Raw genomic sequence first — 57,671 nt, 5'->3', positions numbered from 1 at the left:
GTCCCAGCTGGCCATTGGCTCCAGTCACAAGCACCTTCATGCCTTAGCGTCTCCCAAACGAGAACCGTATTGCTTCTCATAGTAATCCTGATAGGCTCCCGATTGGATACGAGTCCACCATTCCTTATTATCGAGATACCACTGGATGGTTTCCTTGATTCCTGTCTCAAAGTTATGCTTGGGCTTCCATCCGAGTTCGGTCATCGTTTTGGTTGGGTCGATACCATATCTGCGATCATGTCCAGGGCGATCCTGCACATACGTAATCAAAGAATCCGGCTTGGCCAGTTGCTCCAGAATGGTTTTAACGATATGCACGTTGGTTCGCTCGTTATTGCCACCAATGTTGTAAACCTCACCATTACGACCCTGGTGAATGACCAGGTCGATAGCACTGCAGTGATCCTCTACATACAGCCAATCCCGAATGTTCAGCCCGTCTCCGTACACAGGTAGAGCTTCATCATTCAACGCACGCGAGATCATGAGTGGGATGAGTTTCTCGGGAAACTGGAATGGTCCGTAATTGTTGGAACAGCGCGTAATATTTACAGGAAGACCAAAGGTCTCGTGATAAGCACGTACCAATAAATCTCCTCCAGCCTTGGAGGCAGAGTAGGGACTATTAGGCTGAAGCGGAGTCTCTTCCGTAAACAATCCTGTAGGTCCGAGAGAACCGTACACCTCATCCGTTGAAACTTGAACAAACTTGGTGATATTGTGTTTTTTTGAAGCATCAAGTAATACCTGAGTACCATTGACGTTCGTTCTCACAAACACATCCGGTTCCAGAATACTGCGATCCACATGAGATTCGGCAGCAAAATTAACCACCACATCCACGCCCTGACCGATCAGGCGATCCATCTCCTTGGCATCAGTGATATCTGCTTTGACAAAGGTATGCTGCTTATTTCCTTCAAGTGATTTCAAGTTCTCCAGATTGCCCGCATACGTGAGGGCATCTACGTTGATAATCTCATAGTCTGGGTACTGCTCAAGCATATACATAACAAAGTTACTTCCAATAAATCCGGCACCGCCGGTAACAAGCAGTTTCATATGGTTGAAACCTCCTAATTACTTCACTTCGAAATTGAAGTTAATATCCGCATCTTGAAGCAAAGGATGCTTTTGGTCCTTCTCTGACAAAATCGGATTAGATGTAGGCCAATCAATTCCAAGTGCCGGGTCACTCCATAATATGCCTCGATCGTTCTGCGGGGAATAGTATTCGTCTACTTTATACAAGACTTGGGTGTTTGGAACCAACGTGCAGAAACCGTGGGCAAATCCTTTAGGCACAAGCAACTGACGGTGATTGTGCTCACTAAGGATGAAACCCTCCCACTGACCGAACGTTGGTGAGCCTTGGCGAATGTCCACAATAACATCATAAATAGCACCGGATAGAACTCGAATCAGTTTCGTTTGTGCTTTAGGATTGAGTTGGTAGTGCAGGCCACGAAGTACGCTAGGCTGGGCAGACAAAGACTGATTGTCTTGAACGAATGTATGTTTAATTCCTTTGTCTAATAAAACAGCTTCGTTGAAACTCTCAACAAAAAAACCTCTATGGTCACCATGAACTACCGGTTCAATCAAGCTTGCACCTTGCAATTTTAAAGGGGTTACTTTCATCTCCATACCCTCCTACAATTTCAACTTGCCGAATTCTTCTCCGAAAGCAATATCTTTAGCCAATTCATTCGCACGTGCTAATGAAGGGTGCGTACCTGCATCAGTCCACCAGCCTTGGAGAATATCAAAAGACAGTTGTTCTCTTTCAATATATGCATTGTTAACATCTGTGATTTCTAATTCTCCTCTATCGGATGGCTTTAATGTTTTTACAATCTCGAATACGGTATGATCAAACATGTAAATTCCGGTTACCGCATAATTACTCTTAGGAGCTTTAGGTTTCTCTTCAATTGATAGAATATGAGAACCATCAATTTCGGGAACACCAAATCGAGTTGGGTCATGAACTTCTTGGATAAGAATTTTTGCACCAGCAGATTGAGTTTTGAAGTTATTAACAAAAGGTGAAATATCATCTTCAAACACATTGTCTCCTAGAATGACCACCATCTGATCAGTTCCGACAAAATGTTCAGCAAGATCCAACGCCTGAGCTATTCCCCCAGCTTCGTCTTGGACCTTGTATGTAAAACTAACCCCCATGTCACTCCCGCTACCAAGTAAGTTAACCACATCACCCATGTGATCTTTACCTGTTACAATGAGGATGTCTTCAATGCCCGACTGTTTGAGTTTATAAACCGAATGAAAGATCATTGGATACTTCCCTACGGGAAGAAGATGTTTGTTGGTGACTTTGGTAAGTGGATATAGGCGTGAGCCTGTTCCACCTGCTAAAATTATTCCCTTCACAAAACCGCCCCCTATCAAATTAACTTGGTACTAGACTAATAATTTTTTATGTTAACTAGACTTGCTTTCCGACCAATCATTAAACAGACAATGATATTTTGAAGTAACTACGCTGTTTGCAACTTCATATCACAGATATTAGGAATCAACTATTTCCAGATGTTACAGATTTAATTTTATCACCTTCCAAAGGCTCTATCTTTGGGGAAGATATTTTATCTTTCATAAGATAGTCTTTCAACCATATTGAGAATTTAATAGAAGGTTTATCTACAAATTGATAAAACAGCATTGAAAGTAGGAAAATTAAGATGAGTGTAGATATAAAAGAAAGAAAAACAGAAGTTAGATAGTCATGTGTAAATAACATTGTTTTTCGAACCATTCCGAAAGAAAACGAGAAAATAATTGGCCAATGAAGTAAGTACGCAGAAAAAGATATCTTACCTAAATATGTGAATACTCGAAGTGAAAGCAATTTATCTATTGGTTTAAACCCAACAACACCTGCAACGGTAAAGACTGCGCCAAAAGTATACCAAAATAGAAGTTTATTGCTATTTAGATCAATTGAATACGGCGAAAAGTTTGGTAGTGGTATAGAAGTAAAGAAATTAAAATTGTTAGAATAGTCAATGCAACCCATTACTAAACCAATTATAAGTATGATAAATGAATACAAACTTCTTTTTCTTAACCACTTAGTAAACAAATGGATAAAACTCCCTAATACGAATGACATATAGTACAGCGGTGAACCCAATACAAATGAACAAATAATAAAACTCAGTAAAATTAGGATTTTATTACTCTTTCCAAAAAGAATATAGTTAGCAAAGATAAGAAATGATCCTATTAGTTCAACTTGTAAAGTCCAAAGCGGTGAATTTAAAAGGCTATCTCCAAATATAGGTGCTCCAACAAGTCCGACATGTATATAATGAATTAAGTCTGCAGGTTCTTTATAATAATCAAGCACCCATCCGGCAGTATTCAGTTCAACAGCAAGGTGATTTCTCATTTGCCCAGTATAAACTATTACAAAAACGAACATCAAAGATACAAAAGCTGGTAAAACTAAACGAGGATACCGCTTCACTGCACCTTCTCGTAGAGTTTTTGTATCACCACTTTCATAGAACTTAGCTGTCAATACAAAACCTGTTAAAACAAAAAAGATACTTACAGCAAAGTTTCCGTTGTACAACAGTGTAAACGGAGCATGACTGATAACCTCTTCAAATGGATACTTGGCTATAAGTCCAGGATATGGAGGATAAAGATTAGTTCTCAGGTAAGGTAAAAATATAAATAAAAAATGTGCTGCTATCACAGCCAAACATGCTAATCCCCTTAATCCTTCAAGGGATTGAAACTTCCTCATAAACATTCTCCTAGTAATTATTCCTTACTTCCTAATTAGTTCTAATACAACTTCCATCAATCGGTTATTTAACGGGATCTAAACACCCGGGTTAACTTCCAGCTTTTCGAATTTTGTGCGTTTGTAATAAACTCATCTAGTTCCGCTTCAGATGCACTAAATAATTCAGGGACGCAAGTTTTTTTACCAAGAATTCTCTTAACTACTCGTAAAGGCTTAGTTAAATTCCATGAGTTTGAAACTAGGATATGATGAGCTATCTGTCTCTTCAGAGCAAGTTGATCATCGAGGGTAAAAGGTAGCCCATAACTCTTATTTTGGGATTCTGACAACGCGCCAACCATTGCAGCAATCCGTTTGGCATTACCAGGGGGCATAATTAGATACTGAGAGTTAAACTTGTTTTGTACATATCGATAATTATCTTCCCATTCCTGTTCATTGTGAAGTGATTGTGAATTTGCTCCCTTGAGCCACCATCTATAAATATTCGTAACAACGTTACTACTTGCAACTCCACAGATAAAAGCAGAGCGAACTATAAAATCCCAATCTTCAATTGTATTTATTGTTTCATCAAATCTCAGTCCAAAATCATGAAAAATTGACCTTGGAAATGCTAAACATAGTCCAGGACACTGATTATGATGCAGCATTGTTATGAAATCGAATTCGGCTGGGTAATCATTCAGGAAACCAGAGACTGCTCTGGAGCTTCTTTTACTAAATTCAGTTTTTGTTTGCTCATACTCTTGTCTTACAGATACTGATTTCAATATCTTCCCATAGTTCTTATCAGAAAGATTTTTAAATTCCTCTACCCAATTACTAAACACAATATCATCGTCGTCAAGGATTGTAATATATTGACCAGTGGCATGCTCAAAACCTGTATTTAATGGTGCAGAGCGATTCCCTCCATTGACTCTTAATAATCGGATTTTTGAGCGGATCCATTCAGGAGTATCGTTAATAACGCCCTCCACCAATAGTTGATTCTCCAGAGTTAAGTTATGTCCCACGACAAGCACCTCAAAATCGGTACATTCCTGCCCAGTCAAACAAAGTAAAACTTCTTTTAACTCTTCAGGTCTATCCCCAACAGTCCTGGTTACAATGGATAAAAATGGCCTCTCTTGTTGTATAACAGGAACTTGAGACGGATGGGTAGCAATGAACATCCGAACCAGTTGATTTACTTTGCCATTCGCTTTCATGTTACTTCGTAGGTTTATAAGTAATTGACGTAATGAGGATTTTTCTGCAAGAGTTAATAATTCCTTCGGAAAATGTTGATCACTTTTTTCTATGACGACATCTTTTTTGTTAATTTGATGCAATCCAAATTTCCCACAGCTCTCGATCAGTTTCTCCTCGGTAAATATATTAATATGAGTCTCATCTAACAAACCGGTGTTGGTCTCATCGAATTTATTACATAGCAGTTTGAAAACGACATCATCATGAGCAAAATTTGGAACACTAATGACAACGGGTGCTTGGTGGTTTTTGGATAATGTAGAGATCGTTTGCAACAACTCTTCTAAATATAGTACATGCTCGAAGGTATCAATTATAGATATCGATGAGATATTTCTGCCATTCAAAATTCGATTGAAAAACTCAAGATTAGCATTATAACTGGAAAGTTGATAAGTATATGCTTCTTTACCTTCTGATTGTAGATGGTTTACGGCATCTTGGTCAGCATCAACTCCTATATAATGTAGATTGTGATTTGAAATTAATTCATCGCTTATTGCTCCCCAACCACAGCCAATATCAAGGTGAACTCCTTTTTGTGGAAAGTCAAATTGCCCCAGCAGACTGACAACATGCCCATATACATTGTCAAACGCGTACTCAAATTTATAAGGATATTCATCAATACTTTTATTTTTCATAGTGAAAACCTCATTTTTCCGTAATTACTGTTGATAAACTCTCCTATTTTATGATTCGAATCTACCTGATCAGGCAATTCATCTTCTTGTTGTCTTCTTTTAAATTCTTTAACTGCTGCTTTGTAATAACTTATATCCGAGTTTTCAAAATAAGTTATAATATCTTTCAAGATGTCTGGTCTCGACCATTTATACGCCATAAGCAATCCTGCTTCTGCTGAATAATAATCCTCTGCATCGCTAGTTTTCCATGTACCATGATCAGAAAGAGTTTTATCATGAAAGGCCACTGCCGAAGGCTGATAAATGATCCTATATCCTTTTAACCTCACCATCCATGAGAAATCAACATCATCGCAGTATAGAAAAAACGTATCTGCGTCAAATCCATTCACTTCTTCGAAAACTGGCCTTGGTATAAGGACACATGCTGTAGAAGCCCAACTCGTTTCGCCGGTCTTGAGATTATAAAATTTTGGATGTTCTATTGGTAACTGTTTTGCCTCGACTATGCCGACTTTTTGTTTTAAATTATCATAAGGCTCAGACAATTGCTTAAGTGTATCCGGAGCCAAAAGAATATCTGGATTAATAATCATAATGTAATCAGATTGCGAATGCCTGGCTAAGCGATTATGTCCTCGAGCAGAACCTAAATTGGACTCAAAACAATCATAGTTAATCTCAAAATATTCTCCATAATCTTCATTAAGCTTTTCTATCTCTTGATCTGTGAAAACTGGTTGCTGAGAGCCGTCCCCGTAATATAACGTTATTTTCTCGAATATTTGATCGTGAATCGCAAAGTCTACTGCCCTTGCGATACTTTTAATAGATCGGATAATACGAGCTCGTTCATTATTATATAGTACTGTTTGTATTTGCAGACTCTTTTTACGAAGCATCATTATTCTCCTTACTAGTACAGTTTATTCTTCTAGCTGACCATCAATCCAATCACATAACAAGTTCATTCCCTCTTCCAGCGAAACTTCTGGACACCAATTCAGAACCTGCAAGGTGTCACTAATATCAGCCTGTGCATGTCGAACATCACCGTTTCGATATTTCTCACAAACTTCTGGAGTTGGTGCTTCATAACGTTTTGCGATCAATTCTGCAATCTCTTTAATTGTTGAACCGTACCCACTCCCAATATCAAAAACTTTTCCATTCGCATTTTCATTTATCATTACCTCATAGATTGCCCGGGCAACATCCGTTATGAAAACAAAATCCCTTAACATCATACCGTCTTCGTATAAAGGAATACTTTTATTTTGCTTAGCCAATCTTACAAAAAGAGAAACTATTCCTGTATAGGAATTGATCAAAGATTGTCCAGGGCCATATACATTTTGTAAACGAAGTATTGTATAGTTAACGCCATATGATTTACACCAACAAGAAATCAAATGTTCTTGCGCAAGCTTAGTTGTACCATAGATACTTGTTGGCTGAGGGGTCGTATGATTTGTATTCATTGGAAGAAATACAGACTCTTTAAAATCCCACTCTTTATTCGCTAGCTGTTCATTGCTTCTCTGTCCCGGGTAAAAGGAGATTCCATCCTTATCTAACCATTTCCCTTCACCATACACCGCTCTGCTGCTTGATAATACTATTTTAGAAGGGATTGCGTCATTTCTAATAAGTGCGTCTAACATTTGTGTCGTTCCTACTACATTAACATTAGCATGACGACTACTCTCGGTTAATGATTGGCCAGTTCCAGTCTCTGCCGCTAAATGCAAAATCAAATCTGGCTTCCATTTAGAGAGCACTTCATCCCAAGTAATAGGATCCATAACATCAGCCACGTATAAGTTAACTTTTGGGGATAAATCCGCCGGCCTTTCATTCAGCTTATGGATCTGAGGATGTAAATTGTCAATCACAATAATGTTATCAAAAGTATCCTCAATTAATTTCGAAACTTCACATCCAATAAATCCTGCCCCACCAGTAATAAGACAATTTTTCACTTTAAGTTCTCCTTAGACATTTTTTAATTTATTTAAATTCCTTATTAAAAATCTATAAAAAGCATAGAGGAGTTTATATTTATTTTTAAGGGAATTGGTTTGATTTCGGTTAATTAATTCCGCAATATTCTCAGAAATTTCATACCCATTCATTCGGCAGTAATAATTTTTCTGTTTATCTCTAGCATAATCTAGTGCAGAATCTAGAATTTCCTGACGCTTTTGCAATTGCACTGGATTAAAAGGAACTCTGTAAAGAGAGGTAGTCTTGTCCACAAAGAAAAAATCATTTTTCAATGATAGCCTTACCCAAAAGTCCCAATCCTCTAAAGCATCCATATGTTCATCAAAATAAATTTTATCTCTCACAAGTTCTTTATTAAACATCACACATTGTATAGGTAAATAATTTTGGTACAATAATTTCAATCTGTTAAATTTATTTTTAAAAACCACCTTGTACTCATGATTCTTTTTACTTCGATCAGGAAAATACTCCGTAGGAACTTCAAAAGCAACAGAATAGATAACAGAATAAGAATGCTTAGATAATTCATTAACTAAAACTTCTACATGATCTGGAAACAGCAAGTCATCCTCATCTAAAAAGTTTAAGAATTCCCCATTCGCTTTATCCATAGCAATATTTGCAGCTTTAGATCGACCAACCTTTTCTTCAGTACCAAAAAAAGTGATATTCAAATCATTAAAGTGCTCTTTTATAAACTTCTCTGATTTCGCGCCACCATCTTCAACAACAATCACTTCTATATTAGGATAGGTTTGGTTTCTGATACTAATTAAAGCTTCATTCAGAAGCTCTATTCTGCCTATAGTTCTAATCAAAATAGAAACAAGCGGTTGGTATTCCCTCTGTATAAAGTTATAATAAAAACCACCAGTTCTTGCTACTTCGTAATCCCATCCATAAAAAGTGGGTTTAAACTTCCTTAAACTCAAACTAAAAAAAGAAGGGAGCCTCCATATATTATTGATGTAAGACGATATCAGCCTCCATCTAACCCCCTTTATCGGCCTATTTAGAAGTAACATATAACAGAATTTAATATGCCATAATATAAACTGACTTAAAGAACCGTATCTAACTTTCAAATTTAAATTATTTATTATACTGTTGATGAACTGATTAGGCTTTAACTCATTGGCTACTTTGTATGAATAATGTTTGATAACACAACCAGGCATATAAAGAAGACGGTACCCCTTTGAACGAATTCTCCAACTCAAATCTACATCTTCAGCATACATAAATATTGTTTTATCAAAACCATTCACTTCATTGAAAACAGACCTTCTAATAATAAAAGCAGCTCCTGAAATCCAACTTGTCGATAAGCTTACAGGATCATAGTATTTAGGGTGTTCATATGGAAATTGTCTAAACTCCCACGCTCCAATATCATCATCACTTTTCTGGATTACAATAGAAGCATTAAATATTGAATCTTCTAAAACTTCAGTATCGACATTCAAGAAAAAAATATAATCCGATTCCCCTTGAGCTGCCGCAATATTGTTCGCTACACCGAAACCTTTATTCTTATCGTTTTGAATTAATTTAACACTTTTAAAAAAAGACTCATGTTTATTAAATTCTTGTTTAATCTTTGAAATTGTTGAATCGGTAGACCCATTATCAATTATAAAGAGGTGTGTTTCGCCTCTTTGAAAGCGGGAGCGTGATAGGCTTTGTATGCAATTCTCGATCCATATCTCTGAATTATATGTGACGATAATGATATCTAAATTCAATTAAAGACTTCCCTTCAGACGAGTTCCTTCAGTTCTTCATTGGGATGAGTTTGAAGATTCATATATTGATTGCATACTTCCTCAACATGACCTGAACTGATAAGCTTGCCACCATTTAGTAAAAAAGCTCTTTGACACATTCCTCTAATTTGTTCAATGGAATGAGATACAATAATTACAGTTGTGTCGTCAGAGATCATTGATTTAATCCTCTCTTCACATTTCTGCTGGAATTTATAGTCCCCAACAGATAGAATTTCATCAACAATTAGAATATCAGGTTTTACTACAGTTGCTATGCTAAATCCAATTCGAGCAACCATACCAGAGGAATAGTTTTTTAGAGGAACATCTAGAAAAGAATGAATCTCGGCAAAATCTACTATATCATCAAACTTTCTTTCAATAAATTTTCGAGAATAACCTAATATCGCACCGTTCAAATAGATGTTTTCTCTTGCGGTAAGTTCCATGTCAAAACCAGCACCCAGTTCAATCAATGGTGCGATTTTACCTTGAGTCTCAACATTTCCGTCTGTCGGCATCAACACTCCTGCGATTATCTTTAATAAAGTGCTTTTACCGGCTCCGTTAAAGCCAAGTATTCCAACCACCTCACCTTTAAAAATTGAGAGTGAAATATGATTTAACGCATGAAACTTCTCAGAAACCAGCTCTCTTTTAATTTTTTTAATTATGAATTCTTTAAATCCACTTATGTTCTCTTTATGAAGTTCAAACTCGACTGATACATCCTTTAGATTAATCGCTATATTTCCCATTTCCTGCACCTCATATAAAAAGAACAATTTTATTTTCATTTTTCTTAAACACTTTATAACCTAACACTACTGATATAAGGCAATAAAATACAGCAAGTAAATTCAATCTAAGATCCGGCAATTGTCCATCAAGCACTAAAGTCCTGAAATAATCTATAAAAACATAAATAGGATTAAACTCTACAATAACCCTATAGGTCTCAGGAATAATTTCAATCGGATAAAAAGTAGCTGAGAAAAAGGATAGCACACTTAATAAAATTCCGTAGATATGAAGTAGGTCTCGGTAAAAAACAGTCAGTGAAGAAAGAAATAATCCAACGCCTATAGAAAACACAAAAACCAAAAACACAGGAATAAAAAACAATACTGATGTTAATGGCAGATCAAATCCGGTAAATACAACTATAAGGAGAATTGCAACTAGTGAAAACAACATATTAATTAATGAAAAGAAAACTTTCGAAACTGGAAAAATATACTTTGGAGTATAAACCTTTTTTATGAGAGAGCCATTTTCAATCAATCCGGTTTGAGCTAGCCCCGTTGCTTCCGCAAAAAATGCATAAACGACTTGGCCAATAAGGAAATACACAGGAAAATTCTCGATTTGATTTCTGAACATAGTAGAAAAAATAAGTGTTGTTATTGCCATAAAAAGCAAGGGATTGAGAACACTCCAGATAACCCCTAACGAAGATCTTCTATACTTTTTTTTAAGATCCCTTTTCACCAGTTCAATTAACAATTCTCTGTAACCGTAAAATTCATGAAATATTTTCATATCTGGTTCCAACACTTCCCCTAACTAAAATATAAAACGCCACCTGTATAAATTCCCTAAACGATATCATACCAAATGAGTTACGTGGGAAACCCCACAGAAGTCCTGCGGATGTAAAGATCGTGGTTACGTGTAAAACAACGCCTTCGTAGTTGCGTCCTTCAATAGCAGCATTTGTAAAGCAGTAACGATAGGTATTAATGGTTTCCTCATCTACAAGTGTAAAGTTTCCAGAAAAATTGCAGCACGATAGAATTTCCTTAAATCTCTTTTAGTCCCTTCTTTTAGAAGATTGGTCAGCAACTTGGAAGAAGCCTTACATCATAACCAGGCAAGGTTTGTAGATGTTTGCTCTAGAAGGCTAATCATCTTTGCAGAAGAATGGGTGGGAGCTTGAATGTAGATCGTTGCCCAATGGCCTAAATATAGTCTAATAATTTTATGTCCGATTTAGCCATTAGGGATCATATCTTTAACTGGTCGGCAAGAGATCCTCCTTAATATGAATGTTTTATGGTCGATATCCATTACTTTCAGTTTTAACTTTGGTAAACTATAGTAAAAAAATCGGTATACTTAGACATCTGTCTTTGGTGGTACAACTATCTTACGGAATGTACAGATGATTTTCTACATTTCTGGACAATTACATAGTTGCACCTTGTTTTCAAACACTATGTTTTGTGTAGAACTATTCTTTATAACATTATAATTTCTAATTTGTAGTCGACTTATGCTAAAATAATGTCGTATCTATAAGCAAAGGAGACTCAAATCTTGTCGAATCCAGTATACGGTAAATCAAAGAAGACGTCGAGTAAAGCCACAATCAGTTCGGCTTCGCCGCTGCTATGGACACTTACCATAGGGCTTATCTTATTTCTACTCTGGTCCTCTTTCCAAGTTGCGTTATTCAACGGACAAACGCTTCAATTTGAAGGACCCATTTATTGGGCGGTTGCCATTACAACCCTCTTGTTCGTGATTTGGGTTGCTGTCTACTTCAAACAGATTAAGTTAGAAACACAGCAAGATTGGCTTAAGATCGCGGTGATATTGCTGCCACTCACTTATGTCCTGTCACTCATCAGTGCAGCATCTGAATATCTGGCAGTCAACATGATCCTTATCCAATGCATGTATGCAATGATCTTTGTAATGGCTATGTACCTGCTCCAAAACAACAAAATCAATCATATCATACAATCCTCCCTAATAGGGATTGCATATGTTATTGTCGGATTTGGGTTGTTAAACTGGCTGGGGGCTTTCAGTTTCGCAGGCAAGCTTGTAGGGTGGTTCTCGGCCGGTGTCGTGAATGGAGTCTATAACCAAGCCATCTGGAACGATTCAAACGGCGCACGGCTTGCATCGGTGTTTCAGTATCCCAATACATATGCCGCTTTCCTGATGGCATTTCTGTTTATTACCATTTTCAGTATGATCCGTTCCAAAAAAGGGTACATGCAGCTACTACATGGTTTCATGCTTGTACCGATTATTCTGTCTCTACTGCTGACGCTTTCCCGGACGGGGCTTGTCATGCTGCCAATTGTGTTTGTCATTCTCTTGTTCCTGTTGAAACCTGCAAAGCAAATTTTGTGGTTTATCTATTGTGGAGTAGCAGGAACCGGCACACTGATTGTATTAAACCCAATAAATACAGCTGGACTGGAATTACAAAAACAATACTCTGGCTCACTCGCAGCCAAGGGTTGGATTTATCTGATTGCTGCATCCATAGTTGTGGCACTGGTATGTTGGATTGTCCAGCGCTGGGTAGCACCCCGACTGGAGGGCAGATTGCAATCTTGGTCAGATCGGAAAGGGTCAAGTTTATGGATTCCACTAGGCTCCGTCGTTCTCACCGTCATTGTTGCCGTGCTTCTGCTCGGTACCAGTGTACGAAACATTTTGCCGGACAGCATTAGTACGCGGCTTGAAAATATCAATTTCCAACAGCACAGTGTGCTGGAGCGTATTACGTTTTATAAAGATGCCATGAAGCTCGTCGCTGACTATCCGATTATTGGTGCAGGTGGTGGTGCGTGGACTTCTTTATATGAAAAATATCAGAACAATCCTTATCTCAGTGCTCAAGTGCACAACTTCTTCATGCAATATCTGGTCGAGGTTGGGGTTATTGGATTTGTTGTGTTTATGGCCTTTATTCTCTTTGTTTTCTATCAATATGTTCGTGCCTATGTAAGAAGGAGTGAGGAAGAGCGCGAATCTCATTTCGTGTACTTCATTCTGTCCATGTCCATTCTGGTACTGAGTATCCTCGATTTCAATATGAGTTATGTCTTTATTGGAATTTTAGTATTCCTTGGTGTCGGGGGAATGGCTGCTGCGATGGATCCTAAGCCGATGCTTGGATTGAAGCTTAGTGACTCCACAGCACGTGGAATCTACAGTGTGATTGCCGGAGTAGCTGTAATCATTCTGCTAATTGTATCTGTTCGTTTTCTACAAGCCAATCATTACGCATATGAGGCCAAAGAAGTCGCACAGACCAGTCAGTCTTTTGAAGAGATCAAAGCACCACTGGACAAGGACTTATCTATTCGCAGTACACATTTTGATTCATTGCTGATGCTTTCTTCCCTCTATCAACAGGGCTATGAACAGACAAAAGATGATCAGTTCTATACTGCATCCGTTCAATTGCTCCAGCATGGTCTTGAAGAAGAGCCATTCAATAAGAGCATGGTGAAGCAACTCATGGCTCTGTACGAATTGAAGGGTGAGGCTGACCAAGCCTTTACTCTCCAAAAGGAGTACGCCGACAATTATGCCTGGGATATGAGTTGGTATGAACAGTTGATCAGTCGCTCCTTCGATCTTGGATATCAGGCACTTGGACAAGGGGATACAGCTAAGAAGGAATCGTACTTCGCTTCGGGTCTGGATGCTTATCAGCACGTTGTAGACGGAATTGCACATCTGAAGACTCTGCCTGAAGGACAAATGCAGGGAGAAGCCTTTGAGCTGACTCCAACAATGATCCTCAATTCAGGAAAAATGAAATATATGTTAAACGACGCGGCCAGAGCTGCCGCCATCCTGAAAGGCGGAATAGCAGAGGATCTAACTGATGCAACCAATCGTGAAATTGCAAGATGGTATCTTGCCGCGCTGACCAAGGAAGGACAACAGGATCAAGCTGTATATGATAAACTGATTGCTGTTGCACCAACCGAGGCAGATGAAATTACAAAGATCTCAGAATTGAATTTTTAATATGTTGTATAGTAGTAGTTTTATCCTCACAATTTTTATACACAGCAAAAAGGTTTGCCTTCACCAAAGGCAGACCTTTTTGCTTTGATCCCTAATTCCTATACTTTGTAATTAATTCGATGAAACAACTTTCTTTAAATAGTTCAACAAATCTTCCCGTAGGTCATCATGCTGAAGCGCATAATGAATCGTTGTCTCAATAAAGCCCAGTTTCTCTCCCACATCATGACGAAGACCGTCAAAGTGGTACGCCAATATCCTTCTCTGTTCATTCAGACGGGATAAGGCATCAGTTAACTGGATTTCTCCACCAACACCTGCCGATTGCTGGCCAAGGATCTCAAATATGTCTGGGGTAAGAATATATCTCCCCATAATGGCCAGATTCGAAGGAGCATCTTCAGGCTTTGGCTTTTCAACCAAACGCTTCGATTGGAATACTCGTTCATCGGTTTTCAAAACCTGCTCACCGTCCACAATCCCGTAGCGGGATACCTCCTTCCAATCTACCGGCTGCACACCTACGATTGGGGATTGGTATTCGTCGAACACTTCGATCATCTGCTGCAGGCAAGGCGTTTCTGCCTCTACGATATCGTCCCCAAGCAGAACAGCGAAAGGCTCATCCCCAATAAACTTGCGCGCACACCAGATGGCGTGTCCAAGACCCTTCGGTTCCTTTTGACGGATATAATGGATGTCTGCCATCTCGGAAGGCTTGCGAACTTCATTCAGCAGGTCCCACTTCTGTTTACCAGCCAGGTTCTGCTCCAACTCGAATGAATAGTCAAAATGATCCTCGATGGCCCGTTTACCTTTACCTGTGACGATAATGATATCCTCAATGCCTGAAGCCACAGCTTCTTCAATAATGAACTGAATCGTCGGCTTATCGACGATGGGCAGCATTTCCTTGGGCATCGCCTTCGTGGCAGGCAGAAACCGGGTACCGAGCCCGGCTGCTGGAATAATTGCTTTACGGATGCGCATGCTGAGCCCCACTCCTTTTTTTTTGCTAGAGTCATATTTAAATATATTAAATGATGGCAAACTCCAATGTGATTGGACTTCATTATACCATCAGCAGTTCCCGGATATCCTGCTCGGATAAGGTAGTCGATCCTCGATCTCCGGGTTCAATGACCTCGGCAATCAGATCCTTTTTGCGCTGCTGCAGCTCCAGAATCTTCTCTTCGATCGTACCTTCCGTAACGAGACGGATCACCTGTACGACTTGCTTTTGCCCCATGCGATGGGCGCGTCCAATGGCTTGCTCCTCCACGGCGGGATTCCACCATAAATCATATAAAATAACCGTATCTGCACCCGTTAAATTCAATCCGGTACCGCCAGCCTTCAACGAGATCAGGAATAGTTCAGCTTCACCCTCATTGAATCTGCGGCACATCTCTACCCGGCTCTGTGCAGGTGTCTGACCGTCCAGGTAGAACAAATCCCTCCCCTGTGCAGCCAATGTCTGCCGGATCAGATTCAGCATGCTAGCGAACTGGGAGAAGATGAGGATGCGTTTACCCGCAGCCAGACAATCCTGGACTGTCTCCAGCAGCTGCTCCATCTTCCCGGAATCTCCCTGATAACCTTCCACGAAAAGGGCTGGATGACAGCACAGCTGGCGCAGGCGTGTAATGCCGGCCAGAATTTTGATGCGGTTCTTCTGAAAACCGTTCTCTTCCATATCCCTGGATGTCTCATCCTGAAGCTGGGACAGATAAGCGGCATACAATTTCTTCTGTTCGTCCTTCAGCTCGGAGCGCTGTACGGTTTCAATACGATCTGGCAGCTCTTCCAGAACGTCTTTCTTCAGACGACGAAGAATAAACGGACGGACCATTCGCGCAATACGCTCAGGAGGCAGATCCCGGAATCTGCGATAGCTTGGAAATAGGCCCGGAAAAACGGCTTCAAAGATCGACCACAGCTCATCGAGAGAGTTCTCCACTGGCGTTCCTGTAAGCGCAAAGCGACGTGGTGCCTTAATCTGTTTAACTGCCTGGGCTGTCTGGGAAGAAGAATTTTTAATCGCCTGGGCTTCATCCAAAATAAGCGTATGAAACGTTCTTCCGAGATATGTGTCCAGATCGCGGCGCAATAACGGGTAGGAGGTCACAATAACATCTGCGTCATCCATGCCTGCGAGCATGCTGGCTCGTTCGTCTTTTTGACCTGCTGCAATCAGAACTCTTAAATGTGGGGCAAAACGTACAAACTCATTCGCCCAGTTGTAGGTCAACGATGCGGGCGCAACCACAAGCACGGGAGGGTGGGCTGCATGGTTTCGGACGATTAATCCATCCTGTAATGCACCTAACGCGGATGACAGGCCCCCAGCATCCTCTAAAGATGCCTCGTTCAATGGCAACCCAGTTACAGGATCGAATCCACCATTAGTAGCAATACCCTCTTCTAGTCCATTCTTCCCATGGACACCTGCGCCGTCATGATCTCCGTTTAAAATCGGCTTTTCTTTCAGTTCAGCTGCGATATAAGCGATACTTTGCAGCGTTTTGCCAAGACCCATATCATCGGCCAGAATGCCACCAAATCGGTAAAATGCGAGTGTACGCAGCCACTGGTATCCACTTGCCTGATAATCACGCAGTACAGGAGCAAGTGCATCCGGCAGTGCAAAATCCATCCGTTCGGGATCACGAAGATCATCCAGGAAACGTTTCAGGGTGCCTCCCCACTTCACATGACCGGAAACCTCGTCCCGGCCCGGAAGCTGCAAAGCCCGAACTGCCGGCAGCAGAATATGGCTGCCTTTGATATCGCCCGCTGCAAGTCCAAGCGAATCCGCCATGTGTGCGAAGCTGTCCGCCCCTTCATTTTCGAGAGAGACAAACACACCGCTGCGCAAGCGGAAATACGGTTTCTTTTCCACAATGCTGCGCATTATCTCTTGAAGTTCCTGCTCGTCTACACCTTCCATCTCGAATGAGATCTCCAGCCAGTCCAGCCCTTTGCCCAAATCTGCCCGAACTTTCGGCGGAGTTGGATAGGATTGCACCATGGCCTTCACCGCATTGGGGATATAGATATCCACTTGCTTCTCAAGCTCCGGCAGCAGATGATACATCACATCATATACCGCATCTTCTCGTTCACTCGCCCATACACTGCCATCCCGCTCCAGGAAAGAGCGATCTAACCGGTCAATCAAGTTTCGCTCCGCATGGCGGTCACGTACCAGAATCACCTTTTTCTCTTCCTCATCAATCAAATATTCGGCCAGCGGATTAATGACCATCACTCCATAGTCGAACTCCAGGCGCGCTGTAATACGTTCACGGTAAAAGTCAATGTATAGCTTCGGTGCAAGCTCCGGCTCTGCGATTCGTTCTCTCACCTGGGCGTCGATCGACAGATGTCCAAGCGTGCGCAGCTCCGGCACCACATGCTGTACGAATTCATCCACCTGCTGGGATGAAATATCGATGCTTTCTTTAATCCCATACGAGGTAAGTGCCATGCTCAAGTCCTCCAGACTTCGCATCTGCATCGGTTCCAACATATGCAGCTGTCCTTCCACCACGGCAGCATCATAGGCAGGAAGAAGAATCAGCTCTCGCAGTCCAGAAATATCAAGCTGATATCCTTCATTAACGCCCTGTGCAATACGATAAAATATAGGCAGTGCACCCTCACCCAACGTGAGTGGTCCGTTCGCTAACCCCGTGCCTTCCATCCGGCTGTCGGCCTGAAGCAGCAATTCCAGCAGCGGCTTCCACACTAGCGGAGCGATCAATATATCTCTTCCATCTGAAGCTCCCAAGTAACCCGAGATGGACTCGCGGTATGCTTCCTCACTTTGCCTCATCCGAATAAGCATAGACAGGATCGCTTGATTCTGGGGGCTAAAATAGTGCATCGAAGGGTCGTAGAAAAACAGCTTCGTAAACGTCATGGGCTCGCCCTTCTCAATACAACTCAGAAACTGCTTCACTTTCTGTACGACATACAGGCGTTTATTTCCTACCTTCAGTTCGAGCGCGAGTTTGGCTCCGCCTTTGTGAACCTGCACTAGCTTGCATATGAACTGGACCTGGAGTTCTTCCTGTAGTGAAGAGCGCAAGACGGGTTCGGTATATCTACGTTCATTGGCATGCATTGGACTACGTTCCTTGGCAAACATGGACAAAATCTGATCCGCTGTACGGTATGAAGGCTTATCTGCTGATCTGCCCCACCCTGGTGCCGAGCTTGGACGACCTGCTTGAGCGAAATGCACAGACGGACGATCGACATCCGAATGGTCATGAAGTTTGGAATCCAAAGGCGATGGCTCCATGGCAATGGCGTGAGCCGATGATGTCGAATGAGACTCCACATCCAAAACGGAGGCAGAATGGGAAATGGAATTTGGGCGCTCCCACTCATTCTCCTCAACCAGCGTCCCTACTCTGGAACTGGAGCCACGATCAGGTGTAGACACCAGCTTCGAGGATGTTTGAGAGCCCGTGTCACGCTGTTCCCCCCATTCATGAATCGCCAGCAAAACGGCAGCCACATGTTTGCAATAGTCATAATATCTCCCATCGCCCGGACAAGTGCATCCGGCAACAACCTCACCTGCATCATCCAGATCAACCGTTACTTTGTATCGTTCAGTACCTCGAACCACAGCTTCATAATGACGTTCATCCTGACTGGCAGCCAGATTGGTCACCCTGCCAGATTGGTTATACGCTTCTCCCCGTTTGAATGCCGTGACCCCGCACAGCAATTTGATATCCATTATCGTGAATGGCGCCACAGTTCTTCGCCTCCTGTATCCAGATGTTGTAGTTTTCTCGCAAAAATATATAAACCCCACACAGCGATACAAACATTCTCTGACAGACAAGATACCATATACGAATCTGATATCGGTATAGTTCAAGTCTCCTTTATAGAAAAAACCCCAAAACCTCCGTAAAGCAGAGTTTGGGGTTATTCATGCCTGTAGCCAGTGTCTTGTTGCTTATCAGATGTAGATAGAGCAACTATATCTTGCTCTCAATCTTGTTAGTGTAGCTGTTACAGCATTCCGTTTTGCTTATTTCACCAGTTGACCACGCGTTACGCCAAGTTGGTTCGTTGCTTTTAGTGTTTTCCAAACTTGTGTACCACTAATCTCGCCGCGAAGCGCACGATTGTACAGATCAATAACCTCGCGCACCTGCTCCGGTGTCTCTTCCAGGAATTCCACACGGTAGCGGGATACACCCAGATCCATGAAATTGGTCAGATATTCGGCACCAGATTGTTCCACCGCATTATAGACGGTATTGCGGCAGCCTTCATCCACACGTACGGGATGGGACATGCCAATCCGGTCTTGCAGCGATGCACGCTGTTCCTCACAAGGACGTCCACAGTTGGTATAATCTGTTCCTTCACTCATAAACGTACAGTACACGCAGTGCTCCGTATGGAACATCGGCAGATGCTGATGAATGACTACTTCCGTCTGACTGGTACGGGAGTGACCAAGCAAATCAACCATTTGCTGAATATTCAGGTCATAGGAAGGTGTGATCCAGTCACAACCCGCTTCCAGGAACAATTCTACCGCCTTGTGATTGGCAATGTTCAATGAGAAGTCACCGATCAGTTCCGGGTGCTTCGCATCCGGGTTCTCCATCCGGTGGCGCAGGTAGAAGTACAACGCACCTGTATTACGTACCAGCACAGCGTCTGGCTGGAGACGCAAGATGTTGTTATGGTATCCGTTCTCGCCAGGCATATGAATACGCGGCGTTGCCAGGGCAATCTTGCGACCTGCTGCATGCACAGCTTCCACGGCTGCCGGGAACTGCTTGATAAACTCGAAGTCGGCATAGATCATGCCGACACCCGCTTCCAGCGCTGCCTCCACTTGTGGCAGGCTGCGGCAAAGCGCGGTCAGCTCCGCATGACCGCGAGCGACGGGTGATGCCGGTTTAACCGCATCACCGTAAACTTCCACCGCCCGTTTCACATATACGGGCGGTTTAGGGCGCTCGCCCGCGAGCTGTTCCACCGCCTGACGGCGAATGTTATTCAGCTCGCGCATCGGGATGATGACGTCACCGTGCAGGTTGACGTCCAATTCTTCAAGCTGGAACACGGTGCCGCCCAGACGTCCGAATTGCTCTTCGAGCAGTTCGTGCGTCATTGGACGCTTCTGGGCGATGTCCAGTTCCATCTCGGAATTCACACGGACGGTCGTGCCCTTCTGTACGTCCGTCCACCAAGTGCTAAGCGGCTGCCCTGGGCTGCCGATGACTTTCACGTTTACCGGGAAGATACGATATGGCTTCTCGGTTTCAAAGCTCTGACGAAGACGTTTGTCCAGCGCAGGGTCATTCGTTTTCCATACTTTGTCGCCCACGTTCACGCGGCGCAGGTCCACGTCACTGCGGCCAGGTACGACGTCCACGATCCAGCCTTCTTCCGCTTCGCCTTCAAGCTTCACGCCTTTGCGGCGTACATCGTAGACACGTCCGCCTTCTTCTTTCTTCGTCGGATCTCCGGCATCGAATACAATCCCGTCTCCACGTTTCACTGGTGCATCGAGCTTCAGCACGACACCATCACGTAATACTTGGTCTACACGACCCAGATAGACACCACGGCTTTTCGGGAACGTACCGTCAACCAGTTGTTTATTGTTCGTTCCGTCCAGGAAACCGTGTGTGAATCCACGGGAGAAACTCTGCTGCAATTCACGTACTTCTTCCTTACTCGGTGGCGTATTATCACCATCAAAATAACGGTCGATCGCTTTACGGTATTTACTAACTACGTTGGCCACGTATTCCGGCGTTTTGAGACGTCCTTCAATTTTGAAGGATGTTACGCCCGCTTCGATCAGTTCCGGCATCAAGTCAATCGCAGCCAAGTCCTTGGGAGACAGCAGGTATGCCACATCGCCCATCGGCTTGTGCACCCCATCTACCATCAGGTCATACGGCAGTCGGCAAGCCTGTGCACATTCCCCACGGTTGGCGGAACGTCCACCCCACATTTCAGAAGTCAGGCATTGCCCGGAGTATGATACGCACAGCGCACCGTGTACAAATACTTCCATTGGCAGCTTCGCCTGTTCTCCGATCTTCTGAATCTGCTTCAGGTTGTTCTCCCGCCCAAGTACGACACGTTCCATATCAAACGGCTTTGTAAACTCCACCGCTTCCGGTGACGTAATCGTCATTTGGGTTGAACCGTGAATCGGGAAGTCCGGCGAGATCTCGCGGATCAATTTGACCAGACCCAAATCCTGTACAATCACAGCATCCACACCCGCATCGACACAAGCGTCGATCAGTTCTTTGGCATCCGTCAATTCATTTTCAAAAATCAATATATTAAAGGTCAAGAAACCTTTTACGCCATAACTGTGCAAAAACGCCATAATCTCCGGCAGCTCGTCCATACGGAAATTGTTCGCACGTGCCCGTGCATTAAATTTTTCGACTCCGAAGAAAATCGCATCCGCGCCGTTGGCTACCGCCGAACGCATACAATCCCAGTCACCTGCGGGTGCCAGAAGCTCGACGTCTTCTCTTCGTATTGTTGCTGTTTTCATGTAGATCCTCCCCATAGCCGGCTATAGCCGGATTTCATCCCTGTATCCTTATACGCTGAGCCTGTACTATCCCGTACTCCTGCATGGTCACTGTATCGCTATATCTATACATTATGTCTGTATTGCCTGATTCCCAAGCCTACAGTCATCTTTATTTATCAGATCAGCAGTCATAACTCCTGAACTAATATATTGTACCACTTCTGTACCGACTCTTCTACGCTTTCCTGAAAAAACCGTTTATCATTTTCATTTCCTCGGTTCTGCACTCTTCGTTCCAGTGGAACTGAAATGTATAGAAACCGAATAACCGGAAGGTCTCTTGACCCTCCGGCATTCATTTCTTTTATTTAATAAACGTAAATGAGTTCAACGCCTTTTCCAACGCTGCTGCCTGTACTTCCGTCTTGTTGGCATCATTCAGCCCACTCGTTATGGTATACGTTATACCGTTCTGTTCGAACACAATTTGACGTCCGCTATACGGCACACCATTATCCACCTCATGATACGTGAAGGAAACGGCGGGTACGCCAGCAAATGTCAGCTCCTCACTGCCAAGCAGTTTGAAGTTTTTACGAGTCTTGGTCGCTTCGGCATACGCCTCTCTCAGTTGACTGACGGTCATCTCGATCGATTTGTCATCGCTCGCTGCAATGGAGAACTCTCCACCGGTAAAGGTATAGACTACAGGAGAGTACTCAAAGCGGTCATTGTACGGCGTCCAATAGCGAGGGATGTCCACACTGTAATGATAACGTTTGGATGTTCGCGTCAAGGTTTTCGTCTTATCTGTCAAATACGGGTCTTCATCCAGCTGCCCGAAGTTGTCGGATACCGTATCAAAATCAATCTCAACACTCTTCATGATCTTTTTAAACCACTCTCGATCCTGGGCCTGATCCTCAGGGAACGTATATTCAGCATAATAGCGATAGCCGTTCTTTTGTAAAAGAACATCGAACTCTGTCTGCCATCCATCGCCAAAGTTATAACGGAATTCATTAACCTCGGCTGTCTCACCCGATATATCCATCGTGTAGGAACCAATCGGTTCATAACTGTCTGGTGTAAATGTCTCTCGCATCCACTTGTCCAATTGGCCGCTCCAGTCTTTTACCGTCGCCCCCGTTGGAGCAGATGTAACACGAAGTTGGAGATAGGCTCCATCTTTGGCTTCGTATACCATCTGAGTATTGTCCATCGACCAGCCCGCAGGTATATTCAGTTCAATGCCATAATCATCATTCCATGCAGAACGCATCCCCTCATCTACTGTGGAGAGATCCTTGATGGTACGATCGGACTCCGCATATGTAGGCTGGAAGGAATTAAGCAGCGCTGCACGCTTGCTTAGATCTTTGTAATTCATGGCGTCATAATCTGCAAGGTATACATCATATTGGCGACCATCACGGATATACTGGCGCATTTCCCATAACAAGCCGTCAACATCTTTAACAACGATTCGTGCATAGGGTGTTTTACCTCTGGCAATCGATTCCCGATCCAGCACCGTATCTCCCGACTGTTTCGCTTCTTGAACCAACTGCTGCAGCAAATCATCTGCATCCAGCGCCACATCCTGATCGCTTACATACACCTCAAGATAATAACTGCTGTCCGCCGTACCAAAAGTCATCATGCGCTCCTGCTCACCCGTTTGCAGAACCATCAGGTCCGACGGATAATTAATGGACCAGCCGTAGTAGCTGTTACCAATTCGTGTTTTGCCTGCATCCAGATCAATACCGCCCTCGTCTTCATCCACCGAATCATCCGCTTGCAGTAGACGAATAACCATCTCACCTGCACTATTGGGGGCAAGCGTCGCGCCAATACCCGCAGCAATTGGACGAAGCGGCACCATAAGAACCCCATTCGCCATGTTGGGGGCAGCGCCCATCTCTTTTTTGACTCCATCCACCCAGGCAATCGAGCTGCCAATGGTCAACGTGACGGTATGCGGGCCTTCCTTGATTTTAACTACATTGTTCTTCTCCAGCCGGATTTCACTGCCGAATGCCTTTTTGAACACACCGACAGGCACCATGGTAACCCCTTTGACCTGATATGGTTTGGCGATTGCCTGCTTGCTGCCATTGATGTATGCATTGGTGCTCCCGGCTTTGATCCGCAGTTCACTTGTCGTATAATCCGATGCCCAGGCGGGCAATGCTGCACCGATCGTCAGCATCCCGGTCAACACACCTGTACTCAGCACACGTAAAAATGACTTCTTCATTCCGTTCATTCGTCCTCTCTGATTCCGGATTACGTGCCGGGCTTTATTGATCTTCATCTATAGGAAACTGCTCATCTTCATCGTCCTGAATGTCCGCGCGATCAGCGAGTACCACGGTGCGGGTAATAATATCACCGTCCGATTGCATCAACAACTTCACCTTTTGTCCAGGCAAATACTTCTTGAGCAGCTCATTGATGTCGACGGCAGAGGATACGCGTGTGCCTGCCACACTGTATAACAGATCGCCTTCTTTCATTTTGGCTTTCTTCGCTTCAGCCGACAACACACCTGTGATCGTCAATGGATCATCTGTAGGCAGTCCCACAATGGCAGACCAACTCTCTTCCAGTTGCAGACCAAGGCTTGCGCGCTTGATTTTCCCGTATTTAAAGAACTGATTGATAATATATTGAACGGTATCTACCGGAATAGAAAATCCCATGCTCTCGATACCCACTGCTGAAAATTTCATGGAATTAATGCCAACGACTTCACCTTTCAGGTTGACCAGCGGTCCTCCGCTGTTGCCCGGATTAATGGCCGTATCGGTTTGAATCAACCGATAGGTGGCCTCCACCCCACGATTCAGTCCACTAATTACCCCTACCGTTGCCGAGTTACGCAAAGAGAAGGAGATTGGTGTACCAATAGCGATGACGGTTTCTCCAACGGTTGTCTGTGAAGCTTTGGCAAAGGTTGCTGTTTGAAGAGATTTGGCATTAATTTTGATCAGGGCAAGATCGCTTAGTGGGTCACTGTATGTTTTAGTAATTTTGTATGTATTGCCATCGGTTGTCACGACCAGCGGATTGGTTAATCCATCAATCACATGGGCATTCGTCACAATCCAGCCATTCGAGCGGATAATTACACCGGTGCCATGAGCCAGGTTATAGCGGTCTGATGTGGCCCCATCCGGTGATTCGACAGATTTGCCGATGATGCCTACAACGGACGGAGATACGTTTTCGATCACTTTCGGTATGGCCTCACTACCCTTATACTGATACGTTTCGGATTTGGCATCATACTGCCCGCTTCCGCCAAGTGCTTTGACCAAATCTGTTGAACGGACATAGACTTGTCCATCTACTACTTTGGCTTTCATTCCCTTGGCAGACTCCGCTGCTCCAGCCGTTGCGGCAACACTAACCGAGAGCACAGCAGCCATCAACATAGCTACGGCCTTTTTCCCCAACTCTCCCATTCCCTCACCTAACCCTCTCTATATATCCTCCGTTATGCGACCTAGCCAAATGATCCAATACTGAATCTATTCTATTCACTCTATCATCTGCAATACCGGTATCCCCCAATTTATCATACATATTATTCCTGTACAATTGCTTTAAGCCCTATTTTTAATAGAAGTAATCGTATTTTCTCTTTCGCACTGCAAAACACAAAAAAACACCCTCCGCAACGCCCCAGGAAAGTGTTTGTCTGTTCTTCAACTTGCTGTTTTTTTTGAGTTCATACAGCGGTGTCCCTACGAACCAAACCAGCCGGTGATCATAGCATAATCCGTCAACAAAAATACCAAAAGACTGACCACTGCAAATCCGATGGCAAACAAGTTTTTCTTCGGTGCGCGAATCAGACGTACCACTCCGATGAAAATCAGAATCGTAAACAGGATGACAAAAATATCAAACGCGTTAAAATTCGAAGTACTCGCCGTGGCAGCTTCTGCAAACAGCATGGATAGACAGACCTCCTCACCATAGTTGAACAAGCATTTCGCATAAAATCCAATAATGCAACCTGCTGAAATGCTAACGCATACCCTAATATCTTCCTCTATGTTATCTGTACCCCGCTTGTAATGCAAGCCCTATCATCCAGAAAAATGAAAAAAATCCAGTTCGGATGCACATCTTGCCATGCTTGCTCCGTAGCATATGTAAACACTTTCATGTTATCCAAATAGTAAAACCCTTCTCCTCGGAAGCAGAGGACATCAGATCATACATCGATGCCGTCTACTCTATGAAAAGAAGGGTAAAACATGTGAAACCTATTTTCAGACTCTACGATAATCATCAACAGATGATACGGGTGAAATATTGGTGGGAGAAAGAGAATCGCTGATGAGTATGCCAGGACAGATCATATCCACTTTCATACTCATCTCTGTCAGCAATTACTCCACTACTCTGTCAATTGCAACGTCTTGCTTCGCTCCGTATCCCGTTCCAATACGGGCTTCAAGTACTTACCTGTATAGGAAGCTTCCACTTTAATGATATCCTCTGGCGTGCCGGTTGCAACGATGGTTCCGCCACCGCTACCGCCTTCTGGTCCCAGATCCACGATATAATCGGCTGTTTTGATAACGTCCAAGTTATGCTCAATCACCAATACGGACTCGCCAGAATCCACCAGACGATGCAGTACGTTCAGCAGACGATCAATATCATCAACATGCAGACCCGTAGTAGGCTCATCCAGAATGTATATTGTTTTGCCCGTACTGCGACGATACAGCTCGGAAGCGAGTTTTACCCGTTGTGCTTCACCGCCGGACAATGTTGTTGCAGGCTGTCCCAAGTTAATGTAGCCCAAGCCAACGTCGAGCAAGGTTTGCATTTTACGATGAATTTTTGGAATGTTCTCGAAGAATTGCGTAGCATCCTCTACCGTCATTTCAAGCACATCTGCAATATTTTTGTTTTTGTATTTAACCTCAAGTGTTTCACGATTGTACCGTTTGCCTTTGCAAACCTCGCAAGGCACATAGACATCCGGCAGGAAGTGCATTTCGATCTTGATAATGCCGTCCCCGCGACAGGCTTCACAACGGCCACCTTTAATATTGAAACTGAACCGGCCTTTTTTGTATCCACGCACTTTGGCCTCATTGGTCTGTGCAAACAGATCCCGGATGTCATCAAAGACGCCTGTATAGGTAGCCGGGTTGGAACGCGGTGTCCGTCCGATAGGCGACTGGTCGATGTCGATGACTTTATCGATATGTTCCAGACCCCGAATCTCTTTGTGCTGACCAGGGCGTACCCGTGCGCGGTTCAAATCACGAGCCAGCGTTTTATACAAAATCTCATTAATTAGCGTCGATTTACCCGAGCCGGATACACCCGTTACTGCGGTAAATACACCTACCGGAATTTTCACATTCAGGTTTTTCAGGTTATTTTCCTTCGCACCGCGTACTTCCAGCCAGCGGTCTCCAACACTGCGGCGTTCGGTACGTACCGGAATAAACTTGCGTCCACTCAGATATTGACCTGTTAACGAGTTCTCATCATTCATGATCTCTTGCGGCGTACCCTGCGACATCACGGTACCCCCGTGGATGCCTGCACCCGGACCAATATCGATGATATAGTCGGCAGCCAGCATTGTATCTTCATCATGTTCCACCACAATCAGGGTATTACCGATGTCTCGCATATGAGCAAGGGTAGAGATCAGACGATCATTATCGCGTTGATGCAAACCGATGCTTGGCTCGTCCAGAATGTACAATACACCCATCAGACTGGAACCGATTTGTGTTGCCAACCTGATCCGCTGGGCTTCACCACCGGACAACGTTCCGGCAGCACGACTCAGAGTCAGGTAATCCAGACCTACGTTTACCAGGAATCCGAGGCGGCTGTTGATTTCTTTTAAAATAAGTTTGGCAATGGTCTGTTCCTTCTCACTCAATTGCAGTGAATCGAAGAAACGGCCAGCTTCTCCAATGGACAAGCTTGTCACATACGCCATGTTGTGATCGTTAATGGTAACAGCAAGGCTCTCACGTTTCAGTCGATGTCCTTTACATGTACCACATGGTTTCGCACTCATATAACCTTCAATGAACTCACGAATACCTTCGGATGCTGTCTCACGGTAACGACGCTCCAGATTATTGACTATCCCTTCAAAGGTAACCAGAGCCTCTTTCCGTTGACCAAAATCATTCTCATACCGGAAACGGATTTTCTCCGTACCTGTACCGAGCAACAGCTTGTTCATCTGTTCAGCAGGGAGGTCTTCTACAGGGACGTTTTGTGGAATGTTAAAGTGCTCACATACCGACTTGAGGAACTGTGGATAATAGGTTGACGTTCCACCTGTCCAGGCATCAAAAGCGCCGTCTTCAATCGTTTTACTGCGATCCGGCACCAACAGATCCGGGTCAACAATCATTTTGACACCTAAACCATCACATTCTGGGCAAGCTCCAAACGGACTGTTAAATGAAAACATCCGCGGCGCCAACTCATCAATACTAAATCCGCATACCGGACAGGCAAAGTTGGAACTGAAGCGCAGCTCTTCCTCACCCATAATATCTACCAATAACTGTCCGCCAGACAGATTAAGTGCTGTCTCAATCGAGTCCGCCAACCGTGATTGCACATCTTCCTTGATGACGATCCGGTCAACGACGACTTCAATCGTATGTTTTTTGTTCTTTTCCAATTGGATATCTTCAGATAAATCACGTAATTCCCCGTTTACCCGTACACGGACAAACCCTTGCTTTGCGATATCGGAAAACACACTTTTGTGTTCCCCTTTACGGCCTGAGACAATCGGTGCCAAAATCTGCAGCCGGGTCCGCTCAGGATATTGCATGATGCGGTCTACCATCTGCTCTACAGTCTGGGATGTAATCTCCACGCCATGATCCGGGCAATGAGGATGTCCAACACGCGCAAATAAAAGACGCAGATAGTCATAGATCTCCGTAACGGTTCCGACGGTTGAACGCGGGTTACGACTTGTCGTTTTCTGATCTATGGAAATAGCCGGGGACAAGCCTTCAATGGAATCGACGTCCGGTTTCTCCATCTGCCCCAGAAACTGTCGTGCATAAGCCGACAGTGATTCCACATAACGTCGCTGTCCTTCGGCATATATCGTGTCAAAAGCCAGCGAGGACTTGCCTGAGCCACTCAGACCGGTCAGTACGACAAAACGGTCACGCGGGATGGTAATATCGATGTTCTTCAGGTTATGCGCTCGCGCGCCTTTGATGACAATGTTCTCGCTCGCCAATAGAATTCATCCTTTCAGTGTTGTAATTCCCACCTTTTGTTAAAGGCGTTTCGATCCCACCCAAACCCTCCCTTCCAAGGGAGGGCCCCATAGGGCGCAGCCCTCTGGACACCCGAAACAAGCGGTGCATGGTGAGGGGTCGGGTCTTGCTATGTGAAGGTGGTCGTGTGCCCGCAGCCTCGTCCAAGATTCCGGCCGCTTGCCGATCTCTTGGACGGCTGCTCTACCACGTGAGGGACGCTCACGGCTTCGCCTTGCTCGCGGAGGGTCGCCATTGCCTTTGGCTCGGCTCCCCCTCAACACCGGGACGCTCACGGCTTCACCTCGCTCGCGAAAGGTCGCCATTGCCTTTGGCTCGGCTCCCCCTCAACACCGGGACGCTCACGGCTTCGCCTTGTTCGCGGAGGGTCGCCATTGCCTTAGCTCGGCTCCCCCTCAACACCAGGACGCTCACGGCTTCGCCTTGCTCGCGAAAGGTCGCCATTGCCTTTGGCTCGGCTCCCAAGTACACGACTACCAAATACTTTCCTATAAACCTTTTAACCAATTTCAAGTTTTCTATCAGTATAGACCTGATTTCACATTTTCAACATGTCTAATTATCGGTAGATACAACTGATTTCCTTACTCAACAAGAGAACGGCCAGGTGGCCGTTCTCTTGTTGCACATTTATCCTTCAACCGCATCAGACCGATGCTCTATCTGATCTTATAAACCCTGCCCGTCACGGCTATTCTGCACGCAACTCCAGCAATGCATCACGAAGCTCAGCAGCACGCTCAAACTGCAGGTTTTTGGCTGCGTCTTTCATCTCCGCCTCTAGGCGCTGAATAAGCGACTGACGCTCCTTCTTCGACATTTTCTCGGCAGCGCCTGTAAGATAGTCTTTTTTGGATTCGGCCACTTTGGTAGCCTCAATCACATCACGTACTTTTTTGCGAATCGTCTGTGGTGTGATGCCATGCTCTTCGTTGTATGCAATCTGGATGGCCCGACGACGTTCTGTCTCTTTCATCGCTTTATCCATCGAATCGGTCACTTTGTCCCCATACAGGATAACTCGACCTTCGCTGTTCCGTGCTGCCCGGCCAATCGTTTGGATCAGCGATCGTTCGGAGCGCAGGAACCCTTCCTTGTCAGCATCCAAAATGGCTACCAGTGAAACCTCGGGAAGATCCAGACCTTCCCTGAGCAAGTTGATTCCGATCAACACATGGAATGTACCCAACCTAAGATCACGCAGTATTGCCATACGTTCCAACGTCTTGATTTCGGAGTGCAAGTATCGCACCTTGATGCCGATCTCCTTCAGATAATCTGTCAGATCCTCGGACATCTTCTTCGTTAATGTGGTGATCAAGACACGTTCATCCTTGGCAATCCGGTCGTTAATCTCACCGATCAGGTCATCGATCTGCCCCTTCGTTGGACGCAGTTCAATAATTGGATCAAGCAGACCGGTAGGACGAATGATCTGTTGCACCATGGTATCCGTATGTTCTATCTCGTAAGGACCTGGTGTCGCGGATACATAGATGATCTGGTTCATCTTTTCCTCAAACTCTTCGAATTTGAGCGGACGGTTATCCAGTGCAGATGGCAGACGGAATCCGTGTTCAACCAACACTGTCTTCCTGGCCTGGTCACCATTATACATCGCACGGATCTGTGGCAACGTCACATGAGACTCATCGACCACAATTAACATATCATCGGGGAAGTAATCCATCAGGGTGTAAGGGGTATCGCCGCGTTCGCGGAATGTCAGTGGTCCGGAATAGTTCTCAATCCCTGAACAGAAACCGACTTCCTTCATCATCTCGATATCATACCGTGTACGCTGCTCCAGTCGCTGCGCCTCCAGCAACTTCCCTTGTTCACGCAACACTTCAAGACGCTCTTCCAGTTCACGCTCAATGTTCACCAGCGCCACGCGCATCGTCTCTTCTTGGGTTACGAAGTGAGACGCCGGGAAGATCGCAATATGTTCACGTTCGCCAACCAGTTCTCCGGTTAACACGTCAATTTCCGTAATTTTCTCAATCTCATCTCCGAACAATTCCACCCGAATCGCATGCTCGCCTTTCGACGCCGGGAAAATCTCAATGACATCGCCGCGTACGCGGAACGTGCCCCGCACAAAGTTAATATCATTCCGTTGGTACTGAATCTCCACCAGACGAGACAAAATCTGATTGCGCGGTTTCTCCATCCCTACCCGCAGGGACAAAAGCATGCTGGAATACGCATGAGGTGAACCCAAACCGTAAATGCAGGACACACTCGCTACTATGATTACATCCCTGCGTTCAAACAGGGAACTCGTAGCCGCATGGCGAAGTTTGTCAATCTCTTCATTGATACTCGAATCCTTCTCGATATACGTATCGGAGGAAGGGATATAGGCTTCCGGCTGAAAATAATCGTAATAACTGACGAAATACTCAACCATATTATTCGGAAAAAAATCTTTGAACTCACTTGCAAGCTGGGCTGCCAGCGTCTTATTGTGGGCAATAATCAACGTGGGACGTTGCAGCTTCGCAATCGTCTGTGCAATGGTGAACGTCTTACCCGTACCGGTTGCACCCAGCAGCGTCTGATATCTCTTTCCCTCCTGAACACCCTTCACCAATTCCTCAATGGCAACAGGCTGATCCCCTTGGGGAGAAAACTCTGACTCGATTTCGAACGTTTTGTCGCTCATTATAATATCGCTCATTGCCGTATCTCACCCTATCGTCTAAAATAATAGTCACTATATATTGTCGAAGTTCCCCGAATTTACATATGGGAAAACTTATATTAATAAGAATATTTGTTCCCGTTTAATTATACCTTGTCTGTGCAAGTGATGCAAACGCGAAGTGAAGATAGGAGTGGGTTAATTTATGGATATTGCGACACTTATCGGCATTATTGCCGGGATTGCCGCAGTCATTAGCGGTTTTTTATGGGAAGGGGGCCAATTATCAGGTTTGTTACAGAAAACGGCTGCTTTAATTGTATTTGGCGGAACGATTGCAGCAGTGGTTGCCAGCTTCCCTGCATATCGACTGCGTACGATTCCAGCAGCTCTGAGAATGGCCTTTGGACGCAACAACAACGAATCAAGCCAATGGGTTGAAGAACTGGTGGACATGTCTTCCATTGCTAGACGCTCGGGTGTACTTGCGCTGGAACGCAAAGTGATGGACCACCCGCATCCCTTTTTACAGGACGGTATTCAAATGGTTGTCGATGGCACGGATCAGGATGTTGTTCGCCAGATCATGGAGATGGAGATTGATTCCGTTGAACAAAAACATGAAGGTTATGCCAAAATCTTCGAATCAGCAGGTGGCTATGCGCCAACGATGGGTATCATTGGTACTGTAATGGGCCTTATTCAGGTCCTTGGCAGCCTGACCGATCCTACCGGACTTGGGCCAGCGATTGCTGTTGCCTTTACCGCAACCCTATACGGGGTAGCCAGTGCCAATCTGATCTTTTTGCCCATAGCTTCCAAAATCAAATCCCGTGGAGCAGACGAAATTCAGACGATGGAAATGCTGCTCGAAGGTGTGCTTGCCATTCAGAACGGGGAGAACCCTCAACTCGTACGCAAACGGCTGGAATCCTTCACACTTACTCATCGTCAAACCACAACACGTCCTGTAGTGAAGGAGGGATTGGATGAGTCGGCGCAGTAAGCGGCGTAATAAACGTGAACCTGCCGATCATCGGGATCGTTGGATGATTACCTATGCTGATCTCATTACCCTGCTGCTGATTTTCTTCGTCATCATGTATGCCATGAGCCATCTCGATTCAGGTAAATATGACGTTGTGACTCAATCGTTGCAAAATACGTTTAACCAATCCAACTCCCTGCTTGACCAAGGTGAAGGGATTGCTGGTACAGCAGGGCAAGCGATTACCAAGAATCCGCCTTCTCAGATTCAAGGGGAGAGCCCCGGGGAAGGCGAAGGCTCTACCTCAGATTCCGAGACGGATACTCCGGAAGAGCATGATCAGCCCCTGACGGAGCGGGAAGAACAATTCAGGTCACAGGAACAGGAGTTGCAAAATCTGTTCAACGTGATTACCCAATATATTGAGGATAATAAACTGGAAAATCAGATTTTTGTCGCGGACAAGCCTCAGGGCATCTCCATTACGCTGAGTGACCGCTTCCTGTTTGATCAGGGACAAGCGGCCCTCAAAGGCGACGCTGCACCCACACTAACCAAACTGGCAAGCCTGTTCCGGGATCTCAACACCGTTGTCAGCATTGAAGGGCATACGGACAACGTTCCTGTTGGAGCGAACTCCACCTATAAAGACAATTGGGAACTTTCTGGTGAACGTGCTTTGTCTGTATTACGATTTTTCCTGGATAAAGAAAAGCTCGACCCTGACGGATTCCAGTATGCCGGATACGCGGATACCCGCCCAACCAGTGACAATACCACGGCGGCTGGACGGCAAAAGAACCGCCGTGTAGAAATTACCGTGTTGCGGCAACTCCAGCCATAATAACTCTAATTTCCAATCCAGGATTAGTTCATCACTTCATATTTTTATAAAAGAAGCACGATCTGTCTCAGAACCTGAGCAAGATCGTGCTTTTCTTTTTCCAACGTATGAATATCAATTTCATAACAGAAGGCTATTGTAACGAAAGATTCCAATCTATCTTTTTATAGATGCTGTTTGGATGAACAAACAGATTCTGTAGATAATTCATTTGCCGCTTTACAACCGATTCATCGGTTTTTTCAAGCCAGTATAGCCTCCCTGCCATAAAAGCCACCGTGTAGGCCTTCCAGGACGTATACGCGTATTGTGCGTCTAATGCCGCCTGTAAAACCAGCTGTTCTGATTCGGTTTCAGTTATATAACCCACATGGGCGCTTTGTCGACACAGGTTCGCATAACATCCCCAGTCCCACGCTGCAACTCCTTCGGCTGGTAATTTGTGCATATATGTTTTAACCACCAGATATTCGTGATATTTCCCTGTATCTGGATCCAGTGAGTTCATATAATTCCCCTGATCCTTTTCAGACATTGCACTCAAGAAAGTCCGCTTCTCATCAAATGATATACGATATCCTTCGTTCCGAATCCAATCCAGTGAAGACATCAAACTCTTCCTGTCATGAATTTCCCAGTTTTCCTCTAATGTGGTGCAAAATTCTTCTCGTTGTTCTTCATCTGCCCTATACTCATAATCATTGTTAATATCCAGATCGATGATTTCGTTAAGTATAGCAGCCATGCCACGAAACCAAAGTTCTTTGTCCGTAACACGATGTATAGACGAGGATTCTGTCGCATGTTGTCCTCTCAACGCAGTGCCTCCTTATACAAAATGTAAACTCAGGACGTCATCAGGCATCAGATGTTGAAGCGGTAACCTGGATGGCCACAGTTCATACGCCGGTTTTGATTTTCTCAATCTTCTCCAAAATGGAAGTCCTCGCTGTTCTGCATGGGCAACGATAGCTTCCCATCTCAGAACGTAGTCTGGATGCTCCGGCTGTTCACGAACTGCTTTTTCGGCATAAATACGCGCACGATCCATATTTCCGATATCGTAATAGACCATGCTCAGGTAACTGCATACATCACCTTCAAGCCCTCCACGATACGCTTTGTCGAGATCAAGTAGCGCCTGATTCAAATTCCCCATACGGTAAGCAGCAATCCCCGCGTACAACCAAATATGAGGATCAATATTCTCTGATGGTTCTCCGTCTATATAAACCTCAACCCAAGAAAGGGCTCGCTCCCAAGAATGACTTTCCACATGATAGCGTGTTATGAAGAGTATTCCCCACAGCTGAATCGAATCGAAGTTAGACATCTCTTCAGCCAGCCGATTCAATATATCATCTCGTTCTTGAACATCGGACTCCATGACGCAAACAATTACCATTCTGATCAGTTCATATGTGCCGGGGTTTTCGTCCAGGCCATTCCTGTACACATTCAGTGCCTCGCTAACCCTTCCTTGCTCACGCAAAATATCCCCTTCAAGCAGAGGACCGTCCGGATCTTCAGGATTTTCCCTACGAAATGTTCTAACTTCCTCCAGCGCCTGAACGCCCTCCCCCAACATTCCATGAGCAACCGCCAAATAATAGGGTGTGTTTGTAGAGCACCCAAATGTTTGTGATACTTTAAGTGATTGGAGCGCTTCAGCATATTGCTGCCTTTTCAGATGTGAGAAGCCCTTGCGAAACCAGTCCATCGTGTGATCCGAATCATCAAGTGTAAGATGCTTATAGTCAACCAACGCTTCTTTATATCTTTCGTTATTATAGTAACAAAATGCCCTTAATGATCGGTATGCATATACGTGAGGATCAAGTTCAATGGCCTTATCTGAAAAATAAATACATTTCATGTTTTGTTCCTGGCGATGATGTGCAATCGCAAGAGAGTGCCATGCCCCTGCATGGGAAGGATTCAACTGGGTCGATTTATCCAGATCAAGTATTGCCTCTGGGCTGTTTCCCATTTCGAGATGCAACTGACCGCGTTCAAAAAGGATTGCAAAAATATCGCCTGCCGCTTCGATTGCTGCCATTTCCGCATTTTTTAGGATCTCCAGCGCTTCCTCATTTTTCTCCATCCGAATGCATGCCTGCGCCCACAATACATATAAACCTTCATCGAGCTTATCCGCCATGTGAATTTCGGCCATATATCGAAGAAGCTGTTCATCTTCATCCATTTCGACATAACTTAGGGCAACCAGACGTTGAAGCTCTTTGCGAGCACTCCAATCCTTCTCATCCTCTGCCGTTTTCTTCTGAGCCTCAACTAAAGCCAGATTTAATTCTATCAATGCAATCTGTGCTTCAAAATCAAACGGATGAATGGAGACAATCCGTTGCAATAGATAGATTGCCTTGGCGTCATCTCCGTGATGTTGATGATATCTCGCAAGTCCATTTAAGGCATCCAGATGATTGGGATGAAGCTCCAGAATCTTATTGTACAAATTGACGGACTGCTCAAGATGTCCCGCATTTTCCAACAATCTTGCACGGTGAAGCAATCCGTCTATAGATTCAGGAACCAGTTCAATCAGTCGTTCAAACAACATCTCTGCAGCCATTTCCTCTCGATTCCACAGACGAAATTTGCCTGCCAACAGAAGCATATCGGGATCGTCTGCGTATAACTCCATCGCAGCGTCAATATGGGGACTGACTTGTCCCCACTCCCCCTGTAACATCCTTTGAAATACAGTATCCCGGTACCGTATGAACGTTTCATAATCCACTTCTTGTTCAGGATCAAACGTGTCGTAACGCAATTCCCAAGCACGTTCCAGCTCTAGAGTAGGACGATCAGCAATTTCATCCGATAACAACGCTCTTAATTCATCCTGACGCTCCGTCCATCCGAAGAATTCATTTAATATGCGCCAGATTGCTTTCGGCACATAAGGATATTCCACCAGAATCTGCAGCAATTCAGTTCCGGTGTGATATTTCACATCGAGCCGCCATAGCTCCTCTCTCTGTGTCCATTCTTCCCAAACAGTGATTTCTGGGCGCCTAAAAATATCCTCCAGAATATCTCGTGCCTGAGCCAGCAGCAACACTGAATCGCTCAGGTCTCTGGAACCTTCAAGCGATAATGCCTCCATCCACGATGGAGATACCCAATTCACCCTAGTCAGCGGTAAAACAGTAGCACTTAGATCTTCTGCAGGAGCAGAGACTTCAATCCAAGACGGAGGCACCCAGCTCGTCCCACCCAGTGGAAAAACGGCTCCACTTGGAACTGTGGGAACTTCATGAGAAGAAACCTCCATCCAAGATGGAGGCACCCAGTGCTCTTGTTCTATGGAAGGATACACTGGTTTAACATCTGCCTCATTCTCCTGCAACGATTCCTGATTTTCAATATCATGCTTGGCATCAACTTCGATCAAAGTCTCCCGATCCAAGTTATTTAGTTGTTCAGTTTGTCTATCCTCATCATGTCTTATTTCCTGCCTATGCACGGGTCTCAGTTCAATCTGATCTCGATCATTTAACAAAAAGCCCTCTTTCTCAAGCTCTTTAGCAGCCTTGAGTGCTTGTTCATAAGCGGATCGAAGTAACTGAAAACCGTCCGGATCATCTTCCGGATGAGTCATCCGAAGCTGCTTGGCATAAGCTCGTTTGATAACCCTCATATCCTGCGTCGGCTCGAGTTCTAATCGCGTCCAGAAGTCCATTCACGAATCACCCCCAAACTTTTTCGATTTGATCCAGCACTTCCTTCAACTTCTCAGCTTCTTTCTTGATTTCCTTGTCATCCTGACGTTTAAGCGTCTCTTCATATCCAAGCATGGCCTTGGCGATGATTTCCCGATGCTCAGACAGCGATTCTTCATACATTCGTTCTCCCCGAGCCAAAAGCAAGCGATTCTCCATCCGTTCCCGGGGATGAATCTTGATCGCCTCCAACGCTTTGAAACGTTCGATAATCTCCTCCTTGGACAACTCAGTTTCCTTCGCCTGAATGATCGCTACCTTCTTCTCTCCCGTTCCAACCGCTGTGACTTCCACTTCAAGGATGCCGTTAATGTCATACGTGAACCGGATATCCACAGCTTGCTCTCCTCCAGGAGCTGGAGGTATTGAGATGGCCAGATCCCCAAGCTTCACGTTGTTTTTGGCCACGCGGCTCTCACCTTGGTAAATGTCCGCAGTAAGAGAGGTCTGATTATCGTCTATCGTGTAGTAACGTTCCACTCTACTGACCGGAATCACTGTATTTCGTTCGATAATTGGGGAAAACATCCCGGATTCGTATCGTCCATTTCCGAGTGATACGGAAACCGAAGTCCCCAATGTATATGGACATACATCCGTCAGGATGACTTCCTGTAAATCTTCATGGCGCGATTTCATTGCCGCCTGAATGCCGACACCTAGCGCAACAGCTTCATCGGGATGCAAGTGATTGGCAGGCAATCTACCAAACAGCTTGCCAGTAAATGAATAAATAAGTGGCATGCGAGTAGCTCCTCCCACGAGGATTACTGCATCCAATTCACTTAGTTTAACTGAAGCATCACGCAGTGCCCGTTCAACCGGTTTTTGCAGACGTGCCAGCAATGGCTTCGCCGCCTGATCGAAACTGGAACGATCTATAGCAAACTCTTTCAACCCTTTTTCAAAAGTCAGGGACATTGCACCCTCACGTCCATCGCTTAATGCCCGCTTACACAACTCTGCCTGCTTCCATAATGCCGACTGCTCTTTGGCTGACAAGGTATCTTGCTGAATCTGATGCTCCAACGCAAACAAATCCGCGAGCAGACGTGTGAAATCTTCACCACCCAGAAAGTTATCCCCAGCAACCGATTTTACTTCCATAATCTGATCAAACAGCTCCAAGACGGATACATCAAATGTACCTCCACCCAGATCAAATACCAAAAACTTGGTTTCAGATTGCTGTTGATGCAAACCATAAGCAATGGCTGCCGCAGTCGGTTCACTAAGAAGGCGTTCCACCTTAATGCCGGCAAGCTCACCTGCACGCTGAGTTGCCTTTCGTTGAGCATCATTGAAATATGCTGGCACGCTGATGACAGCTTCTGTCACTACTTCTCCCAGAAAAGCTTCTGCATCCGCTTTGAGTGATTTCAAAATAAACGCCGAAAGTTCCTCCGGTAAAAATCGATATGTACCCAAACTAAAGGTTCTTCCAGTACCCATGTATCTTTTGAAAACGGATGCTGTACGCTCAGGATGCGTGATCATTCGCTCCTTGGCCACTTCTCCTACCAGTACCTCTCCATTGTCATCCACGCTGACAACTGAAGGCGTCAAACGATTACCCAGGGCATTCGGAATAATAACCGATTCTCCATTCATCCAGCAAGATACAAGGCTGTTCGTTGTCCCTAAATCAATACCAATAATTGTCATTAACGTATACCTTCTTTCTAATTACAATCTAATCATGCATAGAATAAATCCACATGCCTTGTTGTTATGTGATGGCATGTTAGGCCAATCTTTGGAATCTTAGTCTTTCTATAGTTCTAACGATCAATTTATCACATATGAGTAGCACCAGGACATAGGTATAACTTCACTGATTCTTCCCCAGCAATTACACGAAACAGAAATCGGCACGCTCCATGCCTTATGGCAGCTCAAAAAGCCGGATGCACAATTGTGCATCCGGCTCATTTATTAAGCGTTACTCCTGTAAGTTATGCATCCACACCCGGCTGGCTGGGACGAAGAATTGCCGAGCCTACGGTCAGCAAAATGGCAGCCATGCCCCCCAGGATCAACAGCGGTATTGTAATATCCGACAACGTACCGCCAGCGGAGACTGTTTCCACCGCCTGAATCGCCCATTTCTGCGGCACAAAATTGGCGAGTTTTTGCATGTAATCCGGCATAATCGACAGCGGCCAGAAGCAGCCGCCAATCATGCATGTCGGTGTAATAATCAGCGAATTCAACATGTTTGCATTTTTGGATTCCCGGATCAATCCGGCAACTGTGCTTGCAATCCCCATGGAAACCAGCATAAACGCAGCCAGAATGAGGAAATGAATGCCAAATGGAATCCCCGCATCATAATGAAGCACCCAGCTGCTGATCCCCAGGACCAGAACAATCTGGATCATGCCAATCGCAAAGCTGCCCAGGAAATTACCAAGCGCGATTTCATAGGCGCGGACTGGGGCCGTGTAAACCCTTGCCATCGTACGCTGCCTGCGATCTTCCATAATAACAGCAACTGCACTCGTCAGCAGTCCCATCATGAACATAAGCGTAAATCCAGTCACATTGTTCAGGCCCGGTTTCGGATACATCTGGAGTTCGGTTGCTTCGCCCGCGATTTGATGTTTGCCTAATTCCACTAACAACTGTTCGAATGTTGCCTGTTTCTGTGAAAGATCAGGAGTCTCACCAGATACCGCATCTGCTGCCGCCAGCACTGCCGAAGCAGACTGATTCAGTCCAGACGCCAAACCTTCCACCGCAGCCCTGAGGGTATAGGAGCTTTCACTGGCACGAAGTTCGACCAGCTCTACCTCAGCCTGTTTATTTTGCAGCAGATCATCTGTATAATTCGCCGGGATGATCATCCCGGAAGTCCCCTTTTGCTGTGCAATGGCATCCTTAAGTTCGGCAACATGGTTCATTGGCTTGAGCAGGTATTCCTCCTTTTGGCCGAGCTCATCCAAGATCCATGCGCCCGCTGCACCCTGATCCTCGTTTACATAAAGGATGACAGCCCGTGTGCCTTGCTCACTCCCAAACAACGCAACCGCTCCGCTGACGACAAGACAGGGAAGGAGAAAAAATGCAATAAAGCCACGTTTACGCAATATGGTACGCCGGATCATCAACCAGGCAATATTCAGACTATTCATAGCGGTAACCCGCCTTTCTATAGATCAGTGCTGCTGCGGCTACCAGTATCCCACATACCGTCCCCAACATCATGATGCTGTTCATGATCTCACTTACAGGGGCATTCAGCATCATCCGCAAAAAACTTTGCAGAGCCCAGTGGTTTACCGTAAATTCACTTATGCGTTGTACAAAATCAATGGCAATCGGCGTAAATCCGCCGCTGATAAACGTCATGGCAATGATAACGCCCTGCAGAGCGGCACTTGCCGATGCGGCATTTTTGCAGACCAGGGCCACAATCACGCCGAGAGTCATCGAAGCCAGCGTAATCAGCACACAGATCAGAACAATTAACCAAGGATGTGTACCCCAGTTCACACCGTATAACCAATGTGACATCAGTACGATGAGGATGGCCTGCATGAAAGCAAGGAGGCTGTTGCCTGCAATTTTCCCTGCAAAGATGACTCCATTGCCAATTGGTGCTGCCTGTAGGCGCATTAACGTTTTTTTGTCTCTCTCCCCAAAAAGGCTATTACTGGTTGTCATGCCTGAGTAAAGCATGAACATGGCGAGCATGGAAGCCGCATAATATTGTGAAGCACTATAGGAGTCCCCCGCTTTTCCAGGACTGCTGACCGTTATAAAGGATGTGTCCGAGGCATGGGTTTGCGATTGCGCAGCCATTACAGTCATCGCTTCCGGCCCTAACACCTTTGCCGCAGCAACTTGTCTGTTCAGTTCGTCCGTGAATCGGGCAAACAACGTCTGACCCACGACATTAAGCGTGCCATCTTTCCCCAGTATCCATTGCAGTCTCGCCTCTTCCCCTTTCCTGACCTGCTCCTCCAGATTTGCTGGGACGATGACCGCAAAATCCAGTTCACCACGGCGCAGAGCATGTACAGCCTCTTCTTCTGAAGACATGGATTCTACATTCATCATGCTCGTTATCGCCGGCGATGTCACAAACGCATTCAGGGCTTTACTGACCCAACCGGACGCAGATTTGTCCTGCAGAATACCTACTCTCACGGGGCCCGGGGTCGTTCCCTTGCCATTATCCATCGTACTGGAAAGGGCAGTACCCAATATAAAGATCAGCAGCAAGGGCAAAATGAACAGGTTCAGCAGAACCGACCGAATTTTCAGTATGCGCCTTAGCTCAAAGATACAAATCGTCCATATTTTCATCAGATATCCCCCCCTAGTCCCGAAGCGTACGTCCGGTCAGATTGAGGAACAGCGTCTCCAGATCCGGCTCTTCGACGTTGAGTGACTGAATGGAAACTTCATGTTTGCTGCAAATGAAAAGCATATCTTGGAGATCCTGCTGTGCGGCAGGCAGCGTAATCGTCAGCGTGTCCCCCGACACTTCTACCGCCCGCACACGGGGGTGAAGTTTTAACTCTTCCACAACATCGGGGCCGATGCCCAAAGTCGTGAGCATGATTTTTTCCTCGGAGGCCACCCGTTCTCTCAGTTCAGCTTCAGTGCCGCAGGCAATAATATGACCCTTATCCATAATCGCTACTCGGTGACTGATCGCAGCAACTTCCTCCATATAATGACTGGTATAGATAATGGTTGAACCCATATGATTAAGTGTGCGCACGGATTCCAGAATATGATTCCGCGATTGCGGATCAATACCGACCGTCGGTTCATCCATAATGATCAGATCCGGGCGGTGCGTAATGGCACATGCAATATTCAGCCTGCGTTTCATCCCGCCGGAGAAGGTAGAGGGGGCATCCTTCGCTCTGTCCTGCAAACCTACAAACTCCAGCGATTCCTCTACCCTTTCCTTCAGCAGCTTCCCCCGTAGTCCGTATAACCGGGCAAAAAAAGTGACGTTATCTGCTGCACTCATCGTTTCGTATAAAGCCAGATCCTGCGGTACCAGTCCGATCTTTCGCTTCACTTCAAGCGGTCTTTCCTTAACGGATATGCCGGCCAGACGGATTTCCCCCTGATCGAAGTTCAGGAGCCCGGCAATCATGCTGATGGTCGTACTTTTGCCTGCCCCATTGGGACCAAGCAGCCCGAAAATTTCTCCTTTGCCCACATTCAGATTTAAATGATCCACCGAAATCTTGCTACCGTATCGTTTTACTATATTTTCGACTTCAAGCATAACCATCATTCCTCGCTCCTCTTCACTCCAGTGATCTTCGCTGGATTTCATATCTGTATTGTAACGGATTGTCTGCTCTTGCGAAGGTACGAAAGGTCATGAAACGAAGGTGACTTAAGTCATCTCCTGATCAGGAAGCGGCTTATGATATAATTCATGTTACATTAACGGGTGATTTTTCCACTCCTCTTTTGAAAAGGATGTTACTGACCTATGCCGATGCGGTTATTGCAATACAGTTTAATTATCATTCCGTCTGTGTTGTACATTTTGACGCTTCCCATGAAGCTGGAAGATATGTATACCCTGTACATCATCATTGCTATTGGACTTGCCGTATGCAAAGACTTCGCTCGTTCAAACACTTTACGTTTGCTGTTGTTTCTGGTGGAGATGCTCTGGAACTGCTGGCTGATCGTTTTATATGGACCATTCATGTTGTTTCTCTCCCTATCCGTGCTCTATGTGTATATGTATAAACTCGAAGGGAAACTTCGCTGGCTAATGTTGGGGGGCCAGCTCTTTGTTAGTAACCTCGCATTACATTGGCACTATGCAGCCCCATCGGAACTGTCTTCATGGTTTAATGTATCTCCGCTGATTTCAGCCACCCCTTACGTTGAAGAAGCAACTGGAAGCATTGTCGGCAGCCTGTTCTTCCTCATTGTTGCCGTACTCTCCTGGCAGGGGGCCAAGACAGCAAACAGCCGAGGGAAGTTGGAACAGGTGTATGACGAGATTCGCAGCAAACATTATGAGCTGCAGGAAGCGCGTGCACAACTGCTGCAATTCACGAAGCAACTTGAAGGCGTCGCCCAGGCGGAGGAGCGCACCCGTATCTCAAGGCAGCTTCATGATGATATCGGACACCGCCTGATTCGCACCAAGATGATGTCTGAGGCTGCTCTGCTGACTCTTCCCACCCATCTGGAACAGGGGACGGAAATGGTGAGACAGATTCGGGATCAATTAGCGGCTAGTATGGACGATATGCGCACAACACTCCACAAGTTGCGGCCAGACGCCTACGGTTCCGATGCCTATGCACTGGATCGTCTTCTCGAGGAGGTGGGCAGGGAAACAGGTGTAAAGACCCGTTATGACGTTCAGGGACCTTCCCAGACCCTCTATCCAAGCATCCAAATTGTCCTGTACAAAAACGCAAAGGAATCTCTGACAAACGCACTGAAACACGGGAACGCAACAACAATATCAGTGCAGCTGTCCTTTAGTGGGCGTGAAGTGTGCATGACCGTCACGAATGACGGCCGGATCGACGATTCTAATCAAGAGCCAACGAACAAACACCACCAGGAACGACGCCCTAGCCGGAGTGCCAAAGCAGAGTCTGCAAGGCTTGGCATGGGACACGAAGGAATGCGTATGCGTACACAATCCGTAGGAGGCACCCTGGAAATTCAATCTGCTTATCCCTATACAGTGATTACACGGCTGCCAATCACGAAACAAACGGATATCCTCTGAAAAAGGAAGTGACTTGCTTTATGTCTGAACAAGAAAGTATCGATTCAATGAATGGTGCTCTCCCCTCACCGCCCATTCGGCTGCTTCTCGCGGACGATGATTCCTTTATCCGTGAAAGTCTCAAAGTACTGCTCGGACTTGATCCCGGCATCCGGGTCACGGGTACAGCCTCAAACGGGCATGAAGCACTTGAGCTGCTGGAGACAGGGGACCCTGCTGATGTTGTACTTATGGATATTCGTATGCCTGGCTGTGATGGAGTCAAAGGAACACGAATCATTAAGTCAAGGTTTCCTGACGTGCGTGTCTTGATGCTTACCACATTTGACGATGACGAGTACATTATTCAGGCTTTACAGAACGGAGCCAGCGGTTATTTGCTCAAAAATGTGCCCCCGGACCGGATCATTCAAGGCATCAAGACCGTACATAACGGGGATATGTTGATTCATCCTGATGTTGCTCGTAAGCTCGCGAGTTTGCTCCGTCCTACTGCAGCGCCCCAGACACAAGAACCCATTGACTCTTACGGACTGACCCGGATGGAACTGGCTGTTGCGGTAGCCATATCCGAAGGGTTATCCAACAAGGAAATTGCCGCCAAACTGTACCTCAGTGAAGGTACGGTCAAAAACTATGTCACCGATATTCTAGGCAAACTCAGTCTGCGTGATCGGACACAGATTGCCATCTTTATGCTAAAAAACAAATAGAAAGAAGGGTATTTCCTCACCTGTACAGGTTGTGGAAATACCCTTCTTTTATTACATCTCTATAGACTTTTGCTCTCCTGATGTTGCAGGAGGCAGTGCCAGCGGAGCATCGTCGTTGCGTTTATCGTTACGCCGTCCGAACAATTTGAGACTTACGATATGAAACAGCGTTAATGGACGCAAACGGAGCGCCCAAGCTTCATGATTGTCCGGGGCCATGAGGACGCCAAGCTGATGATGCTCGCCTTCATAGATCGCCCGTTGCATGAACTTGCTCTCTCCCTGATGATTGCGCACCTCCAGTTTGCAAAAGGCTGGATTCATACGCAAAGCGCGATGTAATTGCTCAGGGGAATGCACCAAGACACCATTCACCTTATACAAGGTTTCCCCTGCTTCAATCCCCAGTTCTTCTGCAGGACTATCGGGAATGACGCCCAGCACCTTCAGACCGTGTTCAGGATGAACAAACAACGGACTGCGGTTTTGTTCCTCGAAGCCGCTGTACCACACAAGGAACTCATGCCCAATAAAAGCAGCCAGGGCTGCGACAACCATGAGCGGGGACCACCATGCAGCCAGGAGACTGAGTATGAGTAAAGCTGTCCCATATAGCAACAGCCGTTTCGCTGAAATCTTCACTTTCTGTCCAGGGAGCATACTCTGGGTAACTTCTCCGAATCCCAGCAAAATCGGCAGTGCAACCAGGATATAGCCACTACCTCCGTTCAACAGAGGGGACCATGGCAACTCAGCTCCACCTGTAACAGGAACAAGGATCAGTAAAGGAATCGGCCAGAAATGTTGCAGTTGATACCCTCCAACCAGCTTGCCGCGTTTGCCTTCGAAGAGTAACGGCGATGCCATGGATTCCCCTTGCATCCGTACCATGAATCCTTCACCGATATGTAATACCGCTGCGAGCACAAGAAGTGCAGGCATATCCAGCGCACGCAATGCTTCAGTGACATTCCCCATCCATCCTGCCGGTTGCCAGCCCGATGCCACATGTAAACCAAATTGCAACACACCAAGCAAACCTGCTGCATAAGCGAAGCATAAGTAGCGAATACGGAATAATGCCAGAAATAGCGTAGCTGCCCATATACAGATCAGACTGCTCAGTGTGAGATGTGCCCCGAGGAACAGAGACACGATGGAGACTATTACTCCGATCACTATACCTCCAAGCACTGCACGAATGGTCTGAGTGATCGAGCTTTGCAGACGAACGTGGAACAATTTGCGTTCCTGTAATAATTGACGATGATAAACGAGTGCGATCAAGATTACCGCAATATAATAAAACGGCTGAATCAACAACTGCAACAATGCTTCCCCTAATGTAGTCAACCATGGCCAAGCCCATTCCATGTGGACGGTCACCCCTCTCCTTCAGCCGGTTCAGAAAAAAAGAAGGCTGAAAATCAGCCTTCTTTATGGCTTCGACACTGCGGACGAAATATCCTTTGAGACATTTTCGATCGCGCGCTTCAGCTGTGCATCATATTGAGGATTGGCAATACGTTCAATGAGAGCCGCTTCCAGTGATTCAGCGGTTTTCTCATCAATCTGGCCCGTTGCCTGAATGCCTTTTTGTTTCTGGAATGCTTTGACCGCTTCTTCTGTCTTCTGGTCGTAGTATCCGTCCACACGATCCGGCTTGAAGTCAAGTCCTCTCAGCATCGTCTGCGCACTTTTCACATCCGTGCTATTGCTGTCATATTTCAAAGGTAATTTTTCTTTGTTGATGGGTGCCACCGAGAAGTAATCCGGCTGGTCCACCGCAATATCCGGTTTGATTCCTTTTTCATGAATCCAGTCACCATTCGGAGTCAGCCATTTGGCAATGGTGATTTTGAGCAGGCTGCCATCACCCATCTGCTTGTCATAACTCGTTTGTACGGTTCCTTTACCAAAGGAGTTTTCTCCAACCAGCGTTGCGCCAGCGGACTGCTGCAATGCACCGGCCAAAATCTCGGACGCACTCGCGCTTCCTTTGTTCATCAATACCGTAATTGGATAGGATTTACCTGATCCGTTTGATTTGCTTTGTTCCTTTTTACCGTTCTTGTCTTCGACTTGAACAATAACTTTGCCTTTCGGAACAAATTGCTCGGCAATATCAATAACGACTTGCAGCACACCACCCGGGTCATTACGAACATCAATGATCAGACCCTTCATGTTCTGCTTCTCCAGCTTCGCCAGTTCTTCCTTAAAGCGATCACCTGTGTTCAGCGAGAATTGTGTGATTGTAATTACACCAACACCGTTATCCTCCATGTGGGCATACACCGTCTCTAGATCAATGTCATCACGCACAATGACAAATTCAATCAGCTCGGAAGATCCGGCACGTTTAACCTGTACCTTCGCTTCACTGCCTTTTGGACCTCTGATTTTGTTGACGGCTTTGTTCAGTTCCAAACCTTGCAGGGATTCACCATTCACCGACATGATCATGTCTTTCGCGCGAATACCCGCTTTTTCGGCAGGCGATCCTTTGATTGGGGATACGACCACAACATTCCCGTCCTGCGAGGATACCTCTGCACCGATTCCGGTAAATGAACCTTCAATCGATTCCTCAAACTGGGCCGCTGTTTCCTGCCCCATATAGTTGGAGTACGGATCACCAAGAGATTCCATCATGCCGTTGATCGCACCATCAATCAGTTTGGTACGATCCACGTCTTTATAATAGTTGCTTGAGATCAAATCCATCGCGGTTTCAATCTTCTTCAAATCGTTCTTCTGCTGCGAACTGCCAGTCACACTGGCGAGCAGTCCTTCACCAGGTGTCGTCTGTGCCAGACCAGGGGAGCTCATCAGCGCAAGCGTAAGCAGGCTGCCTCCAAGAAGGGCTACAATGACAAGCAGCAGGGCCGATCTTTTCTTCATCATCCGTTTGTCACCGCCTTTAGTATTGAAGCGTGTCAAATTCAATTGTTCCGTCAATCATTTCCTGAACATGCCAGCTTAGTATATGCCTAGCTTGTACGGAATATGTTCGTTCCATTCCAACGGTTGCCTAAAAACTACAAATAGTTGAATGGATTCACCGCTGTTCCGTTATCACGTACTTCAAAATGCAAATGCGGCCCAGTAGAGTTGCCTGTACTACCTGATTCAGCAATAATATCGCCACGGCTTACCGTGTCTCCCTTACTGACCTTAAATCCACCTTCACGTAAATGACCGTATAATGTCCATAAGCCGCCTCCGTGGTCAACAATGACCGTGTAACCATAGCCGCTGTACCATTCAGCCATAATCACGATCCCGCCAGAAGCCGCATGAACCGACGTTCCTTGAGCAACCGCAAAGTCTACACCCGCATGCATTTTACCCACTTCACCCGTAATCGGGTGAATACGAGGTCCGAACCCGGAAGATACACGCGCACCCGATACAGGCATCCCAAAGATACCGTTACCACTGGAGTACGTAGTACTAGTGTTGCTATTAGAGCTAACTTTGGTTGGCGCCTTGGCAGCTGCCGCCGCACGGGCTGCCGCTGCTGCTTTTGCTTTGGCAGCCGCTGCCGCTTGCTGTTCACGCAATTTATTTTTCTCTTGCAGAAGTGCCGAACGCTTGCTTGCAATCTGCATCAGTACGTCTTCCTGTTCTTGCGTCAGCTCTTCCGACTCTTCAATTTTAGCATCATAGGAGGCAAGAAGCACTTGCTTTTCCTGTTCCTTCTCATTCAACTGGGACTTGCGCTGTTTCTTCTGCGCGTACAGACTCTTGGCTTCCGCATATTGCACATCCAGCTCTGCCTTTTTGTCCACTACGAGCTGCTTGTCCTTTTTATGCTCATCCAGCAGATGCTGGTCCTGATCCACGATCGTTTTCAGTGAATCTGCACGAGTCAGAAAATCGGAGAAGCTTGTTGAAGTTAACAACACATCGAGATACGAAACGGCGCCGTCTGTATACATGAGACGTACACGTGATTCAAGCAATTTCTCTCTTGCAACGATACGTTCTTCAGCGGCTTGCAGATCTTTTTTTGTTGTCCGAAGATCCTCTTCCGTATTTTCGATCTGCAACGATACGTTCGCCAGTTCATCACTTACCACATTGATCTGCTCCATGACAACTTTCAGGTAAGCATTGGTCTTGTTTTTGTAATGCTGCGCTTCCTTCTTGTTGCTGGCAGCCTTTTGCTGCTCTTTTTTGGCCGAAGCCGCCTTGCTCTCCAGTTGCTGAATCTGCTGATCAATGTCGCTAATGCTACTCTTGGCATATCCGTCAGAAGGTTGAAGCGTCAAACTGGCCAATAACGTTAAAGCCAGCAGCGAAGCTGTTTTTTTCAAAATGTGATCCCCCATCCTATGAATTCACAAGAAAGCAACCTGCACAGGTGGTGAACAGCATGTTCTTTGCTTTCTTTACACTTAAGACTCCGTCTTTACTACATATCGTCAAACAGCGTTCATCTGTGAACCTGTTTTGCCATTCTTTTTCGATTAAACGTTAAGAGACTTGCGGATCGACAATGTACTTCCCAAAATACCAACCAGCACACCAAGTCCAATCAACAGTGTTCCAAACAGCAGCCAAATATCACCGAGTGGAATCAAATTAAGCATCTGCATAAATACATCCTGACCAATCGTAGCCATCAGACGGCTGTATCCGAAGAACAGTACAGCTACCGTAATTGCCGAACCGATCAGTCCAATCAGTGCCCCTTCAATAAAGAAAGGCCAGCGAATGAAAGTATTGGTTGCTCCAACCAGCTTCATGATGCCGATCTCCCGGCGCCGGGCCAGAATCGTTACGCGAATCGTATTCGAGATCAGGAACATGGACATCAGACCCAGTCCCCCAACAAAAATAAATCCGATATTCCGGACAAGCTTCGTAAATTTGAACAACACTTCCACCGTTTCCTTGCCGTAATTCACTTTCATGATCGGCTTCTCCGGGTGTTTATCGTTCAATGCTTCGATTTTTTGCGCCACAAAAGTGACGGTTTCCGGTTCAATGACCTCTACTTCAATGGTCTCCGGCAGTGGATTGTTATCCACATCAAAACCGCTCAGCACATTGTCTGCACTTTCTCCAAGACGTTCTCGGAACTCCTTGAGCCCTTCCTCTTTGGAGACAAAACGAATTTCACTGACTTCAGGCATGGCGCTGATTTCCTGCTCGAGCGTGTTACGAAGATTCTCATCCACATTCAGCTCAAGAAACGTACTGATCTCGACCTGACTGTCCACCTGGTTGGCCATGGAATTCACATTAAGCACCAAGAGCATGAACACACCCAGAATGAGTAATGACACAATAATCGACATGATGGAGGCCACGGACATCCAGCCGTTGCGGAATACGTTTTTGAATCCCTCCCGCAAATGGCGCAAGAGAGTACTAAAATTCATAACCGTATTCCCCTCTCATCTGATCCCGGACAATCTGTCCCCGTTCAATCGCGATTACCCGTTTACGCATCGTATTGACGATATCTTTGTTGTGAGTCGCCATTACAATCGTGGTTCCCCGGAAATTAATCTCGTCCAGCAGCTGCATAATGCCCCATGACGTCTCCGGATCCAGGTTCCCCGTAGGCTCGTCCGCAATAATGACAGACGGATTGTTCACGATGGCACGTGCGATGGCAATACGCTGCTGTTCCCCACCCGACAACTGTGAAGGTTCACGGTTCGCCTTGCTGCGCAGTCCAACCAGATCAAGCACTTCCATCACTCGTTTCTTGATGTGACGCTTCGGTGCTTCAATAACTTCCATGGCGAATGCCACGTTCTCAAACGCTGTCATGCGTGGCAGCAAACGAAAATCCTGGAACACAACGCCGATATTACGACGGACATAAGGAATCTTACGCGGCTTTAACTTTCCGATATTAAATCCGTTAATGGATATTTGTCCTTTGGTCGGAACTTCTTCCCGGTACATCAATTTCATAAATGTCGATTTGCCTGCGCCGGACGGACCGACGATATAGACAAATTCATTGCGGTCGATCTTCACCGACACCCCTTGTAATGCGTGGGTCCCATTGGCGTAGGTCTTCCACACGTCCTGCATTTCTATCACATCATCACTTCCCGTTGCATAGTTAGCCATTATCATTTCGACACAATCCCGGCATTTCCTTTAAAAAGACCTGAATTTCATCAGGGAAAATCCATTTCGCCCCTTTTTCGATGGTGAAGCATGGATTCATATGAATTTTATTGTAACAAATTTGTTACCTATTGAGTACCCGAAAGTTTTCCACCATTGGAACATATATATGGAAAGTGTTACGAATTGCGGAACAACAGAAGTACAAAGGAGCGTACGGATATGAAAAAAATACATTTGACGGTCATTTTGTTATTCTCTATCCTCTTGATCGGTTCCGCTTCCTACGGATTGCTGTATATGTACGTGAACCAGCCTGCTCTGCCAAAAGGTGTACGTGTTGGTGAATGGTCAGTAGAGGGTATGAATCGCAAGCAGGTGCAGCAAGCACTGGATGAGCGACTGAACCAACTGAAGGAGTGGCCTGTCACGATTAAGGTGGACGATCCAGCCGCCAAAACGATGACGTTCACCGCTGCCCAGACGGGTGCCAATTACAGTGCTGATGACTTCCGTGCAGCCGTACAGCAACTGGACGAAGGCAATCTGTGGGAGCGCGCTTACGCTCGATATCATTTCACTCAGGAGTGGCCCCTGAAGCTGACGTATCATTCAAAACCACTACAAGAACAGCTTCATGCTGCCTGGGAAAAGGAAACCTTCGGTTCGCCTGCGGACGCTGTCCGCCGCATTACCGCAAGCGACAAGGTCCAATACATCCCGGAAAAGGGCGTCCGCCGGATCGCCTGGGATGAACTTGCGAGCCTGATGCAGGCCACGCTGCACCGGGATTTCGCTGCACTGGAGCATGAGGCGGAGCCGAAGCCGCTGCTAATTCAGCTGCCATTGTATACGCTGCAGCCTGAGATAACGCTCGATTCGCTGCGCAAGGAGGGGATTGAGCGGAAGATCATCCAGTTCTCCACCAGCCTTGGCAGCAGCAGTGAAGGCCGGATACATAACGTCAGCGCAGCAGCGCAAGCCGTTAACGACATGGTTTTGCCGCCAAATGGTACATTTGATTATGAGAAGATCATCCGCAAGGCGGAGGAAGACTATGGCTTCCGCGAAGCACCCGTCATCGTGAATGGACGGTTAACCCCTGGTATTGGAGGCGGCATCTGCCAGGTATCCAGCACCGTCTACAATGCGGCCTTGTTGACCGGGCTGGATATTGTCGAGCGTCGCAATCACTCTCTGCCCGTCAAATATCTGCCAAAGGGGCTGGATGCCACATTTGCCTCAGGTTCGATTAATTTTCGATTCAAAAACAATACTGGCAAGTCCCTGCTAATTCAGGCCGAAGTGAAAAACAATCTGCTAACCGTAAAATTCTTCGGCACATTTCCGGAGAACGTCACCTATGAGCTCGAATCTCACACGATTGAAACGTTAAGCGCCCCCGTGAAATATGTTGCAAGCAACGCATTGCCCGATGGGGTTCAGCAAGTGCTCCAGAACGGTCAGCCCTGTTATATCGTTGAAACGGTGCGCACCAAGAAGGTCGACGGCAACATTGTCGAATCCAAAACCATAACGCGTGACACGTACAAAGCGCAGAATCGCCTGATTGCCCGTTCTTCCGGTCAGATCAACCTGCCAAATCCACAGGAGCCATCTGTGGTGGAAGATGGCATAAGCGACACGAAGCAACCTTAAAGCTAGTCCTTCCTTCTATTGGATTGCACTTTAGATGGAATTACGTGGCCAAATAAAAAAAGACACATCTCCTGTTTCCCATACTGGGACCTGAGAGAGGTGTCTTTGGTTTATTGTTATAGATTCTTATTGTCGTCAACGATCAGTCTAATTTTTTTAATGTCCGCCTGTATATTCTCCCTTTTCCTCACCGATGACCATCTTCTCCTTGCCCATGAAGAACGCAGCAATTAAAGCGAGCGCAGCCGGAATCGCAGCCCATGCAAAGAGCTGCACGATCGAGGAAGACAACGCATGCGTAATAGCATCCAGCACCTGAGGCGGAATCGCCTTTCTAAGCTCTGGTGACAGCAGCGCATGCGGATCGCTCAGATCCACACCCTGAGGTACACCGCCTGCTGGAGCACCAGCGCTGCCCGCTTCCGCCGCTGATCCGGCGAGGGCATCGTTCATCTTACGTGTAAATACCTGGCTCTGCACAATCCCAAAGATTGTAATCCCCATCGTCATGCCGAGTGACCGCAAAAAGTTAAGCGTAGAACTCGCAGCACCGCGTCTTTGCGGTTCAAACGCGTTCATGGCTGCATTGCTAAGCACGGAGAACGACGCCCCGACACCAAGACCTACCATCACCATGTAGATACGTATCGTCCAGAGGGAAGAGCCCTCATCCAGTGTGGTTAGCAACCCGAGACCAATGACCAGCAGGGCCAATGTAGGAATCATAATGTTACGATACTTGATTTTGGTCATCAGTACCCCGCCCATAGAGGCGGTCACGACTGACCCCAGCATCATGGGCAGCAGGACGAGGCCTGAATTGGTTGCTTTGCCGCCGAGCACACCCTGAATAAAGATTGGAATGTACACAGATGCCGTAATAAACGCCGCACCACTGAACATGCCAATAACATTACTGGACCAGTACACCCGGTTGCGGAACATGCCGAAGGAGATAATCGGTTCCTTGGCTCTCGTTTCTGCAAACAGGAAAAGCAGTGCCAGTACTACAAATCCGGCAAACAATCCGATAATCTGCCACGATCCCCAGGCGTATGTTTTGCCACCTAGCTCCAGACCGAAGATCAGACAAACCACAGCACCGATCAGCGTTACTGCACCCAACCAGTCGATCTGTTGAGATTGATGCTGATGAGATTCCTTGTAGAAAAAAGCAATAAACACAAATGCAATCAGGCCAAGTGGCAGATTGATATAAAATACCCATTCCCACGTCGCATACTGCGTAATATAAGCACCCAGCAGCGGACCGAATACGCTGGACAAGCCGAACACGGCTCCAAACAAACCGCCCAATTTGCCCCGGGATTCAGGTGCGACCACATCAAACATGATCGTAAAGGCAATCGGCACCAATGCACCTGCACCAATACCCTGAATAGCTCTGTACATCGTCAGTTCAACAATCGAAGTTGCCGTTCCGCATAATGCTGATCCAAGCATAAACACAATAATACCAAATACAAAAAACTTCTTCCGTCCGTACATATCGGATAATTTACCAAAGATCGGCATACCGGCCATCTCAGCTACCATATACGCGGAGGTCACCCAGACGAACTTGTCGAGTCCGCCCAGCTTCCCGACAATATCCCCCATTGCCGTTGCCACGATGGTATTGTCCATCGAAGCCATCAGTATGCTCAGCAGTAACCCTGCCAGCACCAATCCAATATTGTTTTTACGTGCAACCATTGTACTCTATCTCTCCATTCACGCTCTATTCATATGACTGCATTAGTATATCCGAAAAGTTGCGGCGGATAATCAGTCCAAGGACCGATTGCTTTGCACCAAAACTTCCGATAGCGGATGAATTTGCAGAGAAGAGCGGTATTCCACGGTTCCAATATGGCAGCCTGGGCCAATTTTTATTCGATCACCACGGACCACCTCGGCCACTGTGTTCTCTATTTCAATCTCATCCCCTTCGATCAGGTTGGTCTTGAGAACAGATTTGTTACCCGTGAACAAGCCATCCAGCAGTTTCCCGCGGCCACTCTTCACAGAGATGACAGAACCGCCCATTTCCCTGACCTCAGATGGTCCCATGATCTTAAGTGTCATTTGTTCAGCGCTGAGCATACCCGTTATCGTAAGCCGACCGTTCAACTTGAACTTTTCCGCCTGACAATCCCCTGACACATGAAGCTCCCCTACCACTTTCATCTGATCCCCTTTTGCGTGCAGGCTAGAGGGATGAATTCCGTCCATTCCTTCGTTGCTGGCAGCTCGCTCTTTCAGGGAAAGGGTTCCTGTGATCTTAATATCTGTTGATTCAAGTGATCCGTATATGACTGACGTACCGGTACATTTGAATTGATCACATATGATGTTGTCGTTAAATGAGGAATCCCCCACAACCTTGACCTTACCGTAAACACCGCCAGCAGAGCTGCCATCACCCACGATGCTGATATCGCTTTTCGTATTCACTGAACCCGCAGGGTTGTTATTCAAGTTAATCACGTCCTTTTCTCTCCATATCAAAATTTAAATCCGCTGACTGCTGCCCACCTTGGCATCTGGATCAACCACTAATTCACCCGAATATTCAATCATCCTGATGTTACAGCCACGACCGATATGAATCTTGCTGCCCCGAACAAGCTCAGCCTCGGTATCTTCCAACACAATTTCATCGCCCTCAATCAAAGATGTCATGAAGGATGGGGTACCGCCCAGGCCAATACTTTTCCAAAAGCCAGTCTGTTCCTTGCGACGAATATCAATGCGCTCTCCTCCGATCTCTTTAGCCGAAGAGGAGGTATGCAGCCTGATCTCAACCGTCCCCGCATTCAGGAAGCCACTGATTTTAATGTTGCCCTGTACGTTCAGGGACTCGCATTGCACATCGCCTTCAATATCGATCACGCCGCCAATATCAATCCGTTCTCCATCCACTCGTCCTCGTACGGTACACTTTCCGTTTACTTCAAGCTCAGGGCTGCGGAGATCTCCGTTAATGGTAGTCAAGCCATCCACACGAACACGAGAACTGGTCAAAGGTCCGTTCAGGGTGCACATACCATTGATCGTTGCACTTTCTGCGCTCAAAGCTCCATGCATCTTCAAGGTCCCATTCACATTAACGCTGGTACAATCGAGATTACCGTTCACTTTAGCCATGCCATCAATGGATACCCGGTGAAATTCCCCGCCTGCCGTTTGGCTCAAGCCCGCTACGTTCAGATCATTTCGCAAATTCCGTTCCTCCATATAAGATCCTCTCCCTACCCCAATTTGAGTTTTAATTCTTCCATAAACGTGCCCATAGGCTGCCTTAGAACTACCTTTACACCATTATCAAAATAAAACTCCGTTCCTGCCGTAACCAGCATGAATGATGGAACCCCCATCTTGCGAGTAAGCACCAGTTCGCTAGGTCTGCCTGTAAAACGATAATAATGCTCGGACATCACATCGATCAGCAGCGCGCCCTCCTGCCGGGTAATATCTCCGCTCATTAACAGCTTATCAAGGACGTACAGCATCATGATCTGTTCCAAAGCATACAACGGCCGCTCCTGATCCGATTCTTTCAACAGATCAAGCGATATCTGCGAAACAATGTTTCGATCTACCAGCTGTTGAGCAGACATTTCCACCTCACCCAACGTAGGCGAAAACACATCTGCAAGCTCATCCAGAGACAATCCGTCCTTCATATTGAGAATCTTGTCGATTCGCAATAATATCTGCTGTTTTGGAAAAAAGGTCTCCTGTCCGGTATAGGATGACTTCCTTATAAACCATTCCTCCGGAATAAGATTTTTCCGTTTCCAGCGATATAACTGACCGTAAGAGATACCCGTCAGGTCCAGCAATTCTTTTTTGGAGATCAAATCATCCGTCATATATGGTCCCCCTTTTTATTGAAATGAGTGTAACATAACATTGTTACGTTGTAAAGCGGTTGAATGTAAGTGCCATATCTAAATTTCTTTTCTCTTTTCGTCACTGCTCTGTTTTCTGCTGAGGTTGCGTCAAGAAGTCAGCAAATCCGAGAGCGGGCCTTTTTATGCCTACAGTTGATCTTGTTATTGCATTGGAACAGTTTTATGTATAACCTGTTTGATATAGACTTTTTGGCATTATTCAGAAGTCATATTTATCCTAATCATCTCGATCAGAACTTTTCGTTAGTTCAATCATTTTTCATTCATTCATTCATCTATGAAAGGGGTTTCTTTACCACATGGCACTAATTCAATGTAACTTCTACTCGGATACACTTGGTCTAAGCACCAGCATGCATGTTATCTTGCCACAACAAACCCACAATCAGATTGGTATGGAAAACGTCACGGGTCAGGGCTTACACCCTACTCTGTATTTACTGCATGGTCTGTCAGATGATGATTCCATCTGGCTGCGCCGCACATCCATTGAACGTTACGTAGCCAATCTCGGTATTGCCGTGGTAATGCCACAGGTCCACCGCAGTTTCTACACGGATATGGCTGATGGCGGGCAATACTGGAAGTTCATCAGCGAGGAGCTGCCAGCACTCGCACGTTCTTTCTTCCCGTTGTCACACAAACGCGAAGATAACTTTGTTGCCGGATTGTCGATGGGCGGGTATGGTGCGTTCAAGCTTGCTCTTCGCAAACCAGAGCAATATGCTGCGGCGGCAAGTTTATCGGGAGCACTTGATATGACAGCGCATATGGGCAGAAACGCATCATCAGCGCTGCAGCAGGCCGAGCTGCAACGGATTTTCGGACCACAGGTTGCCGGCACTGAGAATGATCTGATTCATTTGCTGAAAGAGAGTCAAGCGAACCAAGGGCCGCAGCCCTTGCTCTACCAGTGCTGTGGTACGGAAGATTTCTTATATGAAGATAATCAATCCTTCCGTCAGGCCTGCGCCGAGTCCGATCTCCAATTGACTTATGAGGAAGAACCCGGTGAACATGAATGGGGCTATTGGGACAAGAAGATTCAGGACGTGCTGAAATGGTTGCCGCTGCGTGAACGTGAATAGGAAAAAATTATAGATTTAATCTATAGGTTAGGCATTTTAAACTATGTGAATACAAAAAAGCAGGCCTGAGAAAAAATCTCTCTAGCCTGCTTTTTTGTATGACAGTTT

41 protein-coding genes (1 of these 41 running past the window's edge) are annotated in these 57,671 nt (G+C 45.8%); 7 read left to right on the top strand and 34 right to left on the bottom strand.

The genetic code is table 11. From position 1 onward, the window contains the following. The 11 genes from rfbD to PPA03S_RS29290 all read right to left on the bottom strand — a co-directional run. Positions 1 to 40, bottom strand: partial view of a dTDP-4-dehydrorhamnose reductase gene (rfbD, locus tag PPA03S_RS29340; protein ID WP_062329309.1) — the 5' end (the start) only. It extends 833 nt beyond the left edge of the window; 40 of the gene's 873 nt are visible here — the first part of the coding sequence; its start codon is at positions 38 to 40; its stop codon lies off the left edge, out of view. Continuing rightward, positions 37 to 1,062: a dTDP-glucose 4,6-dehydratase gene (gene rfbB / locus PPA03S_RS29335; RefSeq protein WP_062329308.1), complete on the bottom strand. Its 1,026-nt coding sequence runs from the start codon at positions 1,060 to 1,062 to the stop codon at positions 37 to 39. The genes rfbD and rfbB overlap by 4 nt, the downstream gene beginning before the upstream one ends. Before the next feature lie 18 nt (positions 1,063 to 1,080). Further along, on the bottom strand, positions 1,081 to 1,641 hold the full coding sequence (gene rfbC / locus PPA03S_RS29330; protein WP_062329306.1) for a dTDP-4-dehydrorhamnose 3,5-epimerase: 561 nt from the start codon (positions 1,639 to 1,641) through the stop codon (positions 1,081 to 1,083). A gap of 12 nt (positions 1,642 to 1,653) precedes the next feature. Next, the gene (locus tag PPA03S_RS29325) at positions 1,654 to 2,397 is read right to left on the bottom strand and encodes a sugar phosphate nucleotidyltransferase (protein ID WP_062329304.1); all 744 of its coding nucleotides are present in this window, start codon (positions 2,395 to 2,397) and stop codon (positions 1,654 to 1,656) included. Positions 2,398 to 2,542: 145 nt separating this feature from the next. Then, positions 2,543 to 3,781 (bottom strand): acyltransferase family protein, encoded by a 1,239-nt coding sequence (locus PPA03S_RS29320; RefSeq protein ID WP_062329302.1) that lies wholly within the window; start codon positions 3,779 to 3,781, stop codon positions 2,543 to 2,545. A 68-nt stretch (positions 3,782 to 3,849) separates the two neighbouring features. After that, positions 3,850 to 5,685 (bottom strand): methyltransferase domain-containing protein, encoded by a 1,836-nt coding sequence (locus PPA03S_RS29315; RefSeq protein ID WP_062329300.1) that lies wholly within the window; start codon positions 5,683 to 5,685, stop codon positions 3,850 to 3,852. Next, positions 5,682 to 6,593: a glycosyltransferase gene (locus tag PPA03S_RS29310; protein ID WP_082704362.1), complete on the bottom strand. Its 912-nt coding sequence runs from the start codon at positions 6,591 to 6,593 to the stop codon at positions 5,682 to 5,684. Before PPA03S_RS29310 ends, PPA03S_RS29315 begins: the two co-directional genes overlap by 4 nt. 21 nt (positions 6,594 to 6,614) lie before the next feature. Then, positions 6,615 to 7,670, bottom strand: a complete 1,056-nt coding sequence (locus tag PPA03S_RS29305) for an NAD-dependent epimerase/dehydratase family protein (RefSeq protein WP_062329296.1) — start codon at positions 7,668 to 7,670, stop codon at positions 6,615 to 6,617. A 12-nt stretch (positions 7,671 to 7,682) separates the two neighbouring features. Further along, positions 7,683 to 9,443, bottom strand: coding sequence for a glycosyltransferase family 2 protein (locus PPA03S_RS29300; protein WP_062329294.1), 1,761 nt, complete (start codon positions 9,441 to 9,443; stop codon positions 7,683 to 7,685). A gap of 14 nt (positions 9,444 to 9,457) precedes the next feature. Next, complete coding sequence (locus PPA03S_RS29295; RefSeq protein ID WP_062329292.1) at positions 9,458 to 10,225, bottom strand: ABC transporter ATP-binding protein; 768 nt, start codon at positions 10,223 to 10,225, stop codon at positions 9,458 to 9,460. A 10-nt stretch (positions 10,226 to 10,235) separates the two neighbouring features. Further along, positions 10,236 to 11,021, bottom strand: coding sequence for an ABC transporter permease (locus tag PPA03S_RS29290; RefSeq protein ID WP_157284424.1), 786 nt, complete (start codon positions 11,019 to 11,021; stop codon positions 10,236 to 10,238). A 765-nt stretch (positions 11,022 to 11,786) separates the two neighbouring features. Here PPA03S_RS29290 and PPA03S_RS29285 point away from each other — a divergent pair. Beyond that, complete coding sequence (locus PPA03S_RS29285) at positions 11,787 to 14,252, top strand: O-antigen ligase family protein (protein ID WP_062329286.1); 2,466 nt, start codon at positions 11,787 to 11,789, stop codon at positions 14,250 to 14,252. Positions 14,253 to 14,363: 111 nt separating this feature from the next. Here the strand turns inward: PPA03S_RS29285 and galU are convergent, their stop codons facing one another. The 8 genes from galU to uvrB all read right to left on the bottom strand — a co-directional run bounded on the left by galU (position 14,364) and on the right by uvrB (position 31,803). Next, complete coding sequence (gene galU, locus PPA03S_RS29280) at positions 14,364 to 15,242, bottom strand: UTP--glucose-1-phosphate uridylyltransferase GalU (RefSeq protein ID WP_062329284.1); 879 nt, start codon at positions 15,240 to 15,242, stop codon at positions 14,364 to 14,366. 82 nt (positions 15,243 to 15,324) lie between these two features. Next, on the bottom strand, positions 15,325 to 19,008 hold the full coding sequence (locus PPA03S_RS32095; protein WP_217998978.1) for a DEAD/DEAH box helicase: 3,684 nt from the start codon (positions 19,006 to 19,008) through the stop codon (positions 15,325 to 15,327). A gap of 300 nt (positions 19,009 to 19,308) precedes the next feature. Then, entirely contained in the window at positions 19,309 to 21,822 is a 2,514-nt protein-coding gene (locus PPA03S_RS29270; protein WP_062329282.1) for a U32 family peptidase, read from the bottom strand. Between the two features lie 346 nt (positions 21,823 to 22,168). Further along, positions 22,169 to 24,124, bottom strand: coding sequence for a stalk domain-containing protein (locus PPA03S_RS29265; RefSeq protein WP_245683763.1), 1,956 nt, complete (start codon positions 24,122 to 24,124; stop codon positions 22,169 to 22,171). Next, on the bottom strand, positions 24,111 to 25,277 hold the full coding sequence (locus PPA03S_RS29260) for a S1C family serine protease (RefSeq protein ID WP_082704361.1): 1,167 nt from the start codon (positions 25,275 to 25,277) through the stop codon (positions 24,111 to 24,113). Before PPA03S_RS29260 ends, PPA03S_RS29265 begins: the two co-directional genes overlap by 14 nt. Positions 25,278 to 25,559: 282 nt before the next feature. After that, on the bottom strand, positions 25,560 to 25,772 hold the full coding sequence (locus tag PPA03S_RS29255) for a hypothetical protein (RefSeq protein ID WP_024631564.1): 213 nt from the start codon (positions 25,770 to 25,772) through the stop codon (positions 25,560 to 25,562). Between the two features lie 449 nt (positions 25,773 to 26,221). Beyond that, positions 26,222 to 29,080, bottom strand: coding sequence for an excinuclease ABC subunit UvrA (uvrA, locus tag PPA03S_RS29250; protein WP_062329280.1), 2,859 nt, complete (start codon positions 29,078 to 29,080; stop codon positions 26,222 to 26,224). 731 nt (positions 29,081 to 29,811) lie between these two features. After that, positions 29,812 to 31,803, bottom strand: a complete 1,992-nt coding sequence (uvrB, locus tag PPA03S_RS29240) for an excinuclease ABC subunit UvrB (RefSeq protein WP_062329277.1) — start codon at positions 31,801 to 31,803, stop codon at positions 29,812 to 29,814. Between the two features lie 169 nt (positions 31,804 to 31,972). Between uvrB and PPA03S_RS29235 the strand changes: the two genes are divergently transcribed. Together PPA03S_RS29235 and PPA03S_RS29230 are read left to right on the top strand one after the other, a co-directional pair. After that, positions 31,973 to 32,773: a flagellar motor protein gene (locus PPA03S_RS29235; protein ID WP_062329275.1), complete on the top strand. Its 801-nt coding sequence runs from the start codon at positions 31,973 to 31,975 to the stop codon at positions 32,771 to 32,773. After that, on the top strand, positions 32,757 to 33,599 hold the full coding sequence (locus tag PPA03S_RS29230) for a flagellar motor protein MotB (RefSeq protein WP_062329273.1): 843 nt from the start codon (positions 32,757 to 32,759) through the stop codon (positions 33,597 to 33,599). The genes PPA03S_RS29235 and PPA03S_RS29230 overlap by 17 nt, the downstream gene beginning before the upstream one ends. Positions 33,600 to 33,732: 133 nt before the next feature. On the opposite strand, the gene PPA03S_RS29225 is transcribed toward PPA03S_RS29230, so the two are convergent. The 6 genes from PPA03S_RS29225 to PPA03S_RS29200 all read right to left on the bottom strand — a co-directional run bounded on the left by PPA03S_RS29225 (position 33,733) and on the right by PPA03S_RS29200 (position 42,605). Beyond that, positions 33,733 to 34,416, bottom strand: coding sequence for a DUF1266 domain-containing protein (locus PPA03S_RS29225; protein ID WP_062329271.1), 684 nt, complete (start codon positions 34,414 to 34,416; stop codon positions 33,733 to 33,735). A gap of 12 nt (positions 34,417 to 34,428) precedes the next feature. After that, entirely contained in the window at positions 34,429 to 37,305 is a 2,877-nt protein-coding gene (locus tag PPA03S_RS29220; protein WP_062329269.1) for a J domain-containing protein, read from the bottom strand. A 7-nt stretch (positions 37,306 to 37,312) separates the two neighbouring features. Further along, positions 37,313 to 39,010 carry a molecular chaperone HscC gene (locus PPA03S_RS29215; RefSeq protein ID WP_062329267.1) on the bottom strand — a complete coding sequence of 566 codons (1,698 nt, stop codon included), beginning with the start codon at positions 39,008 to 39,010 and terminating at the stop codon, positions 37,313 to 37,315. A 290-nt stretch (positions 39,011 to 39,300) separates the two neighbouring features. After that, on the bottom strand, positions 39,301 to 40,479 hold the full coding sequence (locus PPA03S_RS29210; protein WP_062329265.1) for an ABC transporter permease: 1,179 nt from the start codon (positions 40,477 to 40,479) through the stop codon (positions 39,301 to 39,303). Continuing rightward, a complete protein-coding gene (locus tag PPA03S_RS29205; RefSeq protein ID WP_062329263.1) occupies positions 40,472 to 41,656 on the bottom strand; it encodes an ABC transporter permease in 1,185 nt (394 codons plus the stop codon). The genes PPA03S_RS29210 and PPA03S_RS29205 overlap by 8 nt, the downstream gene beginning before the upstream one ends. A 13-nt stretch (positions 41,657 to 41,669) precedes the next feature. Beyond that, positions 41,670 to 42,605, bottom strand: coding sequence for an ABC transporter ATP-binding protein (locus PPA03S_RS29200; RefSeq protein ID WP_062329324.1), 936 nt, complete (start codon positions 42,603 to 42,605; stop codon positions 41,670 to 41,672). Positions 42,606 to 42,812: 207 nt separating this feature from the next. Here PPA03S_RS29200 and PPA03S_RS29195 point away from each other — a divergent pair, with 207 nt between their 5' ends. Together PPA03S_RS29195 and PPA03S_RS29190 are read left to right on the top strand one after the other, a co-directional pair. Then, complete coding sequence (locus PPA03S_RS29195) at positions 42,813 to 44,084, top strand: sensor histidine kinase (RefSeq protein WP_062329261.1); 1,272 nt, start codon at positions 42,813 to 42,815, stop codon at positions 44,082 to 44,084. Between the two features lie 20 nt (positions 44,085 to 44,104). Beyond that, the gene (locus PPA03S_RS29190) at positions 44,105 to 44,797 is read left to right on the top strand and encodes a response regulator (protein WP_082704360.1); all 693 of its coding nucleotides are present in this window, start codon (positions 44,105 to 44,107) and stop codon (positions 44,795 to 44,797) included. 51 nt (positions 44,798 to 44,848) lie between these two features. Here PPA03S_RS29190 and PPA03S_RS29185 read toward each other — a convergent pair whose 3' ends face one another. The 5 genes from PPA03S_RS29185 to ftsE all read right to left on the bottom strand — a co-directional run bounded on the left by PPA03S_RS29185 (position 44,849) and on the right by ftsE (position 50,866). Then, positions 44,849 to 46,171: a PDZ domain-containing protein gene (locus PPA03S_RS29185; protein ID WP_062329259.1), complete on the bottom strand. Its 1,323-nt coding sequence runs from the start codon at positions 46,169 to 46,171 to the stop codon at positions 44,849 to 44,851. Between the two features lie 63 nt (positions 46,172 to 46,234). Further along, entirely contained in the window at positions 46,235 to 47,704 is a 1,470-nt protein-coding gene (locus PPA03S_RS29180) for a S41 family peptidase (RefSeq protein WP_062329257.1), read from the bottom strand. Between the two features lie 134 nt (positions 47,705 to 47,838). After that, entirely contained in the window at positions 47,839 to 49,119 is a 1,281-nt protein-coding gene (locus tag PPA03S_RS29175) for a murein hydrolase activator EnvC family protein (protein ID WP_062329255.1), read from the bottom strand. A 153-nt stretch (positions 49,120 to 49,272) separates the two neighbouring features. Next, positions 49,273 to 50,190 carry a permease-like cell division protein FtsX gene (ftsX, locus tag PPA03S_RS29170; protein WP_062329253.1) on the bottom strand — a complete coding sequence of 306 codons (918 nt, stop codon included), beginning with the start codon at positions 50,188 to 50,190 and terminating at the stop codon, positions 49,273 to 49,275. Then, positions 50,180 to 50,866, bottom strand: a complete 687-nt coding sequence (gene ftsE, locus PPA03S_RS29165) for a cell division ATP-binding protein FtsE (protein ID WP_024631580.1) — start codon at positions 50,864 to 50,866, stop codon at positions 50,180 to 50,182. Before ftsE ends, ftsX begins: the two co-directional genes overlap by 11 nt. Before the next feature lie 252 nt (positions 50,867 to 51,118). Here ftsE and PPA03S_RS29160 point away from each other — a divergent pair, with 252 nt between their 5' ends. After that, complete coding sequence (locus PPA03S_RS29160; protein ID WP_062329251.1) at positions 51,119 to 52,555, top strand: VanW family protein; 1,437 nt, start codon at positions 51,119 to 51,121, stop codon at positions 52,553 to 52,555. Between the two features lie 156 nt (positions 52,556 to 52,711). Here PPA03S_RS29160 and PPA03S_RS29155 read toward each other — a convergent pair whose 3' ends face one another. From PPA03S_RS29155 to PPA03S_RS29140, 4 genes are all read right to left on the bottom strand, one after another. Beyond that, the gene (locus PPA03S_RS29155) at positions 52,712 to 54,271 is read right to left on the bottom strand and encodes an MDR family MFS transporter (protein ID WP_062329249.1); all 1,560 of its coding nucleotides are present in this window, start codon (positions 54,269 to 54,271) and stop codon (positions 52,712 to 52,714) included. Between the two features lie 72 nt (positions 54,272 to 54,343). Further along, positions 54,344 to 55,045, bottom strand: a complete 702-nt coding sequence (locus PPA03S_RS29150; protein ID WP_062329248.1) for a hypothetical protein — start codon at positions 55,043 to 55,045, stop codon at positions 54,344 to 54,346. 24 nt (positions 55,046 to 55,069) lie between these two features. Continuing rightward, positions 55,070 to 55,795 (bottom strand): polymer-forming cytoskeletal protein, encoded by a 726-nt coding sequence (locus PPA03S_RS29145; protein ID WP_062329246.1) that lies wholly within the window; start codon positions 55,793 to 55,795, stop codon positions 55,070 to 55,072. Positions 55,796 to 55,809: 14 nt separating this feature from the next. Further along, positions 55,810 to 56,433, bottom strand: coding sequence for a YhbD family protein (locus PPA03S_RS29140; RefSeq protein ID WP_062329243.1), 624 nt, complete (start codon positions 56,431 to 56,433; stop codon positions 55,810 to 55,812). Positions 56,434 to 56,774: 341 nt separating this feature from the next. Here PPA03S_RS29140 and PPA03S_RS29135 point away from each other — a divergent pair, with 341 nt between their 5' ends. Further along, a complete protein-coding gene (locus tag PPA03S_RS29135) occupies positions 56,775 to 57,563 on the top strand; it encodes an alpha/beta hydrolase (RefSeq protein WP_062329241.1) in 789 nt (262 codons plus the stop codon). Positions 57,564 to 57,671: the final 108 nt, after the last annotated feature.

Origin of the sequence: Paenibacillus pabuli NBRC 13638, assembly GCF_001514495.1 — a bacterium.
Lineage (GTDB): Bacteria > Bacillota > Bacilli > Paenibacillales > Paenibacillaceae > Paenibacillus > Paenibacillus pabuli.
This window is presented reverse-complemented; position numbering and strand designations above follow the sequence as displayed.

What these genes read in the sequence shown, in the direction of transcription:
- rfbB (WP_062329308.1), bottom strand. Translation starts at nt 1,062, where the DNA reads ATGAAACTGCTTGTTACCGGCGGTGCCGGATTTATTGGAAGTAACTTT.
- rfbC (WP_062329306.1), bottom strand. Translation starts at nt 1,641, where the DNA reads ATGAAAGTAACCCCTTTAAAATTGCAAGGTGCAAGCTTGATTGAACCG.
- PPA03S_RS29320 (WP_062329302.1), bottom strand. Translation starts at nt 3,781, where the DNA reads ATGAGGAAGTTTCAATCCCTTGAAGGATTAAGGGGATTAGCATGTTTG.
- PPA03S_RS29315 (WP_062329300.1), bottom strand. Translation starts at nt 5,685, where the DNA reads ATGAAAAATAAAAGTATTGATGAATATCCTTATAAATTTGAGTACGCG.
- PPA03S_RS29310 (WP_082704362.1), bottom strand. Translation starts at nt 6,593, where the DNA reads ATGATGCTTCGTAAAAAGAGTCTGCAAATACAAACAGTACTATATAAT.
- PPA03S_RS29295 (WP_062329292.1), bottom strand. Translation starts at nt 10,225, where the DNA reads ATGGGAAATATAGCGATTAATCTAAAGGATGTATCAGTCGAGTTTGAA.
- galU (WP_062329284.1), bottom strand. Translation starts at nt 15,242, where the DNA reads ATGCGCATCCGTAAAGCAATTATTCCAGCAGCCGGGCTCGGTACCCGG.
- PPA03S_RS32095 (WP_217998978.1), bottom strand. Translation starts at nt 19,008, where the DNA reads ATGGATATCAAATTGCTGTGCGGGGTCACGGCATTCAAACGGGGAGAA.
- PPA03S_RS29270 (WP_062329282.1), bottom strand. Translation starts at nt 21,822, where the DNA reads ATGAAAACAGCAACAATACGAAGAGAAGACGTCGAGCTTCTGGCACCC.
- PPA03S_RS29265 (WP_245683763.1), bottom strand. Translation starts at nt 24,124, where the DNA reads ATGAAGATCAATAAAGCCCGGCACGTAATCCGGAATCAGAGAGGACGA.
- PPA03S_RS29260 (WP_082704361.1), bottom strand. Translation starts at nt 25,277, where the DNA reads ATGGGAGAGTTGGGGAAAAAGGCCGTAGCTATGTTGATGGCTGCTGTG.
- PPA03S_RS29255 (WP_024631564.1), bottom strand. Translation starts at nt 25,772, where the DNA reads ATGCTGTTTGCAGAAGCTGCCACGGCGAGTACTTCGAATTTTAACGCG.
- uvrB (WP_062329277.1), bottom strand. Translation starts at nt 31,803, where the DNA reads ATGAGCGATATTATAATGAGCGACAAAACGTTCGAAATCGAGTCAGAG.
- PPA03S_RS29235 (WP_062329275.1), top strand. Translation starts at nt 31,973, where the DNA reads ATGGATATTGCGACACTTATCGGCATTATTGCCGGGATTGCCGCAGTC.
- PPA03S_RS29230 (WP_062329273.1), top strand. Translation starts at nt 32,757, where the DNA reads ATGAGTCGGCGCAGTAAGCGGCGTAATAAACGTGAACCTGCCGATCAT.
- PPA03S_RS29220 (WP_062329269.1), bottom strand. Translation starts at nt 37,305, where the DNA reads ATGGACTTCTGGACGCGATTAGAACTCGAGCCGACGCAGGATATGAGG.
- PPA03S_RS29215 (WP_062329267.1), bottom strand. Translation starts at nt 39,010, where the DNA reads ATGACAATTATTGGTATTGATTTAGGGACAACGAACAGCCTTGTATCT.
- PPA03S_RS29210 (WP_062329265.1), bottom strand. Translation starts at nt 40,479, where the DNA reads ATGAATAGTCTGAATATTGCCTGGTTGATGATCCGGCGTACCATATTG.
- PPA03S_RS29205 (WP_062329263.1), bottom strand. Translation starts at nt 41,656, where the DNA reads ATGAAAATATGGACGATTTGTATCTTTGAGCTAAGGCGCATACTGAAA.
- PPA03S_RS29200 (WP_062329324.1), bottom strand. Translation starts at nt 42,605, where the DNA reads ATGGTTATGCTTGAAGTCGAAAATATAGTAAAACGATACGGTAGCAAG.
- PPA03S_RS29195 (WP_062329261.1), top strand. Translation starts at nt 42,813, where the DNA reads ATGCCGATGCGGTTATTGCAATACAGTTTAATTATCATTCCGTCTGTG.
- PPA03S_RS29190 (WP_082704360.1), top strand. Translation starts at nt 44,105, where the DNA reads ATGTCTGAACAAGAAAGTATCGATTCAATGAATGGTGCTCTCCCCTCA.
- PPA03S_RS29185 (WP_062329259.1), bottom strand. Translation starts at nt 46,171, where the DNA reads ATGGAATGGGCTTGGCCATGGTTGACTACATTAGGGGAAGCATTGTTG.
- PPA03S_RS29180 (WP_062329257.1), bottom strand. Translation starts at nt 47,704, where the DNA reads ATGATGAAGAAAAGATCGGCCCTGCTGCTTGTCATTGTAGCCCTTCTT.
- ftsX (WP_062329253.1), bottom strand. Translation starts at nt 50,190, where the DNA reads ATGAATTTTAGTACTCTCTTGCGCCATTTGCGGGAGGGATTCAAAAAC.
- PPA03S_RS29160 (WP_062329251.1), top strand. Translation starts at nt 51,119, where the DNA reads ATGAAAAAAATACATTTGACGGTCATTTTGTTATTCTCTATCCTCTTG.
- PPA03S_RS29155 (WP_062329249.1), bottom strand. Translation starts at nt 54,271, where the DNA reads ATGGTTGCACGTAAAAACAATATTGGATTGGTGCTGGCAGGGTTACTG.
- PPA03S_RS29145 (WP_062329246.1), bottom strand. Translation starts at nt 55,795, where the DNA reads ATGGAGGAACGGAATTTGCGAAATGATCTGAACGTAGCGGGCTTGAGC.
- PPA03S_RS29140 (WP_062329243.1), bottom strand. Translation starts at nt 56,433, where the DNA reads ATGACGGATGATTTGATCTCCAAAAAAGAATTGCTGGACCTGACGGGT.
- PPA03S_RS29135 (WP_062329241.1), top strand. Translation starts at nt 56,775, where the DNA reads ATGGCACTAATTCAATGTAACTTCTACTCGGATACACTTGGTCTAAGC.